The organism is Halorubrum depositum (genome assembly GCF_007671725.1).
Taxonomy (GTDB): Archaea; Halobacteriota; Halobacteria; order Halobacteriales; family Haloferacaceae; genus Halorubrum; species Halorubrum depositum.
Genome location: NZ_VCNM01000004.1, coordinates 1 through 56211, shown reverse-complemented (window position 1 = coordinate 56211; position 56211 = coordinate 1). Strand labels below are relative to the sequence as shown.

General features: G+C 57.5%; 61 protein-coding genes and 4 pseudogenes (1 of these 65 only partly in view). 42 read left to right on the top strand and 23 right to left on the bottom strand.

Annotation, left to right across the window (positions count from 1 at the left end; translation table 11 throughout):
• The 3 genes from FGM06_RS15510 to FGM06_RS15500 form a co-directional block, all read left to right on the top strand.
• Positions 1–699, top strand: partial view of an aconitate hydratase gene (locus FGM06_RS15510; protein ID WP_092635704.1) — the final stretch only. It extends 2118 nt beyond the left edge of the window; 699 of the gene's 2817 nt are visible here — the last part of the coding sequence; its start codon lies beyond the left edge, outside the window; the stop codon is at positions 697–699.
• A gap of 360 nt (positions 700–1059) precedes the next feature.
• Positions 1060–1551 carry a hypothetical protein gene (locus FGM06_RS15505; protein WP_092635773.1) on the top strand — a complete coding sequence of 164 codons (492 nt, stop codon included), beginning with the start codon at positions 1060–1062 and terminating at the stop codon, positions 1549–1551.
• Between the two features lie 3 nt (positions 1552–1554).
• Complete coding sequence (locus FGM06_RS15500; protein WP_092635706.1) at positions 1555–1920, top strand: DUF7568 family protein; 366 nt, start codon at positions 1555–1557, stop codon at positions 1918–1920.
• Between the two features lie 24 nt (positions 1921–1944).
• On the opposite strand, the gene FGM06_RS15495 is transcribed toward FGM06_RS15500, so the two are convergent.
• Together FGM06_RS15495 and FGM06_RS16400 are read right to left on the bottom strand one after the other, a co-directional pair.
• The gene (locus tag FGM06_RS15495; protein ID WP_144800164.1) at positions 1945–2370 is read right to left on the bottom strand and encodes a hypothetical protein; all 426 of its coding nucleotides are present in this window, start codon (positions 2368–2370) and stop codon (positions 1945–1947) included.
• 41 nt (positions 2371–2411) lie between these two features.
• Positions 2412–2534 (bottom strand): hypothetical protein, encoded by a 123-nt coding sequence (locus FGM06_RS16400; protein ID WP_255409719.1) that lies wholly within the window; start codon positions 2532–2534, stop codon positions 2412–2414.
• A 131-nt stretch (positions 2535–2665) separates the two neighbouring features.
• Here FGM06_RS16400 and FGM06_RS15490 point away from each other — a divergent pair, with 131 nt between their 5' ends.
• From FGM06_RS15490 to FGM06_RS15445, 11 genes are all read left to right on the top strand, one after another.
• A complete protein-coding gene (locus FGM06_RS15490; RefSeq protein WP_092635708.1) occupies positions 2666–3061 on the top strand; it encodes a DUF7567 family protein in 396 nt (131 codons plus the stop codon).
• A 79-nt stretch (positions 3062–3140) separates the two neighbouring features.
• Positions 3141–3542 carry a DUF6166 domain-containing protein gene (locus FGM06_RS15485; protein WP_092635710.1) on the top strand — a complete coding sequence of 134 codons (402 nt, stop codon included), beginning with the start codon at positions 3141–3143 and terminating at the stop codon, positions 3540–3542.
• Between the two features lie 23 nt (positions 3543–3565).
• The gene (locus FGM06_RS15480; RefSeq protein ID WP_092635712.1) at positions 3566–3844 is read left to right on the top strand and encodes a DUF7389 domain-containing protein; all 279 of its coding nucleotides are present in this window, start codon (positions 3566–3568) and stop codon (positions 3842–3844) included.
• A gap of 49 nt (positions 3845–3893) precedes the next feature.
• Complete coding sequence (locus FGM06_RS15475) at positions 3894–4115, top strand: hypothetical protein (protein WP_092635714.1); 222 nt, start codon at positions 3894–3896, stop codon at positions 4113–4115.
• 53 nt (positions 4116–4168) lie between these two features.
• A complete protein-coding gene (locus tag FGM06_RS15470; RefSeq protein WP_144800163.1) occupies positions 4169–4468 on the top strand; it encodes a hypothetical protein in 300 nt (99 codons plus the stop codon).
• Positions 4469–4625: 157 nt separating this feature from the next.
• Positions 4626–5312, top strand: coding sequence for a DUF6166 domain-containing protein (locus tag FGM06_RS15465; RefSeq protein WP_144800189.1), 687 nt, complete (start codon positions 4626–4628; stop codon positions 5310–5312).
• On the top strand, positions 5312–5467 hold the full coding sequence (locus FGM06_RS16165) for a hypothetical protein (protein WP_186311048.1): 156 nt from the start codon (positions 5312–5314) through the stop codon (positions 5465–5467). The genes FGM06_RS15465 and FGM06_RS16165 overlap by 1 nt, the downstream gene beginning before the upstream one ends.
• On the top strand, positions 5464–5994 hold the full coding sequence (locus FGM06_RS15460) for a hypothetical protein (protein ID WP_144800162.1): 531 nt from the start codon (positions 5464–5466) through the stop codon (positions 5992–5994). The genes FGM06_RS16165 and FGM06_RS15460 overlap by 4 nt, the downstream gene beginning before the upstream one ends.
• A gap of 81 nt (positions 5995–6075) precedes the next feature.
• Positions 6076–6465 (top strand): hypothetical protein, encoded by a 390-nt coding sequence (locus FGM06_RS15455; RefSeq protein ID WP_144800161.1) that lies wholly within the window; start codon positions 6076–6078, stop codon positions 6463–6465.
• Positions 6466–6662: 197 nt separating this feature from the next.
• On the top strand, positions 6663–7823 hold the full coding sequence (locus tag FGM06_RS15450; protein WP_144800160.1) for a hypothetical protein: 1161 nt from the start codon (positions 6663–6665) through the stop codon (positions 7821–7823).
• 97 nt (positions 7824–7920) lie between these two features.
• A complete protein-coding gene (locus tag FGM06_RS15445; RefSeq protein WP_144800159.1) occupies positions 7921–8232 on the top strand; it encodes a hypothetical protein in 312 nt (103 codons plus the stop codon).
• A 54-nt stretch (positions 8233–8286) separates the two neighbouring features.
• Here the strand turns inward: FGM06_RS15445 and FGM06_RS15440 are convergent, their stop codons facing one another.
• Positions 8287–8640, bottom strand: a complete 354-nt coding sequence (locus FGM06_RS15440; protein WP_144800158.1) for a winged helix-turn-helix transcriptional regulator — start codon at positions 8638–8640, stop codon at positions 8287–8289.
• 78 nt (positions 8641–8718) lie between these two features.
• Between FGM06_RS15440 and merA the strand changes: the two genes are divergently transcribed.
• A complete protein-coding gene (gene merA, locus FGM06_RS15435; protein WP_144800157.1) occupies positions 8719–10173 on the top strand; it encodes a mercury(II) reductase in 1455 nt (484 codons plus the stop codon).
• A gap of 117 nt (positions 10174–10290) precedes the next feature.
• On the top strand, positions 10291–11667 hold the full coding sequence (gene lpdA, locus FGM06_RS15430) for a dihydrolipoyl dehydrogenase (RefSeq protein WP_144800156.1): 1377 nt from the start codon (positions 10291–10293) through the stop codon (positions 11665–11667).
• Between the two features lie 58 nt (positions 11668–11725).
• Here the strand turns inward: lpdA and FGM06_RS15425 are convergent, their stop codons facing one another.
• On the bottom strand, positions 11726–12280 hold the full coding sequence (locus tag FGM06_RS15425; protein ID WP_144800155.1) for an ArsR/SmtB family transcription factor: 555 nt from the start codon (positions 12278–12280) through the stop codon (positions 11726–11728).
• A gap of 131 nt (positions 12281–12411) precedes the next feature.
• Between FGM06_RS15425 and FGM06_RS15420 the strand changes: the two genes are divergently transcribed.
• Positions 12412–14688, top strand: a complete 2277-nt coding sequence (locus tag FGM06_RS15420) for a heavy metal translocating P-type ATPase (protein WP_144800154.1) — start codon at positions 12412–12414, stop codon at positions 14686–14688.
• Here FGM06_RS15420 and FGM06_RS15415 read toward each other — a convergent pair.
• On the bottom strand, positions 14685–14891 hold the full coding sequence (locus tag FGM06_RS15415; RefSeq protein WP_144800153.1) for a heavy-metal-associated domain-containing protein: 207 nt from the start codon (positions 14889–14891) through the stop codon (positions 14685–14687). The genes FGM06_RS15420 and FGM06_RS15415 overlap by 4 nt on opposite strands.
• Before the next feature lie 132 nt (positions 14892–15023).
• Here FGM06_RS15415 and FGM06_RS15410 point away from each other — a divergent pair, with 132 nt between their 5' ends.
• The 5 genes from FGM06_RS15410 (at position 15024) to FGM06_RS15390 (ending at position 19111) form a co-directional block, all read left to right on the top strand.
• Complete coding sequence (locus FGM06_RS15410) at positions 15024–15239, top strand: hypothetical protein (protein WP_144800152.1); 216 nt, start codon at positions 15024–15026, stop codon at positions 15237–15239.
• Positions 15240–15465: 226 nt separating this feature from the next.
• Positions 15466–16683: a homing endonuclease associated repeat-containing protein gene (locus tag FGM06_RS15405; RefSeq protein WP_144800151.1), complete on the top strand. Its 1218-nt coding sequence runs from the start codon at positions 15466–15468 to the stop codon at positions 16681–16683.
• 139 nt (positions 16684–16822) lie between these two features.
• On the top strand, positions 16823–17170 hold the full coding sequence (locus tag FGM06_RS15400) for a hypothetical protein (RefSeq protein ID WP_115821801.1): 348 nt from the start codon (positions 16823–16825) through the stop codon (positions 17168–17170).
• 87 nt (positions 17171–17257) lie between these two features.
• Positions 17258–18205 (top strand): ArdC-like ssDNA-binding domain-containing protein, encoded by a 948-nt coding sequence (locus tag FGM06_RS15395; protein WP_144800150.1) that lies wholly within the window; start codon positions 17258–17260, stop codon positions 18203–18205.
• A gap of 90 nt (positions 18206–18295) precedes the next feature.
• Positions 18296–19111 (top strand): hypothetical protein, encoded by an 816-nt coding sequence (locus FGM06_RS15390; RefSeq protein ID WP_144800149.1) that lies wholly within the window; start codon positions 18296–18298, stop codon positions 19109–19111.
• A gap of 11 nt (positions 19112–19122) precedes the next feature.
• Here the strand turns inward: FGM06_RS15390 and FGM06_RS15385 are convergent, their stop codons facing one another.
• Complete coding sequence (locus FGM06_RS15385; protein ID WP_144800148.1) at positions 19123–19926, bottom strand: DUF6036 family nucleotidyltransferase; 804 nt, start codon at positions 19924–19926, stop codon at positions 19123–19125.
• A complete protein-coding gene (locus FGM06_RS15380; protein ID WP_144800147.1) occupies positions 19923–20849 on the bottom strand; it encodes a helix-turn-helix transcriptional regulator in 927 nt (308 codons plus the stop codon). Before FGM06_RS15380 ends, FGM06_RS15385 begins: the two co-directional genes overlap by 4 nt.
• 138 nt (positions 20850–20987) lie before the next feature.
• Between FGM06_RS15380 and FGM06_RS15375 the strand changes: the two genes are divergently transcribed.
• Together FGM06_RS15375 and orc4 are read left to right on the top strand one after the other, a co-directional pair.
• Entirely contained in the window at positions 20988–21311 is a 324-nt protein-coding gene (locus tag FGM06_RS15375; RefSeq protein ID WP_092893735.1) for a hypothetical protein, read from the top strand.
• 630 nt (positions 21312–21941) lie between these two features.
• Positions 21942–23174, top strand: coding sequence for a DNA replication protein Orc4 (gene orc4 / locus FGM06_RS15370; RefSeq protein ID WP_049908454.1), 1233 nt, complete (start codon positions 21942–21944; stop codon positions 23172–23174).
• Positions 23175–23312: 138 nt separating this feature from the next.
• Here the strand turns inward: orc4 and FGM06_RS15365 are convergent, their stop codons facing one another.
• The 4 genes from FGM06_RS15365 to FGM06_RS15350 form a co-directional block, all read right to left on the bottom strand.
• Positions 23313–25481 (bottom strand): type B DNA-directed DNA polymerase, encoded by a 2169-nt coding sequence (locus FGM06_RS15365; RefSeq protein WP_144800146.1) that lies wholly within the window; start codon positions 25479–25481, stop codon positions 23313–23315.
• Positions 25482–25750: 269 nt separating this feature from the next.
• The gene (locus FGM06_RS15360; RefSeq protein ID WP_144800145.1) at positions 25751–26128 is read right to left on the bottom strand and encodes a hypothetical protein; all 378 of its coding nucleotides are present in this window, start codon (positions 26126–26128) and stop codon (positions 25751–25753) included.
• Between the two features lie 32 nt (positions 26129–26160).
• On the bottom strand, positions 26161–26481 hold the full coding sequence (locus FGM06_RS15355) for a hypothetical protein (protein ID WP_144800144.1): 321 nt from the start codon (positions 26479–26481) through the stop codon (positions 26161–26163).
• Between the two features lie 2 nt (positions 26482–26483).
• Positions 26484–27428 carry a hypothetical protein gene (locus FGM06_RS15350; protein ID WP_144800143.1) on the bottom strand — a complete coding sequence of 315 codons (945 nt, stop codon included), beginning with the start codon at positions 27426–27428 and terminating at the stop codon, positions 26484–26486.
• Between the two features lie 278 nt (positions 27429–27706).
• Between FGM06_RS15350 and FGM06_RS15345 the strand changes: the two genes are divergently transcribed.
• Positions 27707–28255, top strand: coding sequence for a hypothetical protein (locus tag FGM06_RS15345; protein ID WP_144800142.1), 549 nt, complete (start codon positions 27707–27709; stop codon positions 28253–28255).
• A gap of 69 nt (positions 28256–28324) precedes the next feature.
• On the top strand, positions 28325–29551 hold the full coding sequence (locus FGM06_RS15340; RefSeq protein ID WP_144800141.1) for a hypothetical protein: 1227 nt from the start codon (positions 28325–28327) through the stop codon (positions 29549–29551).
• A gap of 249 nt (positions 29552–29800) precedes the next feature.
• Here the strand turns inward: FGM06_RS15340 and FGM06_RS15335 are convergent, their stop codons facing one another.
• The 3 genes and pseudogenes from FGM06_RS15335 to FGM06_RS15330 form a co-directional block, all read right to left on the bottom strand.
• Positions 29801–31201 carry a hypothetical protein gene (locus FGM06_RS15335; RefSeq protein ID WP_144800140.1) on the bottom strand — a complete coding sequence of 467 codons (1401 nt, stop codon included), beginning with the start codon at positions 31199–31201 and terminating at the stop codon, positions 29801–29803.
• A gap of 21 nt (positions 31202–31222) precedes the next feature.
• Positions 31223–31345, bottom strand: a complete 123-nt coding sequence (locus FGM06_RS16395) for a hypothetical protein (RefSeq protein ID WP_008528531.1) — start codon at positions 31343–31345, stop codon at positions 31223–31225.
• Positions 31346–31432: 87 nt separating this feature from the next.
• Positions 31433–32461 (bottom strand): annotated as a pseudogene (locus tag FGM06_RS15330) (Cdc6/Cdc18 family protein).
• Positions 32462–32704: 243 nt separating this feature from the next.
• Between FGM06_RS15330 and FGM06_RS15325 the strand changes: the two are divergent.
• From FGM06_RS15325 to FGM06_RS15285, 9 genes are all read left to right on the top strand, one after another.
• The gene (locus FGM06_RS15325) at positions 32705–35335 is read left to right on the top strand and encodes an ATP-binding protein (protein WP_144800139.1); all 2631 of its coding nucleotides are present in this window, start codon (positions 32705–32707) and stop codon (positions 35333–35335) included.
• Between the two features lie 525 nt (positions 35336–35860).
• Positions 35861–37882, top strand: coding sequence for a DEAD/DEAH box helicase family protein (locus tag FGM06_RS15320; RefSeq protein WP_144800138.1), 2022 nt, complete (start codon positions 35861–35863; stop codon positions 37880–37882).
• 44 nt (positions 37883–37926) lie between these two features.
• Complete coding sequence (locus FGM06_RS15315; RefSeq protein ID WP_144800137.1) at positions 37927–38130, top strand: hypothetical protein; 204 nt, start codon at positions 37927–37929, stop codon at positions 38128–38130.
• Positions 38123–40123, top strand: a complete 2001-nt coding sequence (locus tag FGM06_RS15310; protein WP_144800136.1) for an AAA family ATPase — start codon at positions 38123–38125, stop codon at positions 40121–40123. The genes FGM06_RS15315 and FGM06_RS15310 overlap by 8 nt, the downstream gene beginning before the upstream one ends.
• A complete protein-coding gene (locus FGM06_RS15305) occupies positions 40120–40578 on the top strand; it encodes a hypothetical protein (protein WP_121513343.1) in 459 nt (152 codons plus the stop codon). The genes FGM06_RS15310 and FGM06_RS15305 overlap by 4 nt, the downstream gene beginning before the upstream one ends.
• 96 nt (positions 40579–40674) lie before the next feature.
• On the top strand, positions 40675–42039 hold the full coding sequence (locus FGM06_RS15300) for a DNA-methyltransferase (RefSeq protein ID WP_144800135.1): 1365 nt from the start codon (positions 40675–40677) through the stop codon (positions 42037–42039).
• A complete protein-coding gene (locus FGM06_RS15295) occupies positions 42036–42644 on the top strand; it encodes a hypothetical protein (protein ID WP_144800134.1) in 609 nt (202 codons plus the stop codon). The genes FGM06_RS15300 and FGM06_RS15295 overlap by 4 nt, the downstream gene beginning before the upstream one ends.
• Positions 42637–43098: a hypothetical protein gene (locus tag FGM06_RS15290; RefSeq protein WP_144800133.1), complete on the top strand. Its 462-nt coding sequence runs from the start codon at positions 42637–42639 to the stop codon at positions 43096–43098. The genes FGM06_RS15295 and FGM06_RS15290 overlap by 8 nt, the downstream gene beginning before the upstream one ends.
• 74 nt (positions 43099–43172) lie before the next feature.
• Positions 43173–43607, top strand: coding sequence for a TRAM domain-containing protein (locus FGM06_RS15285; RefSeq protein WP_144800132.1), 435 nt, complete (start codon positions 43173–43175; stop codon positions 43605–43607).
• A 649-nt stretch (positions 43608–44256) separates the two neighbouring features.
• Here the strand turns inward: FGM06_RS15285 and FGM06_RS15275 are convergent.
• Positions 44257–45627, bottom strand: a complete 1371-nt coding sequence (locus FGM06_RS15275) for a hypothetical protein (RefSeq protein ID WP_144800131.1) — start codon at positions 45625–45627, stop codon at positions 44257–44259.
• Complete coding sequence (locus FGM06_RS15270; protein ID WP_144800130.1) at positions 45614–46159, bottom strand: hypothetical protein; 546 nt, start codon at positions 46157–46159, stop codon at positions 45614–45616. Before FGM06_RS15270 ends, FGM06_RS15275 begins: the two co-directional genes overlap by 14 nt.
• A gap of 126 nt (positions 46160–46285) precedes the next feature.
• On the opposite strand from FGM06_RS15270, the gene FGM06_RS15265 reads away from it, so the two are divergent.
• A complete protein-coding gene (locus FGM06_RS15265) occupies positions 46286–47470 on the top strand; it encodes a restriction endonuclease (protein ID WP_144800129.1) in 1185 nt (394 codons plus the stop codon).
• A gap of 65 nt (positions 47471–47535) precedes the next feature.
• Here the strand turns inward: FGM06_RS15265 and FGM06_RS15260 are convergent, their stop codons facing one another.
• Positions 47536–48210, bottom strand: coding sequence for a helix-turn-helix domain-containing protein (locus tag FGM06_RS15260; RefSeq protein ID WP_144800128.1), 675 nt, complete (start codon positions 48208–48210; stop codon positions 47536–47538).
• A gap of 493 nt (positions 48211–48703) precedes the next feature.
• Between FGM06_RS15260 and FGM06_RS15255 the strand changes: the two genes are divergently transcribed.
• The 5 genes from FGM06_RS15255 to FGM06_RS15230 all read left to right on the top strand — a co-directional run bounded on the left by FGM06_RS15255 (position 48704) and on the right by FGM06_RS15230 (position 52760).
• Complete coding sequence (locus tag FGM06_RS15255) at positions 48704–49576, top strand: ParA family protein (RefSeq protein WP_004594451.1); 873 nt, start codon at positions 48704–48706, stop codon at positions 49574–49576.
• Positions 49569–50054, top strand: coding sequence for a hypothetical protein (locus tag FGM06_RS15250; RefSeq protein ID WP_004594450.1), 486 nt, complete (start codon positions 49569–49571; stop codon positions 50052–50054). Before FGM06_RS15255 ends, FGM06_RS15250 begins: the two co-directional genes overlap by 8 nt.
• 427 nt (positions 50055–50481) lie before the next feature.
• Positions 50482–51063 (top strand): DUF7342 family protein, encoded by a 582-nt coding sequence (locus tag FGM06_RS15240; protein WP_058365912.1) that lies wholly within the window; start codon positions 50482–50484, stop codon positions 51061–51063.
• 3 nt (positions 51064–51066) lie between these two features.
• Positions 51067–51525 carry a hypothetical protein gene (locus FGM06_RS15235; protein WP_058365911.1) on the top strand — a complete coding sequence of 153 codons (459 nt, stop codon included), beginning with the start codon at positions 51067–51069 and terminating at the stop codon, positions 51523–51525.
• Complete coding sequence (locus tag FGM06_RS15230) at positions 51522–52760, top strand: phage integrase SAM-like domain-containing protein (RefSeq protein WP_144800126.1); 1239 nt, start codon at positions 51522–51524, stop codon at positions 52758–52760. Before FGM06_RS15235 ends, FGM06_RS15230 begins: the two co-directional genes overlap by 4 nt.
• A gap of 9 nt (positions 52761–52769) precedes the next feature.
• On the opposite strand, the gene FGM06_RS16450 is transcribed toward FGM06_RS15230, so the two are convergent.
• From FGM06_RS16450 to FGM06_RS15225, 4 genes and pseudogenes are all read right to left on the bottom strand, one after another.
• Complete coding sequence (locus tag FGM06_RS16450; RefSeq protein WP_379765143.1) at positions 52770–52886, bottom strand: DUF6293 family protein; 117 nt, start codon at positions 52884–52886, stop codon at positions 52770–52772.
• 6 nt (positions 52887–52892) lie between these two features.
• Positions 52893–53173: pseudogene (locus tag FGM06_RS16445) on the bottom strand (IS6 family transposase); the annotation flags it as partial.
• Entirely contained in the window at positions 53121–53351 is a 231-nt protein-coding gene (locus FGM06_RS16160; RefSeq protein WP_144927648.1) for a hypothetical protein, read from the bottom strand. The pseudogene FGM06_RS16445 and the gene FGM06_RS16160, both read right to left, overlap by 53 nt.
• A gap of 112 nt (positions 53352–53463) precedes the next feature.
• Complete coding sequence (locus FGM06_RS15225; RefSeq protein ID WP_058365910.1) at positions 53464–54243, bottom strand: hypothetical protein; 780 nt, start codon at positions 54241–54243, stop codon at positions 53464–53466.
• Positions 54244–54345: 102 nt separating this feature from the next.
• On the opposite strand from FGM06_RS15225, the gene FGM06_RS15220 reads away from it, so the two are divergent.
• The gene (locus FGM06_RS15220; protein ID WP_058365909.1) at positions 54346–54756 is read left to right on the top strand and encodes a CopG family ribbon-helix-helix protein; all 411 of its coding nucleotides are present in this window, start codon (positions 54346–54348) and stop codon (positions 54754–54756) included.
• Here FGM06_RS15220 and FGM06_RS15215 read toward each other — a convergent pair.
• Positions 54757–55137: pseudogene (locus FGM06_RS15215) on the bottom strand (cation transporter dimerization domain-containing protein); the annotation flags it as partial.
• 66 nt (positions 55138–55203) lie between these two features.
• Positions 55204–56034: pseudogene (locus tag FGM06_RS15210) on the bottom strand (IS5 family transposase).
• Positions 56035–56211: the final 177 nt, after the last annotated feature.

Sequence of the window (56211 nt, the reverse complement as noted above, 5' to 3'; positions counted from 1 at the left end):
CGGTGTCTGTTGACACTGGGTGATACGGTGACGACCGACCACATCAGCCCCGCAGGACCGTTCGGCTCGGACCTCCCCGCCGGGCAGTGGCTGATGGACCACGGTGTCGAGCCTCACGAGTTCAACACGTACGGTGCCCGCCGGGGCAACCACGAGGTGATGATGCGGGGGACGTTCGCCAACGTCCGCATCGAGAACCAGATGCTCGACGACGTCGAAGGCGGCTACACGATTCACCAGCCGACGGACGAGCAGACGACCGTGTTCGAGGCCAGCCAGCGCTACCACGAGGAGGGGACGCCCCTCGTCGTGATGGCGGGCGAGGAGTTCGGAACCGGCTCGAGTCGTGACTGGGCGGCGAAGGGAACCGACCTCCTCGGCGTTCGCGCAACCATCGCCGAGAGCTACGAGCGCATCTACCGGGACAATCTCGTCGGGATGGGCGTGCTGCCGTTGCAGTTCCAGGACGGCGACTCGTGTGAAGCGCTCGGACTAGACGGGTCAGAAGTCTTCGCTATCTACGGGTTGGACGACGGGCTGGAGCCGATGGCCGAGTTGACGGTGACTGCGGAGCGGTCGGACGGGTCGTCGGTCGAGTTCCCGGTGACGGCCCAGGTCGGGACGCCCGCCGGTGTGCGATATGTTGAACACGGCGGTATCCTGCACTACGTGCTTCGGCAACTTCTGACCGACTCGTGACGCGTTCCGGGTGAAATCGCGTAGGATCGACTGCTTTCAGGTATCTGGTTTTGTATTTGGAACTACTTAGAATCGAAAACAGCAGTACTGTGTTGAGGAGAAGTCCGATTTGGTTGCGATCCTCATTTCATTCCAAACACATTCAGCCGTAAAAGTTCCCTTCTGTTCTAATCAATCACACACCCAATATAGCTCAAGCCACTCATACTACGTTCAGCCATTCACACAGCCTCAGATGCCAATCATCAGTTATGAGTTCTCATGAGAGCCGTGTTTGTTATTGCACCGGCGATGGGTGCCGGCGCAGCAGGAGCGAGCGAGCAATCACTCCCGATGCGTCGGCGTTTCGAGGTGTTCGAGATGCATATGGTGATTTACGCACTGGTAGAGGCATCGACGCACGACGACGCGCTGGTCACCGGAAAGACGGTGTTCGATCGCCTGGTCGGCGCGGACCCACATGCCGGCGCCGTCTTCGACTACTATGTGACCTTCGACGAGGAGGACACGTCCGTTGCGGGGAAGGCACGATGGGGGGAGTTGCCGACGGCAGCCCCCGTCGACTCCGATGACGGCGAAGACCTGCTCGAGCGTGGCTGGGAGGCGACGAAGGAGGAATTCGAGCGTAATCTCGACCGGGTGAAAGAGGCCATCGAGGAGCTCTCCAACGAGGAGATCATGCGCGACGAAGATCTCGCTCGGCACGCGTTCCACCAGGTCGGTGCCTACGACGGGCCAACGATATTCCTGTACAACGAATATGGGAACGGTATCCGTCACCGTGACCACCTGGATCGAGTGCTGGAGGAGAGCGAGGAGCTCTGGATCGTGCCCGCCGACGTCCACTTCTAACAGATGTCCCGGATCACAAATTGGAAGCGCGAGAGCCGCACACCCACACTCGCATACCGGAATACCGAGACCGGCGCTCGGGCTGTCCTACACCGAGCCCCGGACTCGTACCGCTACAAGTGGCGTGGCGCAATCCTCGTCGACGGCTACCCAGTGTGGTCGCGGGGGTACGAGACGAAAGACGCGAACGCGTTCAGGAACGTTCTCCGCGACCAACCTGCTCCCGAGATGAGTTGTCGGGAGTGTCTGGACGGTGACGTGGTCGTCGGTGATAAATCGGCTGACGGTGCGAAGGTCCAGCGCTGGTTCGAGTGTCGGAACTGTGGGTACGAAGCGCCCTCAAGGATCGTGTACGGCGCCGAGCGCTGAGGGGACATCCCCGCCTTTACCGTGCTAAATATCGGTTTCGTCGAGAACTTTTCTATCGGAATTGTTCCGCTGGTCTTCCAGCCAAGTGCCGATATCTGAAGGAGACTTACTATCAAGTGTTCTATTTAATGACTTTGCACGAGAATTGAATGCCTTCTGTTGGAGATTGAACTTGTCCTCGTTATTCTTTTTGAACGTTACCAGCACAAGCGCGATGTTGTGTTCGTCACCGGCAAAGTACCCAGAAAACGCTCTCGCACCGCTACCATTTCTAGGAGACCATTTGAACTGCCATAAATCACTCTGCAGCGGTTTTGCAAAAGCGGCCTCAGGGCGCCAAGCATCAAGAAAATCCGTGATTTGGTTTTCCAGCCGTGTCGCCATATGATTCCCCATCGCATCAAGATTCGTCAGAGCTGGCTCAAAGAACACGACGTATCGTCGGCCCATCTATACGAACAGCAAGCAAACAGGAGTAATAAAGGCGAGTGTTAGAATTCGGCCTCAAACTCGTCTTCGTCAGGCAGCATCTCAAGTGCCTCCTCAGGAGAAACAGCTTCAGGAGACTCATTATCGGCTTCGTCTCCGGCTTCTCCGGCCGTGGGAGCGGACATACAAAACCATACACAGTGTGGTCTGATAAACCTTTGCCAGCAGTACAGCACCAATCGACATCCCTCACGGCGAATGACGTTTATTTGTGGGCCGGGATGGGTGGCCCGTCTCAAGCGGGCCAGATCCACAGATGAGTCTGGAAGTCATCGACCGCCACAGCGAAGCACTGTTCGAGTTCCTCTGGTGTCCGGTCTGCGGGCACGAGATATTCAGTCACATTCCCTTCGAGGGAGTGTTCTGCAAGAACTGCAACACGCAGGTCATCCTCCGGGAATCCAGAGAAGACCGTGGCTACGAGGAGGCTGTGCTCGCGTGCTTCGACACCGACTCGACGTGGAACCTTCACGTCGACGAGAAGTTCCGTCGTGACCTACCCGATGGATCGGCACGGGTGAAAATCCTCGGCGCACCGGGGGCCTACAAAGTCGACTGGTGGAGTCCAGCACCTGGGGAGGATTGGGAGCCGGTCGAGCGTGGTGAATTCGACGACGTGGAGGAACCAGCCGATATCTCCCATCTCGCGTAGGGGCAAGCAGTCCCTGTGACTGTTTTTCACCCCCTGAGCGGTGCGGGGGTGCTCGAACGAGTAGCTCCCGAACAGACCGATGAGTAGACCTAGCGACACACACTCGATTGAACAGACACGCCCAGCGAGCGGCTGCGACATCGTCTACGTCGGGTATCGGCAGAGCGGGCAGGCTATCGTTGAGAAACGTCCCGGCCAAGAACGGCTCACACCAGAACGGAGTCTCGCGCTGGTGAATCACAGTCCCTCGGGATTCGAATGGGGATATGGTGGTAGTGGTCCGGCACAACTCGCGCTCGCACTCCTCCTCGACTACACGGGAGACGAGGCGTTCGCCCTCGACCACTACCAGGCATTCAAAACCGAGGTCGTGAGCCAACTGGACTGTGCTGGGTCTGCTGGACGCTGGCGACTCACCGGGCCCGAGATCGACGCAGTCCTTCACGAAACACCCGGCGAGCCGGCCGCACCGTCCATCTAAATACCAATCACCGAAAGAAATCCATGTCAGAACATACCCAACCATCTCGTACGGATGGCGAATCGGCTGAATCGAGCGAACAGACGACACGAACGGAGTACGTCGAACGAAGTGACGTCGGCGTCTCCCTCACCGTAAAGCTCAAGCGTGGAACCGGTACCAGAGATCAGGACGAGGTAATCGCGAAAGCGAAAGGCAAGACCCTCGAAGACGCTCGCGAGGACATGGAAACCCTCAGAGAATACATCCACGATCTCGCGGAGGACGCTCGCCAGATCCAACCCGAGGAAGAAGACGGGTAACGGCGAGGGGAGTTTTTTGTCGCCTCAGCAGTGGCGGAGGCGATTATCAGTGAGCAATCCAGACGGTCAAACAACAGACGAAGGCGAGCTTTCGCCAGAACAACGGCTCGAGCCATCGAATACGCGACTCATCAACGCTGGTATCGTGACGATCAACGATATGGAGACGCTGCGAGCCTGCGTCGCCTACGAGAACGCGAATCAGCAACGGGTCCAAATCCTCCGCCGGCTTGAACAGCGGGCCAGCGAAATCCGCGCACAAGACGATTGACCCAACGCCCGGAGGTGTCTGTCGGAGCCTCGGTGGGTGGAGGCTCAATCCAGATGAGCGATCGACCAGAGATCGAGATTCAACGACAGACCGCATTCCGTGACGATGGCCAACTCGAAGTAACCGAAACAAGCGTTGAGACCTCGCTTGAGGACTTCGGCGCTGACGTGGATCATCGTGACCGGGATTCGCGTCTTGATCACCCCGAGGCGAGTGAGTTCGGCGTCGACGATCGACCCGAAGTTGAGCAAACATCCGAGGGAGATCAGTCAACACTCTTCGCTGATACGGACGAGGATCAGCAGACCCTCACTGGCGACGATGCAGCCGCTCGCTGTCTCTTCGAAGAATAGACTTGCCTCTATCGATTGATTGTCTGATGAATTGTTGTAGTCTGGACTATAATAGTCTGAATTCTAATTTTGAAGCGACGCTGAGGGACTAATAGCCGGTGGTGGTTTTTCGACCCCCAGCAGGGGCGCGGGGAATCCGAACGCCCGCATGCAACCGATGGAGATGAATTCGACTACCGACCCACGAGCAGTCGTACAGGATACGGATGAGCGATGTCAGGCGAGTACAGACCGCGTCGAGTACGTCGGGATGCGTGTCGACGGAACGCCAGTTGTCCTGAACCTCACCGCACACGAACGCCTCTCCCCCAATCGAAGTCTCGGTCTCGTGCGGCATAGCCCGGCGGGATTCGACTGGGGCTACGTTGGGAGCGGACCGGCACAGCTCGCCTGTGCGCTCCTCCTCGATTACACCGACAACGAAACCGTCGCCCAGCAACACTACATCCAGTTCCGCAACGACGTAGTCAGTCAGTTGGTGTGTGATGGCCCGGCCGACTGCTGGCACCTCACCGGGAAGGATATCGAGGCGGCACTCGCCGAATTCGAAGAGTACCGAGTACTCACGCCAGATGGTGGGACGCCGTCATCGTCACTGCCGGCAAACTGGAGTGCGGTGAGCCGGACAGATCGGACAGTCTTCCAACGTCGGGAGATCGACCACTACGTCGTCCTCGCCGAAGGGAGCGAAGAGTGGTTGATCATACTTTGTGCGCAGGGGGATCGGGCGTATCCCACCCCGCTTGACCATCGAACGCTTCCGGTCGAGAACGATCCTGCTTCAGCCGTTCAGGCACTCGTCGCTGAGAGTAACGACCTCGTCGAGCCAGAGGAGGAGACCTAATGGAAAACATCCGACTCTCGCGGGCCACATACCAACTCATCGAACGCGCCGTCACGGCGCTGGAGTGCATCGGCCGAGAACTCGAGCGATACAACGACCGGCACGAGCGAACAGATGGGAAAGACACAGACGAGACGAATCCCAGCGAATCATGACTGACGAAGCGACGCTTGACGATTTCGAGATCGAGGATTCGGCCGGAGAGTCCCGCTCGCTCACGCTGGAAGAGCGACTCCTCTCACCCATCTCCCGGTCCATCGGTCTGCGGGTGATTGCCGGACGCGGCGATCCGCTCTATCTCCAAAATCAGGGAGCAGAACGGTATCTCTTCCGCGACGATCATGACCGGTGGTTCATCCTTCAACCCTCGGCGAAGGACTCAGAGAAGGCGTTCGTCCGGTGGGTGTATCTCCCAGCAGACCGGCCCGAACGGCTGGCGCAGTCGGCGCTTCGTCGACGGACAGTGATCGGCTATGATTACGTTCAGCGGTCGGCTGCACCAGATCCAGTCAGGTCGACGGTGACAGCGATGTTCGTCACGGAACGCTGGCCCGAGACCGCCTACGAGTGTGGGTCGTGTGAGGCGCTGTTCGACACGCCACGAGAGCACGCCCTTCACTGCTGGGACGCCCATCCGTGGGTACCGAATCCTGAGCAGGTGCGCCGTAGGCGGAGAGATTGAAGGACAGAAGGGACAATAATCGATACGGCGATGTTATTTCTTTGCCCTACACCTATGATGAAAGAGACACGAGTTGCTAATATGGCGACAAGGATGGCCACTCGGCTCGAGAACTTCTTCGAACAACGAACTGACGGGAATCTCCGGAGTATCGTGAAATACGAGGAAGGCACGTACGAAATCGTCCATCTCAGGGATGACGTCGCTGAGCAATATACGACAGATGAGCTCGAATCTGCAATCGACGAATCCCGAATGGAGTCGTTAACGGCACCAATCTACGAAAACACCTTCTCAGAAGACCACGGACAGCTCACGTGCCTGGTTCAGTGCTTCGAGAACGTTATCGAGATGAATTTCGTTCTCGAAGACGGGATTGGAGCCGCAGTCGCACTTGATGCGGAAGCGATGGTTGATGCCCACGGGCTTGTAGCTGAAGCAAGGCGGATCGTCCTCGAAGAACGGGAATAGTCGCGGTCAGAAGGCCATCCTACCGCCTTTTGAAAGGTACTTCTCGTCCATCAGCAAAACCTGATTAACCAACTAGTTCCGGCGATCGAGGTCAGTGTTGGTTAACGTGGTGTTGTTGTTGCGCCCGGGAGAGGGGCGCAGGGCGCGAGACGATGCAGGCGTCCGTCGACGAGGATTCCTGAAGTGAGGTGACTGAGATGAAAGATCCAGAGTCCAGAACCATCTTCGCTGGCGTCGATGGACGTACCGACACCGAACTGCCCGAGTGGTACCGAGAGCGTCACGGGGATGCAGACCCCGTGACATTCGCCGAGGCGGTCCGCGATCTTCCGCAGGCCGTCGAGACGACCGTGGCGTACCAAAATCCGTACACCGACGAGTGGGTCGAGACGGAGCGGTTCAATGCGCTCGTCGAGCCGAGTCAAGCTCGGGAGCAGGCCCGAGATGAGGACGCGGAGACGGACCCGTTGTTCCACGTTCCCACAGACAGTTACGCGATCATCAACCCGGTCGACATCTACGGGCCGCTGGAGGAGGTCCTCCGGGAGGAGACCATCGACGGGACGCCGCTGGGCGAGGTGATGTTCGGCGAGATTCGACGCTACCGGGGCGGCGGCGAGGTCCACATGGACGTGATGTTCGACGGCCTTGAGGTGCGCCTGCCCGGTCGGTCGGACCCGATTACGATGGGCGTCACGTCGGGCTACGACTTCTTCGGCGAGCACGCCGTCTACGTGGAGGGGTTCGCCCAGGATGGCTACTGCTCGAACACGATGCGCTCGCTCACCGACAAGGAGGTTATCAAGCACGTCGGCGACGGGAGGAACTTCCGCACCTGGTGGGAGGAACTCCTCGCACAGGTCGAACTCGTCGCCGCCGACCTCTTCGAGTTCATCCGAGACGCCCAGGATATCGACCTCGACTTCTCGGAGCTCCCGTTCACCGTCACGGAGTTCTACACCCTGCTGGGCTTCCCGGACTACCTGGCCAAGCGTGCCGCCGGCGATGCAGAAGCCAATGCGGCGTCCCCCTTCGAGATCGATATGTGGACGCTGCATTCCGGCGCGACGTACGCGCTCACCCACTTCTTCCAGGGGAAAGAGGGGGCGTCCCTCGATCAGTACGTTCGGATTGCCAACGACATCCTGTTCAACCCGGAAAGCACGATCGAGCGCGTCGAGCAGGCCTACGAGCAGCAGCTAGAGGCAGACGGTGACGACGGGTCACAGGCCTCATTGGCCGGCGAACGAGCGCTGGCGAGCATCGAACGGGTCAGCGACGACCTGCAGGAGAAAGTCGAGCAGTTCGAAGAACGCGAGGACGCGCTGCGTGAGCGGTTCCAAGAGGCAATGGGCTAAGAGCAATCGGAGAGAAGATTCGCCAGGCGTGCTTCCGTTCTAGCGGCTGGAATCCACTGCTGACAGTATTAAGTGAGTAGGGGCGCACCCAGAGACCATGTCTATTGAGCATAATCCGACTCTCGACGCGCGAGAGCCACAGCAGGGGGATATAGAGACCTTTGAAGAGTTGGAGCCTGGTGACTCGGTCAAATTCTTTGAATGGCCCGTCGAGCCGTTGACCGTCATCGGCTGGGAAGAAGACGATAATGTCGGGAAGCGGGTGAGAGTAGAAGCAGAAGGCAGCGAGTCGTTTCTCTACCAGGTAAACGGCCACCTCTGGCATTACGTCCCTGAGGACGAGTTCGCCGGAGAAAGCAATCCCTTCCCAGTCCAGAATCTCACAGTACTCGAATCCCCAGAGGCCTAACCAGACTTGAGGGGAGTCCGTGGAGAATTGGTTTCTCTTTTGGAATGGCTCGGTTTACGCATTTCCGCTATTTTCTGTCGCCCACTCGAGTAACGGTTCCAGTCGTGTTCGAACCTCGTCGCCATCCTCTGTCAACGCATATTCGACACGCGGTGGGATTTCGTTGTACTGCGTCCGTGAGACGAGCCCTGCCTCCTCGAATTCGTTCAGGCGTTTCGAGATTGTCGACGTGCTCGCTGTCGGGAGGTGGTCTTCGATCTCCGCGAACCGCAGTGAGTCATGTGCGCCGATGATGCTAACGAGTTGCATCGCGTATTTTCGGCTCAACGTGTCGATAACTCCTGTGAGCGGACAGTAGCACGTCCCCTCAACATCGCACGTTGGCGCCGGTGAAGTAGTATCTGCCATAGCTTCGTAGCCTCCAACCTACTCTATAGCTTCGGACTCTGGAGCATAAGAACTTCCCGTCGTAAAGTATAGGCACTGATGACCCACACCTCCGACTATGATCTCGTGATTCTCGGCGGTGGCGCCGCAGCGTTCGCCGCGATCACTGAAGCGAGCCGGCGGGACCTCTCGACTGCGATGGTGAACACAGGCTTGCCGATTGGCGGGACCTGCGTGAACGTCGGCTGTGTCCCGAGTAAGCATCTTCTCGCCGTCGCCGAGAGCGGCGCTGCAGCGTCGGAGAATCCCTTCGACGCCGTTCGATACTCCGAGGAGCCGACCGTCGACTGGGCCGACGCACTCGACGGCACCGACGAACTCGTCGAACGGTTCCGGCAGGAGAACTACGTCGATATCGCCGAGCACTTCGAGACCGACATCTACGAGGGCTACGGCCAGCTGGTCGGCGACACGACTATCGAGGTCGTCGACGGCGCTGACGAGGGCGCGCGCATCACTGGGCAGAAGGCGCTCGTCGCGACCGGAAGTTCGCCCTGGGCGCCGCCCATCGACGGCCTCGGCGGCGTTGACTACTACACGAGCGAGACCATCCTCGAGGAGCGCGACCTCCCCGAGAGCATCGTGATGCTTGGTGGCGGATACATCGCGCTGGAGTGGGGCCAGATCCTCCACCGCGTCGGCGTCGACGTGACCATCCTCCAGCGCTCCGACCACGTCCTCTCGGACATGGAAAGCCAACTGGGTCGCGAGATGCAGCGCACGTTCGAGGAGGACGGCATCGAGGTAATGACCGGCAACGACTTCCAGCGCGTCCGCAGGCGAGCAGCCGACGGTGGAACCGAAGCGGTTCAGTCAATCGTCGCCGTCGAAACAGTCGTCGACGGCACCGAGCGGACAGTTACAAGGGACGCGCTGTTCGTCGCGACCGGCATCCAGCCGAACAGCGAGGGCATCGGCCTGGAAACGGTAGGGGTCGAAACAAACGACGACGGGACGATTCGTGTCGACGAACATTTCCAGACGACCAATCCCGACATCTACGCGGCGGGCGACGTGATCGGCGAACCCGAACTGGAGACGGTCGCCGCCAAGGAAGGCAATCAAGCCGTCAAGAACGCCTTCGGCGACGAGGGCGTCAGCATCGACTACGACGCAGTCCCGGCAGTCGTCTTCACCAGTCCCGAAGTCGCCGCAGTCGGCACGACCGAACTGGAGTACATGGACGAGCACGGCACCTGCTCGTGCCGAACCGTCCAGATGGAGGATGTCCCGCGGGCGAAGGCAGTCAAGAACACAGATGGCCTCGTCCAGGTCGTCAAACACCACGAGACTGACGAGATCGTCGGCGTCCACATGGTCGGCCCCCGTGCCGCTGACATGATCATGGAAGCGACGCTGGCGGTGAAGTTCAGCCTCACCGTCGATGACATCATCGACACCGTCCACCCGTTCCCGACGTTCTCCGAGGCGTTCAAACAGGCCTGTCAGGCGTTTCGGCGGGACACGTCGACGATGAGCTGCTGCGTTGAGTAATCCCCACCAGCATTATCCGAATTATGACCGTATCCAAGAATACAGTGATTCTCGTTCAATGTACCACCCGAGAAGCAACGGCAGACCACAATACAATCCAGATCGGGAGCCAGAGCGATGAGTAACGGATACGACTACGATCTGCTCGTGCTCGGGGGTGGGATGGCCGGCCTCCCCGTCGCGATGAAGTGTGCCTATTCGGGCATGGAGACGGCCCTTGTCGAGGAGGATCTCCTCGGTGGAACGTGTCTCAATCGCGGGTGTATCCCAACAAAGACTATGCTCCGGAGCGCGGAGGTCGCGAATCTCGCCCGCCGCAGCGAGGAGTTCGGCATCGACATCGACAGCGCAATCGAGGCCGACATGGAAGCGATTCTCGATCGCAAAGACGACATCGTCGAGAGCATCCGTGAGGGCGCCTATGAAAATGTCGAGGAAAACGAGAACATCGATTTCATCGAAGGCCACGGCGTCTTCACGTCACAAGACGAAGTCCAGGTCGACGACCAGACACTCTCGGCCGACCGGGTCATTATCAATACGGGGGCACGCCCGGCGAAGCCGCCGATCGACGGTCTCGACGCCGTCGAGGTCCACGACAGTACAGATTTGCTCGAGCTTGACGCAGTTCCCGATTCGCTTGCCGTCATCGGCGGGGGGTACGTCGGCTGCGAGTATGCCCAGATGTACAGCCGATTCGGCGCTGATGTCACCGTCTTCCAGCGCGGTGACCACCTCCTCCCGAACGAGGACCCCGAGGTGAGCGAGGTTATCGAGAGCGCCTTCGAAGACGAAGGAATCACCGTCCAGGCAGACGCGCCCGTGACGGCACTGTCGGAGACTGATTCCGGCATCCGAGTCGATGCCGATGGTGCCGGCGCCGTCACCGTCTCAGACGTCGCGCTCGCCGCCGGGCGGACGCCGAATACGGACGGTCTCCGCCTCGAAGATGTCGACGTGTCGCTCGATGAGCGAGGATTCGTCGAGACCGACGACAGCTTCGAAACGACTGCCGACGGTATCTACGCCATCGGCGACGTGAGCGGGCCACCGATGTTCACTCACTCCGCGCGCGACGACGCCGACCTCCTGTATCGACACCTCGCGAAAGACGAAACGATCAGCACCGAGGACCGAACCGTCCCGTGGGCTGTGTTCACCGACCCGCAGGTCGGCCACGTCGGACTGACCGAACAGGAAGCACGAGACGAAGGGTACGAGGTGGGCATCGGCCGCCAGGACTTCGCCGACCAGGGCAAGCCGAAGGCACTCGGTGAGACCGAGGGATTCGTCAAACTGGTCACCGACGCCGACACCGACGAACTCCTTGGTGCCCACGTCGTCGGCGAACAAGGGGCTGAAATCGTCCACGAACTCATCCTCGCCATCGAACTCGGCGCGACCGCCGACCAGATCGCCGACACGATGCACATCCACCCCACGCTCCCCGAGAGCATCAACTCAGCCGCCGGAGGTGTTCACAAACCCTCGTAACGCGTCTTGAAGCGAGTTATTACGTCACAGAGCAGGCGATATTTCACCGCGGAATCGGTCACTCAGCTGTCGATAAGAGTTCGTCGAGCTCCCCAGTTTCGCCGAGGTCGATGAGCGCGCGATTGAGCAGTTCTCGAACGACGAACTCCTTGTAGTGCTGGGATTCGCAGTATTCACACGGTTTCATCTCCTTGGCTACGGCCTCGATCTCGTCGCCGTGTTGCTCGGCGAGGGTCTCGATCAGCGCAGCTAGCTCTTCACGAGTCGTGTCCTGCGCCGGAGCAAGTTGCTCTCCGCTGCTTTCTGGAAGGTCGTACGAGAAGACCCGTGTGTTCGACTTGTAGTACTTCCGTGTCCCACCACCAGCTTCCTCGAGCCGCGCGATTTCGACCATCCCGGCGTCCTTTAGGACGTTCACATGGTGGCGGACCGTTGTTTCCGCCTTCTCCTCGCCGCGACGATGCAGTTCGTCGTGAATCTCCTCGATCGTCATCTCCTCGGTCGCGAGCATATCGAGGATCTTCGCCCGGACATCGTTCTCCAGCGCCTTCGCTTTCTCCGGGTCGGTGGTTACGACTTCCCGGATCGGTACGTCAGATTCAAGGAGCGCCATTCTTGTGAGGAGGTAGACGGACAACGACAGTAAGAGTAACGCCACTCACCCCACAGTGGTAGTATAACATCGAGACCGCTATAACTATCGTCGTAATGGTTATCCGCGTCGCACGGTAACCACCATCCACGATGGGAACGACACACGAACAATTCAACGTCGGGGGAATGTCCTGCTCGTTCTGTGCCGAGAGCATCAAGAAGGCCTACAGCCGAACCGATGGTGTCGAGGACGTCGACGTGAGTCTCGCCCACGAGGAAGTTCTCGTCGAATACGACAACGACCTGCTGAGTGAGGTCGAGGTGAAGGACACGCTCCGGGATCTCGGGTACACCATCCGCGACCCGGACAAAGCGAAGCGGTACGAGCAACAGCAGGCCGAACTCGCCGACGGCAAGCGCCGCCTCCTCCTCGCAGGTGGCGCATCTATCGTGGTCGCTGCCCTGATGGGGTGGATGATTCTCGTGATGGGACGCTTCGAGTCATCATCTCTTGTGATGGATCTGGTGACACTGGGGCTGGCGCTCGGGACGATGTTCGGTTCTGGACGGTACATCAAAGAGAAAGCCTACCAGAGCCTGCGCCGGGGGATCTTCAATCAGCACGTTCTCTTGGAAGCAGGTGCATTCGCAGGGTTACTTGGTGGGCTGCTCGGCCTGTTCGTGTTCCCTGGCTTCCCGACCGTCCACTTCTTCGCCGTTTCCGTGTTCATCACCACCTATCACATCCTTTCGGAGTACACCAGCCTCATCGTCCGCACGCGAGCTTCCCAAGCCGTCCAAGGCCTTCTCGACCTCCAGCCCGACACGGCACGCCGCGTCAGTGATGACGGTGATGTCGAGGAGGTTCCTGTCGACGACCTCGACATCGGTGATCGCGTCCGGGTCAAGCCCGGCGAGAACATCCCCGTCGACGGCGAAGTCGTCGAGGGTGAGTCTACAGTCGACGAATCGGTCGCCACCGGGGAGTCCATTCCCGAGGAGAAAACGGGCGGCGACACGGTGATCGGTGGCAGCGTCAACGAGACCGGGGCGCTGCTCATCGAGGTAACTGCAACCGGGGAGGACGCGTTCCTAAACCAGATCGCCCGCGAGATCGAGGAGGCGCGGGCGATGAAGCCCGGCATCATCCAGCTCGCCGACCGCGTGCTCAAGTATTTCGTCCCCGGCGTCTTGACGATCGCTGGGTTGTCGTTCCTCTTCTGGGTGGTCGCCCCCCTCGCGTGGGGAGCAGCCCCAAACGTCCAGCGCGGGGCGTTCGCGGCGCTGGCGGTCCTCGTGCTCGGCTATCCGTGTGCGCTCGGGATGGCGACACCGCTGGCCCTGATCCGGGGCGGCGGGAAGGCCGCGAACCGTGGCATCCTGATGCGCTCCGGTGACGCCTTCCAGATATTTCCCGACGTCGACCACATCGTGTTGGACAAGACCGGCACCATCACCGTCGGCGAACCCGCCGTTAGTGAGGTCGTCGCGTTCGGTGCCGACGAGGTGGATGTACTCACGACTGCGGCCAGTGCGGAGGCCTTCTCCGAACACCCGCTCGCTGATGCGATCCTCGAGGCCGCCGACGAGCAGGGCGGCGAGTACGCGGATCCTGACGCCTTTGACTCGGTGACCGGCAAGGGCGTCCGAGCGACCGTGGCCAGCGACGACGTGCTGGTCGGGAAAACGGGATGGCTCAGCGACGAGGGGATCGACCTGTCGAAGGAGAGCGACGACATTGAACGACTTCAGGGCCGCGGCCTCACCGTCGCCGGCGTTGTCCGTGACGGTGACCTGATCGGCTTGATCTGCATCGGCGACGAAATCAAAGCCGACGCCGCGGAGACCATCCGGCGGATGCGCGACGCCGGTATCACACCCATGATGCTCACCGGCGACAACGAACGCACCGCGCAGGCTGTCGCCGAGGAGGTCGGCATCGATCGCGTTATGGCCGACGTCCTGCCCGACGAGAAACGTGAAGAGATCGGTCACCTGCAGGAAGCCGGCCACCGCGTAGCGATGGTCGGCGACGGCATCAACGACGCCCCCGCACTCACGCAGGCGGACATCGGGATCGCGATCGGCGCAGGGACCGACATCGCCATCGAATCGGCGGACATCGTCCTGATGGGTGACCGGCTCGGCGGCGTGATGGACGCCTACGACATCGGGACCGAAAGCTACCGGAAGACCCGCCAGAATCTCGCGACGGCGTTCGCCTTCAACGGCATCGGCGTCGCCGCTGCGACCACCGGGCTCGTTCACCCGGTGTTCGCGATGCTCGCGATGGTGCTGTCGGTCTCGGCCGTCCTCGCCAACAGCTTCGCTGGTCAACTCCTCTCGGGCGAGGGTGTCAACACCGAGTTCGCCCTCGACGAACGCACGGACGATAACGTGAGCGACGGCCGAGCGGCGGCCGATTAGGCCACGACGTCGTAGCCAGCCTGTTCGATTGCCGCGTTCACATCGTCATCTGAGACCTCATCCTCGAGGACCACGTCGACCGTGTCAGCTTTGTGGTCGGCCTCGACCCGAGTCACACTATCGAGGTTTCGCAGGGCGGTCTCCACGTTCTGTTCGCACCCGTTGCACGACATCCCGGTGACTGAGATCGTCTTTCGCTCCATACGGGACTGTAAACACTCGCGGGGGATGGCCATTACGGTAACTGTTGTATCGGTTTTACCCTATGAGAGGTGGGGCGTTATCGTCCGGAGAGTTGTTTGTGTCGGCCCCAACGGGGGTGGAGGCTCTTTGAGATGGGGTCCACTGACGAGCAAGAGAGTAACGAATTCTCGCCAGAGAAGCGGCTTGAAGCATCGAACACGCGCCTGATCAAGGCAGGAATCGCGACGATTCCGGATATGGAAACCCTCCAAGAGTGTGTTGCCTACGAGAACGCCAACCAGAATCGAACGCAGATCCTGCGCCGGCTCAAGTGGAAGGCTGAAGAGCTACGTGAGGGCGAAGAGTAAGCTCTATCCTTAACCAACACACTCCACGTGGGTTTCCCCATTGTTGGTTAACAGGGTGTGCCTCAGTTTTTCGGCCCCCTCGATGGGTGCGAGGCAGCCAGCAGCGGCCTCGCGGGATCGAATAGAAGCTCAGTCAGCATCAACAGGTAACGACTCACAAACACGAGAACTGACATTCAAATACCAAGCCGGGACCAAACTGAGTGATTCAATCACATCACAAATCATGGGCAAGAAGCTGTACTCAGACGAAGAACTCCTCAATCGTCTCCGGGAATTCGCGTCGGAACTCGGGCGGCCCCCGTCGCAGAATGAGATGAACGAGTCCGGCACTCATGCCGCAAAGACCTACGCGGACCGTTTCGGGTCGTGGAATGAAGCGCTCAAGACTGCCGACCTTGAGACGGGAACAAACGAACCAAACGGAAGACCAGCGACACCGAAAGCCGATCTTCTTGTGGACCTCAAATCAGTCGCTGAAATCGTAGGAGAGGCACCTTCAGAGCGAACCTACAGAAGTTACGGGAAGTACTCGGTGAAAACGTACTGCAAGCGATTCGGCGGGTGGAACTCAGCTCTACGGGCAGCTGGGTTGGAGCCCAACGTTGAACTGAATCTCTCCGAAGAAGCACTTATTGCTGCTCTACAGGAGTTCGCTGAGGAACTTGGCCGCCCACCCACGACAGACGAGATGGATCAAGATGGTCCGTACACCTCGGATCCGTACAAACGGGCCTTCGGAAATTGGAATCAGGCTCTTCAGAGGGCTGGCTTAGAAATAAACTATACACGAAACGTGAGTGAAGACACTCTGCTGTCTGAACTCAAGAGACTCAGCGAAGAGTTGGGACACATTCCGCGCAAAGAGGAGATGCAGGACCAGGGAAAATGGAGCGGATCGGTCTACCAGAAGCGGTTCGGTTCTTGGAACGAGGCGCTTACAGCCGCTGGCTTCGAGCCAAATACCCGGTGGCGAATTCCACGTGAGGGTTTATTGACCGAATTGCGAGAGCTCGCCGAAGAGTTGGGTCATCCGCCGACAACGGGTGAGATGATTAAACACGGGGAATTCACGACCCAGCCGTATCGGCGCGTATTCGGATCATGGCGAACAGCCCTACAGGCGGCCGATCCAGACTATTTAGACGACTACCGCCAGTCAAATACCGAGACAGTACCGTTCGGCTCGAACTGGCCACAGATTCGTGAGGAAATCATTACCCGTGACAATGAATCCTGTCTGCGCTGCGGTATGGGCCGCGAAGCTCACCGCGATAAATTCGGACGTGATCTCCCGGTTCATCATAGGATCCCTCGACGCCGGTTCTACAACGACCCAGACCGGTCGGTCGACGATGCAGATGTACCGAGTAACCTGTTGACTCTCTGTATCCCGTGCCACCGCCGCCTCGAACGGCTTCCAGTCCAACCAGTGGTTGACTAACAAGCGAAGTTCCACGTTCAGCACGATAGTCTGCCGGCGAGCAGAGCGTCTACCTCCCGCCGGCGTGACTTCGCGACCTGTTTTTCGTGCCCCCAGAGAGGGCGAGGGCTCCTTCGAGAGCCCTCAGAGGTGACTTCCAGTGAGTCAACAACAGCGTCCTGACAACGTCTCGATCGACGAGATCCCGGTCGACATCGACAACACGCAATCAGCGGAGGTCGATTCCGCCGATGTCCCCGACGAAATCGAGTCCATCACCCGTGGGCTCGCCGGTGAGCAGCCGCCGACGAATCCCATAGTGGTTCTCAAGGCGGCCCGGTGGTGGTACATTCACGGCAAGGGCGGCACGGATCCCGCCTTCCAGTGGGCCATCGAGTGGGCGCGTCATCTTGCGACCGACACGCCCAGTGACGTCGAGCGGTTCGACGAGTTCCTCGAGTACCTCGTCACGGTCGGCTTTGCGGACGAACGCCACGAGCTCCGCTGACCGACAGAGCGGTTTTTTGAACGCCCCTGAGGGGTGCGGCGCGGTCTGAACAGACGCAGTCGCCGTGAACTTGATTCGGTGAACACGATGTCCACGATCAGAGACTCGTCGGTCTCCTTCGACCAGACCGACACACGATCCGACGAGATGAACAGTACCATCGAACAGTGGATCGACGACCTCGTCGCCGGCGTCGACAACGCGCAGGCCAGCGTGGAGTTCCAAGAGTGGCTCGACGTCCAGAGTCGCTTCCACGACTACTCCTACCGGAACACGCTCCTCATCAAGCGGCAGTGTCCCGAGGCGAGCCGGGTGGCGGGCTACCGGACGTGGCAGGAGGAGTTCGACCGCCACGTCAAGGAGGGTGAGTCGGCCATCTGGATCTGGGCGCCGATCATCACCAAGCAGTGCCCGGAGTGCGAGAATTCGCCGAGCTACCACGAGGACAGTGATTGTGAGTACGACGAGACGCCGCCCGAGGAGTGGTCCGAGGGCCTGGTCGGGTTCAAACCCGCACCGGTGTTCGACATCTCCCAGACCGAGGGCGAGCCGCTTCCCGACCTGGACACGGAAGCGACCGGCGACGCCGGCGACCTCGTCGAACAGTTGACTGGCGCCGCTGACGACCTCGGCGTGACGGTGCAGATCGTTCCAGCCGAGGAGTGGACCCACGGCGAGGCAAAGGGCATCTGCGAGCAGCTGAGCCTCGTCGACGTTCAGCCGCTCGTCGAGGTGCGTGATCGGGAGAACGAGGCCGACCTCGCGCGGACGCTAATTCACGAGTACGCCCACGCTCTGCTCCACTTCGACGTCGACGACGACACCGAGCGGGCGAAACGCGAGGTCGAGGCCGAAGCCGTCGCATATGTCGTCGGGCGGTACTGTGGGTTGGACACTAGCGGGTCGGCGTTCTACCTCGCTGCGTGGGAGTCGGACGATCCCGAGGTCGTTCGCGAGCGGCTCGGACGGATCAGTTCTACAGCAGAAGAGCTCATCGACGTGCTCGAAGGAGACTCCTCGTCCCAACATAGTTAACCAACAGAGTGATGGATTCCTTCCGTTCTGTTGGTTAAGTTTTTCAGCGCCCGCCGAGGGGCGGAGGCGCATTCAGACCTCCGTCGAATGATGACTGAACCCAATCTCACGACGGTCCTCGAGGAAGCCGAGCACGTTGCCGAGCAGCACGACCAGGTCGCTCGTACGACAGACAACCAAGCCCACGAGTACCTCCGATACGCCGTTCTTCGGGTGCTTGAAGGCGAGGCGGACCACCTCCCAGCAGACTGGACGCCGACCGACGGCGTGACCGTCGGCTACGGGAGCGATGAGGCGATGTTCGATAGCTGGGGCTCCAGCGAAGACTGGTGGGAGACCGTCCCGCCGCGAGAAGCGTGTACCCGCTTCCGGGTGTTCTTCCCGGACGACCACCAGGCAGTTCCTCGCGCCATTGTCGACGTGATGGCCGCGCTCGGTGCCTGGCGCGTCTGGACTGGGAGCGCAGCCGCGTGCGGCTCCTACGACCATCGCGAGCGTCGCGAGGTCCACTACCTCTGGCCGGAAGGCCATCCGGTGGAGGAAGTGCTTCACGAGCGGCTCAGTGGCCCTGCGGAAGCCGTCGCTCCCGACGGTGGCCGAACAGGCGACGTTCGCGACCGACTGGTCGTCGACGAGAACGCACAGTCGGAGGACGATCTTGAGCCCCGCACGAAGCGTGCCGTCGCCGAAGCGATGGACGTCTCACTCCTCTCGAAGGGTGGCCGCTACGAGGTACAGTCTGCGTCAGGGAACCGGTACGAAGTCGACGTCATCGACGAATCGTGTACCTGTCCCGACTGGCAGCAACGTTCACCCGAGGGCGGCTGCAAGCACCTGCGCCGCGTCGATCACGAGATTAAACGGGGCCGCGTTCCCCGACCAGACGGCCGCCTTCCCTCCCCGTAGTCGTGGCCAGACTACTCCACGGGACGGACTGTGTCGCCATCCCGACGGACCCGGTCGAACGTTGAGAGATACGCGATCCGGTCGTGAACCTCCTCGTCATCCAGCTCCAGTTCCGCGGCCAGTTCGTCGACGGTCATCGGTTCATCGAGTGCCTGGAGGACTTCGAGCCCCCGGTAGTACCTATTCGTCAGTTCCTGAACGCGCCCCTCGATCGGCGTGGTTACTCCGTACCGCTCCTCGAGTTCGACCAGGGCCTCGTTCGCGAACGTGGCGAACTGATCGTCCCCCAGGCGTTCGATCTGGGCTTCGAGTTCAGTCCGGACGACGTCGTAATCGAGACCGGCCTGTACGAGCATATTCATGTCCTCGATGTCGTCGTCGCGGCCTGCGATCGCCTTGAACAGGAAGATATCTTCGTTGCTGACCAGCCGGACCGTCAGTTGATCTGTGTCGAGGAACGGCTCGCTGCGCTCTTGCATCCCGTCGGTGAGCACGAGCTTGTTCGCGACCTGCTGGTTGAAGATGTCAAGGCGACACCCGTCGTCGTTCTCAACGCAGCTCGTTGCCCCCAGCGCCCGATAATCTGGATCCAGCGATTGAACCTCCGCATACCCGAGGTCCATCAAGACGGCCCACAGCTGACCGTACGCGTCGCCATCCGGGACGACCAGGTCGATATCTTTCGTCGCCCCCTTGAGGTCGCGCAGCGACATCGCGCCACCACCGATCAGGTAGACCGCGAGCGGGGCTGAGAGGCCATCCACGATCCGCTGGAATTCGTTCTCGATGTACTCGCGTCCGAATGTTGGTCTCATTTTGGTAATGGCACCTCGTAGTCAGCCGCCAGCTCCTGGAACTCGTCCCACTCCGGGAGTCGGTCGTCGTCTACCTCGCCGTGCGTCTCGAGGTAGCGGAGCAAGGCGTCGATATCGTCTTCGAGGCCATACTTCGCCGCCTGCTCTCGGAGGGCCGCCTCGTCGACGTCGACGTGGCTGAGCAGGAGGAGACAGTACGAGCGGTGGCGGCTGCCGTCGTCGATCAGCAGCGTGTGACAGCAAAGTTCCGCCGGCGAGACTGCGTCGAGATCCTCGGAGTAGACGTAGTAGCGGTGGCCGGTGAGCAGGAACTGGAGGTCGAAGGCTGCGAACCGAGCGAGGCCGGTTTCGTGGAACGCCGCCGCGTCGATCTCCGTCTCTGCCTGCGCGAGGAATTCGTCGTAGTCCTCCCAGAGAATCGTCCCCTTCGGGGCAACGGCTTCGAGACGCTGGCGATGTAGATGATGTACGAGTTCCCGGGCGAACTCGTGGAGGCGGTCGAAGTCAGCGTTGAACTCGTAGTGGCCGTCGGCCGTCCCGACGAGACCACGGTCACGAAACCGCTTGAGGACGCGGTTAACCGTGTTGCGGTAGTTGTCGCTCCGGTCGGCGATTTCGGAGACGGTTCGCGGCTGGTCGAGGTAGTACAGCACTTCGAGTGCCTTGCCCGTCAGCAGTTCGGGGAAGTCGATATGGGAGTGCTGGCGGACGAGGTCCCGGTAGAGTTCGACGGCGCGAGCATCCGACGGAACGACTCGTTTTCGCCGCCCGTCGCGTTCCGTGAAGACGAGTCCCTTTTCGACGAGGTCGGCGACGGCACGAGAGAGGTAGCTCTCGCTGTGGTTGAGCTTCGTCGCGAGTTCGGAGATCGTGTCGCCGCGGTCGACCGTGGCGAGGACCTCGAGTTCGATACGCCGGAGCACGGTGTAACATAGTACGAAACTGCCATATAAAGAAGTTTCGAGTAGTGTTACATCCAGCAAGCACGGGAGCCGTCTCCATCGTCTTAACCAACAAAACTATGGATTCGTGGGCCGTGTTGGTTAACACGAGAGTCGCCGATGTCCTACGAACCCCCGACCCCACCGGCGAACCTCCCGACGGAGATCGTCAACACGCTCAACGAGTCGGACCCGGAGCAGCTCCGAGACGTTGCGACGTACGCTGAGGCGCTCGCCGAGCACAAGGAACGAGAGGCCCGTCTCGAGGAGTCGGCAGATCAAGAAGAGGTCGAAGAACGGCCAGACGATCTTCCGGACGACGTCCCGGCCAAAGCAACGATCACGATCAAGGAAATCAACGACAATCGCTACTACTACTGGCAGTGGCGGGAGGGAGAGAAGATTCGTTCTCAGTACAAGGGTCCGGTCAACCCGGACGAGTAAAACTCGATGATGGAGGACACCCACCCCACGTTTCCGTCGTAACTGGATGTTGGTGGAGGGGGTGGCGCTGATTTCGAAGGGACCACACCCCCCGCGTTTCCGTCGTTTCTCCACGACGGCATAGGGAGAGGCTACGATAGCGCTATGCAGCCACTAATTCTGTTGACCTAGAACCAATCTAGAGAAGAACTAACTTCTCCAACACATAGATTAAAGTAGTATAGCTGAGAAACGCTCATTAAGTGTACTTCAACCAAGGAGGGGGCGAAGTACTTCGCCCCCTCAGATGAAACGATCCTTTCCAGCTGCTTCTGTAGGCGGCCAGTATTGGACGGCTAGGCCGCTCTCGTCTTTGGTATCCCGTCGTGGATGTCTTCTTCGAGTCCCCTCCCCACCTGTTCGGTGATTACGACGGAAACGTGGGGTGTGTGGGTTCGGGATTCGACAACAACGCGCCGCTTCCGTCTACGGGTTTCCTCTCTCACGTCGGAAACGCGGCTATATTGTCAGCAATCCAATTCCACCGAATAACGGCATTTTCCCGCTGATATCGGACAAGGAACGTCGGAAACGTGGGGTGGCGTTCTCCACTAGATTTATACTCCCCCCGCCCACACCGTGTGATATTCAATGACGCCCGACTCTTCACCCAGTTCTGTCGACGATCCACTCTTTGAATCCGGGCATCGCATCTTCGCGAACAAGGATCTCCTGAAAATCGGCCACGTTCCGGAGGCTGACCGGATCGTCGGTCGCGACGAGGAAATCTCGAAGCTCGCGAAACGTCTCAACGGTGCTGTCCACGGGTACTCCCCAGAAAACGTGATGATCTACGGGAAAACGGGGACTGGTAAATCTCTCGTTTCGAAACACGTCTGCCAACGAGCTCAGAATGCCGCTCAGGATGGCGTCGAGATTGGAACCGCGTATATCGACTGTGCTGAAGACAACACGGAGACTCAAGCAATCTCCTCACTGGCCGCGAAGCTGAACGATGAATCTTCGACTGGAATCTCCGTCCCCCATACCGGCCTCAGTACGTCGAAATACTACAAACTCCTCTGGAAGACGCTCGACGCTCAATTCGATTCTGTGATCATCATCCTCGACGAGATCGATCTGATGAACGACGACAGCGTGCTGATGAAGCTCTCGCGCGCTGAGGAGGCGGGAAAAATCGACTGTAGCGTCGGTGTCATCGCGATCAGCAACAAGATCCAGTACGTCGACAACGTGAACGAGCGCGTGAAAAGCAGCTTCCAGCACAAGGAGCTGTTCTTCAAGCCATACGACGCCAACCAGTTACGGGAGATTATGTTCAACCGTGAGGACGCCTTCCAGGACGGCGTCCTTTCCGAGGACGTGATTCCGCTCTCGGCGGCCTTCGCCGCGCAGGAGCACGGTGACGCTCGGAAGGCGATCGACATTCTTCGCCACGCCGGGGAGGTCGCCTACGAGGCCGGAGCAGAGCAGGTGACGGAGGAACACGTCCGCCAGGCACAGCAGCACGCCGAAAAGGACCGGTTCAGAGAACTCGTGAACGGCGCACCCACGCAGGCGAAGGCGGCGTTGCTGGCGCTCACGGAGCTGAGTGTCAACAGCAACGACGATGCGTTCCTCACGAGTCGGGTGTACGACCAGTACGAACGCATCTGCAACCATCTCGATATGGATATCCTCTCCGTCCGCCGGTTTCGCGACATCCTGAAAGAGCAAGCCTTCCTCGGGGTTGTCGAAATCGAGAAGATCAACAAGGGGAGTGCGGGCGGCATCCACCTCCAGAACCGACTCATCGAAGATCCCCAGGTCGTCCGCGAAACGATCCTCGAGGACAGCCGGATGCAGGACTGGACTCGCGAGTAGTGACCCCCTACTACTGAGTGAGTGCGGACGACGGAAATCCGGGGTGGGGCGTGAGGAAACGACGGAAACGAGGGGGTCGAAAATTACGTCGGAAACGTGGGGTTGGATCGAAACGACGGAAACCAGGGGTGGGGTCCACTACGACAGTTCGTTGGAGGCTCCGAACGAGCTCAAAACGGCGTCCCTCTCACCGGAGAGCTCTCGGCGAATATTGGTTCGGTCCCACCTGAGCGGTGAAAGCACGCTTTCGACCGCTCTGATCAGCTGCGTCTCGTAGTACGAGGCGTCGTAGGTCTCGATCTCCTCGTGGGCGAGGGCGACCCGGTCTCGCGAGGATTTCTCCTCGTCGACGACCACGTACTCGATATCTTGGCCCGGGTGGACTGCCAGGTCCTGCTCGCGGGCCCGTTTCAAGGCGGCCACGTTCTGGGTATTCTGTGAGTAGCTTTCCAGGGGCTTGGAGACACGGTTCCGCTCGACGAGCCGCTCTACTGCTACGTTGCCCGCCTGCAGTTCGTCGATTGCTCGTTCGAGCCGGCCGAGCACCGCGTCCGGTGACCGCGTAGCATCGAGCCGGTCAAGACAGTCCCGCTGGACGTCCACGATGAACGGCGGAGTCGAACGCTGTCGGGCTTCGATACCTCTGATTTTGAAGTCGTCGCCGCCGGCGACCTTCCCGAAGTATTTCGTCAACGCACCAGCGTCGCTCTCGCGCTGCGGGACGAACGCCACCCAGTCGTAGTGGGCTTCGTGTTCGAACCGAATCTCGACCTCTTCCGTGATTGCCGTCGCGAGCGTCCCGAGGTCCTCTCGGTCATCGTCGTCGACGTCGGGGTCGGGCGTCACCCAGATGGAGTCGACGATTCCGTGGACGACGCGCCAGCCGCCAGCTTCCAGCCGCTGTTTCGCCGTCAGCAGAATCTCACGAGCGAATGCATTAATCGCCTCGTGACACTCGATGCGGCCGAATTTCGCGTTGCTGAACCCTTGATAGCCGAAGCAGGCGACGAGGATCCACTTCAGCGCCCCCGACCGCCCTTCGAGTTCGTCGAGGCGCTCCTCATCAGGCTCGTCACGCTCTTGTTCGCGACGGATGGCGGCTTTGATCTCGTCGCGCGCATCGATGATCGGCTGGAGGACGTCGACGAGGTAGCCCCGGTCGTCACAGATCGAGTACCCGAGTCCGGGGACGTCCTCGCGGTCGCGATGGCACTCGCAGCGAATCACGTCCGGCGAGACGTTGTGCGTGCAGATGATGTTCGGATACAACGAGGAGAAATCGAGTTCGTGGACATCCTCGTGGAGTCCGACCTCAGGTGCGAAGATGAACCCACCACGATCGGCATCGTGGAGCACCCCTGTTGATTTGAATTTCTCGTGGCGCCAGGAGTGCCACGGGACGAGGACGCCGCGTTCGTGGGCTTCACAGATCTGGATGGCTGTGAGGATGTTGCCGATCGACGCCCAGGCTGCCTCCTGTATCGGCTTGCGCGACCGCGAGACCAGGTCGAGGACGCCGTCGATGTTGGTCTCGCCAAAGAAGAACGTGTTCGATCGGTCGATGATTGCTCTTCCGGGCACGTTGTAGCGCGCCGGCGAGTGCCCGACGCGGCCGTAGCTCGCGTAGGTCGAGCGGCTCGCGAGCTGCTGGAAATCGCCCTCTGGGGTCCGGCTCAACGAGAAATTGTCGGCGCCATTGCTGGCAGCCATCTCGTACAGGGTCGGGACGATCTCGCTCGTCGAGCAGACGAGGACGTCCGGATCGTGGTCGTCAAGCGCAGCTTGGACTGTCGTCAGGATATCTGCTGGCGGGCCCGTGACCGTCTCGCCGCCGACGGCAAGTTCGGTATACGCATCGCCTGTTGTCTCTGTGAGTGGGACGTCGAGTCGCAGCGTCGAGAGATCGCTCGTTGGCGTCGGATCTACATCGTTCTCGAGACAGTACCGAAACTCCCGCGAGAGATCGACATTGAAGCAGGCGAGATCCCCCACAGGGTACTCGGACAGCTGGCGTGCCTGTCGAGCCAGCGAGGTGATCCGATCGATGTGGACAACGTCGACGGCGAGGACGTCCTCGTCGTCGCGACGGAAGCCTGGCCGCCGGGCGACGATATCGGTCGCGACGACGTCCGGGTGCCGTTCGTACACGCTGCGGAGTCTCGTGAGGTCGATCTCGTCATCTGGTGCGCGGGATGCGACGTAGAAGCGCGGCGAGTAGTCTTCGCGTTCGGTCGCGACGGCGCCGTCAGCCGTCGTCTCCCATTCGAGGACACGGCCATCATCAAGGAAATCGAATGTGAATGGCATTTTCTATCTATCGTCCTCCAGCATAGGCACGCCAACGTACGCTCACCCGATAATCGGCAGTGTGTTGCTTCCGGAGTTCAGGGAATCTGTGTGACACGGCTGCGAAGGGCGTGGAACGCGAATTTGGGGCTTTCCATCCATTTTCCACAAACACTTCCGGGGCGCTGATCCCCTTCTCCGTCCATCTTAACCAACAAAACCCACGCTTGCTACGGGATGTTGGTTAAGTCTACTAATTACGGTACTGAGGCGCTGTATTCGATACAAATTCATTCGAGAACCTCGAGATCCTCGAGTCCCAGGGCATGGAGAGTATAGTGACCGGGACTATCTTCGATCAGCTGTTTGAATGTCAGCCGAAGTGTGTTCTCCTGCTCCATCCGATGTGCAGTTTTCAACACGATGCGATCAGGCGGCACGATCTCGTCAGGTGCATCGAGACGCATTGTCCGATGAAATTCGATATGTCGGACCTCATCTCCCTTCCGGGGGTCCTTTCTCTCTTCGTGTACGCTTCCGACGGAGGTCTCCCACGGATTCTGAAACGTCACACCGCCAGCCTCAACCGGACCGTCTCCGGTAAGGTGGATTCGAATTCGATCACCTGATTCCAAGTCGTTGATTCTCTGAAAACGATCCGTTGCCATACGAACGGTCTAGTACCCCGTACTAAAAACCATCAGTACAATCCGTCCTCCGTTGTACCTGCCTCGGAGTGTTGTTGCCGATCGTCCGCCTCGTTGAGTGCGTTTTCGAGTTCAGCGAGGCGGTCTTCGTGTTCATCGAGTCGGGCTTCCTGTTCGAGATCGATGCTGATCAGCGCCGGCAACAGCGGGTTTTGGTGGTTCAACAGGCCACTCGCGTCGGCGTGCTCGCGAGCGTACTCGAACAGCTGGTCGAAGCGCGGTTGGTCGCGACGACGGAGCGCCCGACGGAAATCCGTCCATCGCTCCTCGATAGTTCGCAGCGCATCCCGATACGTCGGATTGGTGCGCCCCATTACTATCGCCCTCCAGCACTCGTCCAGGCATCGAGTAGTGGGTTCGCAGTGAGTGATGCGGTCGTTCCGTTGGCCGTCATCCCCGTTCCGACGCCGTCGGAGGTCGTGGTCGGGGTGGAGGGCAAGGCCGGTTCCAGCCCGACCTGTTCGGCACGTGCGCCGAGTACCTGACGCCAGTAGGTAAACGTCGTCTGGTAGTATGCCCCATCGTCGACGGGATAGACGAGCGTCTCGAACTCCTCACCCGTGAACCGTGGCCCCATCCGGGTCTGCTCGCACTCGAGACGGCGATCAGCGGCTGTCGCGACCGGCGCCGCGAACTCGTCCGCTTTGCTGCGAGTAACGAGCACCGGCACCTCGTACCCATCCGCGTAGGTCGCCAGTCGAGCGAGCGTTCGCGCTTGGAGTGTCCCGGCGTGGGCGTCTCCGAGCGTGTCGTCAGTGCGGTACTGCGCATCGACTGCCGGGGCGACGATGAGCGACGGGGTGTGCGAGGACGCGTCCTCGTTGCGAGCCGTCGACTGTCGACTGCTCGTCCCGGTGTCTGCGGTAGATCTCCGGATAGATTGGTTCACCGCCGTCGGGAGATCGCAGACGGTGCCGTAGTGCTGGTAGGCGGTGAACCCGCGCGCGACGTGGATCCGGTTGAGCAACCGCTGGCTGGGGGCGATTTGGGCGAGCGTGGTCGTCGTCGCGTGGCCGTTCGCGTCGACCCAGAAGGCGGGCCCGTCGTGCAAAAGGAGATGGTCGAGCACGAGCGATTGCAAGATTGGGACGCCGCGGCCTCCCTCGACGTCGAGCAGCGTGATGCCGTCCTCAAGTGACGGCAACAGCATCTTCTCCGTGGTTGGGTCGGCTTGATCGGCAAGGGTTCGATTGCGGTTAGCGTCCCGGGTCGGTTGATCCACCGCTAATTGGTTTGATATCGATGTAGAGTGCTTGGGCATACTCGACTAGATGGCCATATTCCCGATAAGCTGCGGCGTGTCGCTTCCGCGTTTCCGGGAAGGTTTGGGACAAATTTAGAACCGGCTCCGTCACCGGATTTCTACTATGTTTCGTCTGTTTCTGGGAATGTTTCCAGAACGGTCTTTCAACCCTCAAGTAGTGATCGACCTTTGGCTGTACTGAATACACAGCGCGCATCTCGAATATTGATGGATGAGATCAACATGTTCCGGTAATTCGACACATCTAACCATACTGGTATGTAATCAGTTATCAAATGGAAATTTCGGTCGACGAAATCGTAACCGCGGCGGCCGCAATCCTCATCGCCTCCCTACTCCAGCCACTTCTCCCAAAGACCATTACTGATATCGACCCTCTCACTTTCCTGAACAACCCGTATCTCCGGGTCGTGCTGATCGCCATAATTGCGTTCGCTCTGCTCTGGTGGCTCCTGTCCTGGGCCCGGAACACGTTCGGTAACAGTGGTAGTAGTGGCCGGTCCGCCGCATTCGTCGCCACGGCTCGAGGGAAGCCTCGGCGCGATGTCTCCGAGTGGGAGGTCGATAAGTTCGGCGTGAAATGGCGAGTGCTGCACGGCCGCCAGCGCAGTCTTGGTGACGCCTACGCGTATGCTGACTCACCGGTCTGTCCGGAGTGCGGTACCGATCTGATGACAGACACGAAATCGCGGCGATTCCGGGATGACAAGCCGATCTGGAAGTGTCCCGGCTGCGGGTTCACGCAGGGGCGGCCATCACGGTTCTTGTATGAGGAGTCGGATGCGGTAGAGCGCGAGGTCGAACGGGAAGCCCGTAGTTCGTGATCCTGTGATACAACCGGTCTACTAGTTGATCCGGTATTTTATGACAGATCACGGCCCAACTACGTGGTAATGAGACGGCGACAATCAGTTGACCATCTCTTCTCCGACCAATCAATCCACGAGTACAGGCGGGAGCAAGAGACAGCGCTGAAGGACGAAATCAAGGGACTGTCCAACGACGAGCTGCAGGACAGCACCGACCTCCTGACCCTGATATTCACGTCAAGATACATACCGTCCCCGATCCAGCTCAACGACTACGATTTGGAACAGGTCGGCGAGGTCGAGAAAGAGGTCCCGCGTGGCCAAGGCCTGCCCGGCCTCAATCAGCGCGGTCGGCCTACTAAAACGTACCAGCGGATCCGTGTGAAGCTGCCGTTCGACGGCGACAGCGACCTCCTGCAGATCAATCCTAGCTCCTCAAAGCTGAACAAACCGCGCTACAATGAATTGAACCGGAACGAGGTCGTCTACCACGTTGACTACACAATCGGGAATAAGGATGCGGAACAGGTCCAAGCCGAAATTCAGTCAGAGGTTGACGAATGGGTGGATAAGGTGGCGTGGTTCGTGGAACAGCTTGAGGATGATATCGCGGAGATGGAGGAGCAGCTGCGGCGAACCGCCCGCCGCTCGATTGAGGAACGGCGGGAGATCGTTGATACAAACCATGCGGTGATGGCCGAACTGGGTGTCGACACCGGTGACACCGCGGAACCTGGATATGTAGTGCCGGAGAAAAAGCGAGAGATTGAGCTACCGTCACCGGCTGCGGACAGTGATGACGAGGTGCTCCAGGACCGGACCTTTATCGAGGTCTTGGATCTGCTTGACGACTTAGGACGTGATCTGGAACGATCCGCCACGCCGGTCCGGGGTCTGGATGAGGAGTCGCTACGGGATATTTTCCTGATGGGGATTAATTCGCATTACTCCGGGTTCGCGACCGGAGAAACGTTCAACCGCGGTGGGAAGACGGATATCCTGCTCCGGTATGATAACGAGAACCTGTTCATCGCGGAGTGCAAATTCTGGGATGGACCATCTGTGTATACGGACGCGGTTGACCAGCTCCTAAACAACCTGACTGTCCGGGATTCACACGCTGCACTCTTGATCTTCTCACGGCGCCAGGACTTCGGGACGGTTGAAGACCGGATACGGGAGGCGACGATGGCGCACGACCGGTACGTTTCTGAGGTGCCGGAGATTGCAGATCACGGCGTATATCGACTGGAGTCGGAGAGTGGGTATCCGGTCCGTGTCGCGGTGAAAGCATTCGATGTCCGGGAATAGGCATAGTACGGCTGAGCCACTGGAGCACGAGCAATCGGGCCTCGGCGAGTTCAGTGCCTGATTGGTGGCGGCGTCACGGTCGCTGCATCGGCGACGTAGCTACCGAATCGACGAGCGAGTACTCTCGATCCCGGATGGTACCTTCTGCCGTGAGGCGGTCTTCGAGATGCTTACGCTCGGTCTTATCCGAGTGTGCCTTCCGCTGAGAGAGCATACGTACTATGCGAGGATGACCCGTCTGTTATCGGGCTAGCACCCATCCTGTTCATCTGATTCCGTGTCCGATGGCCATGTTGGGCCCTCTGGGCGGGGGATCTCATCTACCAAATCCTTCTCGAACTGCGAAGCTCTCCAGGCTATCACGTTCTCCTTCCGCTGGACGTACTTTTCGTCGGTATCCAGCCACCGGGCAATCTCCTCGTACCTGTGACCAGCACAGAGCAGCACCATCAACGCGAAATCGAAGCGATCGAGATTGCTCTCGTTTGCATCAGCATCAATCCGGTCGAGGAACGCCTTTGAGGCATCACCGACGAACTCCATCAGTATCTCATACCGCTCTTCGTCATCAAATCCATCAAATGTGAATCCCTCCGTGATGTTGTTCCTAGGGTCACTCTCTTCGGTATCCCAGCGAATTTCTTCGAGGGTTGCTCTTTCACAGTCGTGAAGTCTCGATAGGCGCTCTGGATTCTCCTGTTCCCAGGTTGTGATTGTGTCGGCTACTGCTTCAGATTGAGCGTGTTCGATATAGGGCTCACACCCTCGCTTCGCGATGACTGACTCGATGTTCTTTCCCGAGATCGTCAGTAGGACGGACGCACATCGATCAGTCTGTTCGAGGATCTGTGCGACTTCACGACGCGATTCGAGTTCGTCAAGGCCTGCACGTTTCTGCGCGTCGTGGACGAGGTTGTTTCTGCGTTCTTTGACCTCGACAAGCGATCCGTGGTCACCTCCGGTCAGTATTTGGATATCACAGAGTTTCTCTAATCGCTTCGCGTGCCCCATACTCCGAACGTGCTCGGTGATGCTGTCGAGACGAGCTTCCTCGCGAAAGAGTTCGTTGAGGACCGTTTCTGTCGTCAGCTCTTCGATGAGTGCCGAGGCGAGGAGGAGATACGAAAAGAATGACCGCTCAACGTCGCTGTCGATCTCGTCGGTGGACCGGAGTTTTTCAGCGATTTCAGCACGCTGTTCGAGATAATACTCGAGGACGTTGTCTGCGTGCCCGACGAGAGAGTTTTGGCGTTCTACGTAGGCAACTTGGAGGAGTAATTCCTTCTCGAAAGGGGTGCTCTCACTCAGCTTCTGGCACTTCTGGAGCGAACTTGTGGGGAGATGGCGAGTCAAATAATCGATGTCGTCGTAGACGAGCGGCGTATTCGTCGGGCAATTGTCTACGATTGACTGAAAGTCGTCGTTGTCAGCGAGCTCGCTGAGTGCAGCACGTATCTCGTCGACACTAAGTTCCCGAACATCTTCTGACGCCTCTGAGTCTTCACCGACCGGAACAACGCGGTACGACGCATCTCCAACGATGACGACCGGCCCTTCCAGATCGAGAACCTGATATTCACCGATAGGGCTCAGAGAGACTGTCTCTGCGTCTATTTCGAACGATACGTCGAGATCAGTGTCGTCGCCCACGCGTCAAAACTGCAAAGGGCTCTATTCGACCTGGGCTTCGTACTCGTCCCAAAGCGTGTCGATGTCCGTGCCGGTCTCCTCAGAGATATGGCGCAGCAACTGCGCCCTGTTCTCGAACCGACGGAGCTGGCCCTTTGCGCTCATAGTAGGACATAATCGCTCCTGCAGTAATAAATCACGGGGGTGCATTCTCTCGGTCAACAAAACAAGACCGATCAGTTCCTTAGCCACCTACTCAGCGAGCGTAGGAGATGGTTGGTCGATGGCTGTGTATTCACGATCTCGGCTGGATCCGTCTGCTTTGAGGAGATTGTATTGAGTCATCTTTGACAGATACGCCCGAACGGTTCGCTTGGTCCGTGGATCATCGACGTCCTGCGAATAGCGTTCGTGAATCTCGCTGGGTCCGAGCGGTCCGTGTTCGCGAACGATGTCGTAGACGACCCGCTGGTGAGGGGTGAGTGAATCGATGCTCTTCTGTTTAATCTGGGCCCGGGCATCCTCGGCGGCGTCCAGGAGGATATCGTCGGTGATGCGCTCGTGGTTCTCACGATCGGCTTTGCCGGCGGCTGTTCGGAGGATGCCGATTGCGAGGCGGGCGTCGCCAGCGGCGGCGTCGGCGATCCGGTAGAGCTGGTTGTCGGTGATGCCGTCCTCGTCGAGCCCCCACTTCGCGCGAGCACTCAGGATGTCGTACAGCTGCTCGTCGTGGTACTTGTCCATCCGGACGTGTTCGCTCGAACGGAGCCGACTCACGAGGCGGTCGTCGACGCGGCTGAACAGTTCCTCTTCCGTGTTCGCGATGCAGATGATCGCATACTGCGCGAGGCTGTGGAGGTCGTAGATGACGCTGGGGTCTTCGAGCTGGTCGACCTCGTCGAGGATGACGACCGTTCGGGGGCCGTCATGCTGCTGGAGGCGGTCGACGAGTTCGTCGTGCGGCGTCGACTGCCGGTGGATGTCGATGGTGGCGCCGAGGTCGTCGAGGATCTAGTAGAGCGTCCGGAATCGGGTGTAGTTGCGCCAGCAGTTGACGTAGGTGGTCTCGACGTCGAGGACCTCTTCGCGGAGCCGTTCGGTGACGAACTTCGAGATGCAGGTCTTGCCGGCGCCGCTGGGTCCAGTGACGATGGCCGTGTCGGCGGGTTCACCGTTCGTGAGGGGCTCAAGAACGCTGGAGAGGTGGTTGACTTCGGCGTCGCGATGCTCAACTTCCCGAGGGACGAACCCGGCGCGGAGAACGCGAGCATCGCGAATCATTTGTTTCTGACAGTCTGATTTTCGGGCAAGTCATAAAAGCGTATCCGGGTCGCTTCCGGGAAGACGTTATTATGGTACCGAGAGCTGTTTTCGACCGAGCGCTGTCAGTTGATTCCTGTTCTCGGAAACCGCCTACTTCCGGAATCATGATATAATTAAAATATCTATCAGAGACTCTTTCGGTTCGGATGAGGAACAGACGGGCGAGTTTTAAGGCAACCCGCCAACATCGTCGAGTCAACTATGGCCCAAACAGATCCCTCCTCATCCGACGCGGACGGGGATCACCGCGGTCTCGACGATTTCTTTTCTGACGCCACCCAGGAACACGAGTTCTCCATTCAGATCAGCTACGACATCCTCCGCCAGGTCTCGTCCCAGCTCTACACGAATCCGCGACGCGCCATCGAGGAACTCGTATGCAACAGCTACGACGCCGCGGCAACGGAGTGCTACGTCTCCACACCGAAGAAGTCCGACGACGTGCTCCAAGTCCTCGATAACGGCGTCTCGATGGACAAGGACGAGCTCGAGATCCTGTGGGAAGTCGCGGGAGGTTCAAAAAAGAAACTTGCCGAACAGGGCGAGGATCGGAAGATCGACGCCGACGACGTCAAGGGCCGGCGACAGATCGGCCGTTTCGGCGTCGGCAAGCTCGCGGCATTCGCGCTTGGGAACCAGCTCACCCACGTCGCAACGAAGGACGGCGTCACGCGCATCGTCTCCGTGTCGCAGCAGGAGATCGAGGGCCACGACATGTCCGACCCGCCCAATGCAGAGGTTTATCGGATGGATGAAGACGAGGCCCGCGAATACCTCGGATCCTACCTGAAGGACGTTCCGGACCCGTGGGACAAAGACTGGGACAGCTGGACCTTGGCCGTTGTTGACGACATCGACGAGGAAAGCACAGGCCGCGACTTGAAACCGGAGTACCTGGACCGGATGATCAGAACCGCCATTCCCCGATCCGCGAACTTCATCATCCACAAGAACGGGCGAGAGATCGATCAACGCGATTACCCGGACGAGACCTACGCCTCGATTGACAACCTTGCGGACGACGAGGACGCCCGCGAAAAGGTTCAGCAGGCGTTGAAGGAATTCTGGGTCGGCTGGAGCGACGATTACGACGACGGTGACGACGTCCCGGAAGAGAAGTACAAGCTCGAAACGGTCTATCTCAACCCGTACGAGGAAACCAGCGACGAACCAGAAGAGGACGAGGAAGTAGAATCAGCATCGGAAGAGGGAGACGAGGAAGCGGACATCGACGAGGAGGAAGAATCGGAAGACGAATCGTCGAACGAGATAGCAGCAGTCGAAGTCGACGAACTCGGCCCGGTCATCGCCCAGGGTTCGATCTACAAGGAACTGCTGACCAGCGACAAACTCCAGGACAGGAACCTCCACGACTACGGGTTCAAGGTCACCGTCCGCGGCAAGTTGTTAAACCGTGGTGACCCGCACTTCGGAACCGCGGACAAGGTGTACAAGTGGTTCTACCGGTTCGCCGGCGAGTTCGAAATCCCGGAACTCGACGAGGACATCCTCGTCCAGCGCGACTCCGTCCGCGAAGGACTGCGCCCCGAACTCAGCCGTGCGTTGATGGAGAGCTTCTTCAGCGTCCTCCGTGGCCGTGCCGTCGACGCCGAGGAGAAAGACGAGTACGACCCCGAAGAGTTCGGCCACCGTCTCCACTCGATCTCGCCGCACATGGCGCCGCAAGCACTGGAAGGTCTTGCGAACCGGGATGACACCGACTACCCGGCTAGCGGGTGGAAGGACGTTGATGTCCATCTCGCGGAGCACGGGCGGAAAGGGAACGCGGTGGACTACCACGACGGAACCATCTACGTGAACGAGGACCACCCGTTGTTCCAGTCTCTGAAGGCGAAGGACCTGCCGAACGATCTGGTGAAGGTGATAGGCGAGGCGTTAGCCGGGAACCTAATCTCCTCGGGATTTCTCTCATACAAGAACGTCCGCGACGACCTGGTGGACAGCAGTATCGACATTTCGGAGGACGCGCTGCGGACGGCCTCACGGTTCCTCGAAGACCCGATGGAGTACCACAAGGAACAGATCGAGAAGATGTCCTACGAGGGCGACGACGACTTCGAGCAGGCCATCGTCGACGCCTGCAACCACATCGGACTGGAGGCCGAGCACTTCGGGGCGTCCGGAGACTCCGACGCTATCATCACGTTCGGCGTGCAGGCGGACGACCCGTTCAAGGTCTCGATGGAAGCGAAGGGGAAAGGAGAGGACAAGGGCCCGGTCGACCACTCCGACGCAGAGTTCGCGACCGCACTTGAGCACATGGAGACCGACGAATGCGACCATACACTGTTCGTCGCACGCGAGTTCCAGCTGAACGGGCCGCCGGGAGAGGACGAGAGCAAATTGTTGAAGCAGTTCAAGATGCACGACGAGCTCACCTTGCTGACCGTCGACGCCGTGAAGGAGATCCTCGACAGGCACGCGGCCCAAGGATTCAGCCACCAGCACATCAAGGAAATCATGACGACGGACGCCGAGCCGCGGAACGAGCGATTGCTGGAGGTGATCGATGAGGAATGGAGCAAGATGCCCGAAGAAACGGGGATCGTCCGCACGGTATTGGAAGAGGCGCGGAACCAGTACATGAGCGAGACGGACGATAAACCGGACGTCGGGATGGTCCGTGCAACCCTCCGCGCAGAGGGGAAGAACTCGATCACGAAGGATAAGATCCGTAGCGTCCTGGTCGTTGCCGAGGCCAGCACGGGTATGGTCAGTTTCGACCCAGATGACGGTACGTTCTCGGTCCACCAGTTGCCTGATCAGATTCTCGAGTCGATGAAGGGGCCGGCGGACGACGGCGGCGATTAATCCGGGAGGGCGTCGTCTTCATACCGATTCAGAGATTGTTGGCCGTCATCGAGTATGGCGTACGGCATCTTCGGCCGGTCACTCTTCACGGCCTTGTTCAGCCACCCTTGCTGTTCACCTACCCCGCTGTCTGGTGGAACGGGTATCGGACCGTGATATCCTCCTGCTTATTGAGCGTACGGCGTAGGCTGTACCCGTCCGCGTTCTCGGCATTCAGGTGGGACTTGCCGACCAGGATCCAGACTTCTCCCTCTCGGCCGTCGAGTGCCGAACCGATATTGTCCGATACCTCAGCCAACTATTCGTTAATGTCCATATCCTCTATCGACGTACGCTCTTGTGTAGCATATTGTTGATGGAGAGCCGTCCAGTGATCCCGTGGTGAATCGAGCAGAGTGAGAACACACGACTCAGCAGTTTTGACTGTCAGCTACTGAATGATATACGTAACGAGAGGCTGTATCAACAATCTCCTACGGAAGAGCGTATACGCTTTTGACCCTCTGCCTCATTATTTGTTTTAAGATGGATCCCGAGAGCGATTTCACAGATTTGGAACTCCCCCGGGTCATCGATACTTCTTCTGATGACCTAATGGAGGATTTCTATGTCCCCCTTCTCTCACGAGCTAAGATCTATCGACGTGGTGTCGGATATTTCACTACGAATTGGGTTCGATCTGCAGCTCGCGGAATAGCAGAGCTTGCCGAAAATGGTGGCACTGCGCAGTGGATAATGAGCCCTATTTTAGAAGAAGATGACTGGGAGGCTCTAAAGAAGGGGAATCGTGCTAAAACAGATGAGGTACTCCGGGAATCGTTAGATAGCACGATTTCTGATCTCCGGTATGACCTCGAGTATGAAACTCGTAATGCGATCGCGTGGATGATCGCCGATGGTCTACTCGAAATTAAGCTGGCTGTCCCCTCAAAGAACCTCTCTGGGGATTTCCACGATAAATTTGGCGTATTTTATGACTGGAATGGGAATAGAGTCGCCTTCCATGGCTCCCAGAACGATAGCGAACAGGCTCTCCGGAATTACGAAGCATATACCATCGACTGCGATTGGATAAGCGACCGCGATAATGAGGGGGTGAATATGCAAGAAAAGCGGTTTGAGAATCTTTGGAAAGACCGAGATGAGAATGTCGGGGTCCATACAATCCCTGAGGGGGTTAAGGAGGGAATCGCTGAACTCCGAGATAATAACAATCGACCTTATGAACCGCCAGAACCAGTCCCTACAACCGAATCTGAAATTGTTCTCCGAGATTATCAACGGAACGCTGTCGATGCTTGGTTCGAGAATGACAACAGAGGCCTATTCCAGATGGCAACTGGAACAGGCAAGACGTTCACAGCTCTAGCGGCGCTTGATGAATACACAGATACCGTAGATGATCCACTTCTTTGTGTAATTGCTGTCCCTCAGAAACACCTTGCGCGGCAGTGGGCCCAGGAGATGGATACGTTCGGGCTTGACCAACCAAAATTTGTCTATCACTCAGCTAATCCCGACTGGAAAAACGATCTCTCCCGAGCGGTTTCTAATTTAGAACTCGGAATCAAGAATTACGAATGCCTGATTACAACTCATCAAACATTCTCTGGAGAGCACTTTCGAGAGAAAGTGAGTCAGCTTTCTCGGGATACAATCCTCATCGGGGACGAAGTACACGGCCTTGGTTCTGAGGGTAGGCGAAAAGGGCTTCTTGATTCCTATGATGCGAGGATTGGGCTATCAGCAACACCGGAGCGCTATTATGATGAAGAAGGTTCTAACCATCTGCTTGACTATTTTGACGGGGTCATATACGAATACCCGTTAGAAGACGCCATTCCGCAGTATCTGACCCCATATCGGTATCATCCCATTGTTGTTGAAATGGATGAAGACGAGCTGGAGGACTATCGTCAAATGACTCAGTCTGTAGTCGCATCAAGATATTCTGAAGATGCGGATGAGGAGACAACAAATATTCTCCAATCACAACGCGCAGAAATCGTTAAAGAAGCGATCAATAAGTACGATGTCCTCCGAGACATCCTTCGAGGTTTAGATGATATCAAGCACCTTCTAGTCTATACGAATCCAGAACAGATAGACACAGTCGGGTCGATTCTGAACGAATTTGGGGTTATGCATCACCGGTTTACTCATGAGGAGGGTGATGACTTGCGTGAGGAGTTGCTCACCCGGTTTGGGGAGGGTGAATACGAAGCGCTTGTGGCAATGCGGTGTCTAGACGAAGGTGTTGACGTTCCAGCTACTAGGACAGCAATCTTGATGGCTAATACTGGGAACCCGATGCAATTTATCCAGCGTCGAGGTAGGGTTCTTCGGCAAGCCCCCGGTAAGGATCGTGCGGATATCTATGACTTACTTGTTGTTCCCACTCTTGAGCCAGATGAAGATATTGCGACGTCTGAACAATACATTCTAGAGAAGGAACTCCGTCGGTTCGAGGAATTTGCTGAAACAGCTGAAAATGAATATGAAGCCCGCAACAAGATCGAAGACGTTCGTATCGCATATGGTATCTGAGAAGATACATTGATATGCGTTTGTAGATATGGTTGCAGTATCGCATGAACGACTCCGAGGTACATTCGTTAATCCTTGACCGTGTTGACGGGGTTGAGGATGACGATCTTCGGGCCTTCTTACGCGGGGTTTTGGAGCATGAACGGGACATTCTGAAAGAGCCGCGAGCCGAGTACGCTGAGCAGTATAAAGAACTCGTGGACAACTTTGTCGGGAACGAATCACTGCAAGAATTCGACAATGAATAACGTTCAGATATTCGAACTCGAAATAGAGGATTACCGGCAATATGAAGGAAATCAAACTATCCCCTTAGAGACCACAGCAGAGAAGCACATCAACGTGATTGAGGGGCAGAATGGATCTGGCAAGTCAAACATTCTGAACGCGATTACACTGTGTTTCTATGGGGAAGAAACCCATACTGATTCGAACGATGACGAGGGCCTCGAGTCGGACCCGCTTGTCAACAAGAAACGGCTGAAGGAATTGGAACCTGGTGAATCGATTCAGGGGCACATCGAGATCAAGCTGGGTAAAGGCGAACCCGAGTACGCCTTCCGACGAACTTTCTCGACAGCTCGTCAAGAAGATGATACAGAAGGAGACCGCGAGGAACGACAATTTAACAGCTCTATAGGTGACCTTCGGCTACGCCAGCGGTTTGGGGGGAATGACTGGCGACCGAACCCGAACCCTGAAAATATTCTTCGCGAGATTCTCCCAACCCACGTCCACGAATATTTCTTGTTCGATGGTGAGCAGCTAGATGAGTTCTTCCAAACTGGATATACCGACCACGTACGGGCAGCGGTGCTCGATGTATCTCATATTGAACTTCTGAATAGTGCTGTTAGTCATTTAGGGAAGGTACAGCGGGACTTTGAGAGTGAATCCTCCGAGCTCGGCGGTGATATACAAGAACTCCAAGAACGGAAGGAGGAAGCCTCACAAGAGCTAGAACGGCTCAAACAAAAGCGGGATAACTTAGAGGACGAGATCGACACTGCTGAGGGCAAAATAGATGACATCTACGATGAGCTTGCGGGCAGTGCAGACGACGACGTTCGGGAGATGCAGCAGCGCCGTGTCTATCTGGAAGAACGCTTGGATGAACAGGAAGAGGAGCTTGTAGATGCGAAAGAGGCTGTAGGGGCATCACTCGCCCGATCGGGCGGGATTGCATACAACGCTGATGCCCTCCGATATGCTGTTTCTGAACTGGAAGAGTACGAATCGTCACAAAACGGTGTCCCTGGGCTAACAGAGGAATTACTACGAGGGATTCTTTCTCGGGATACGTGTGTTTGTGGGACTGACTTGGCCGAATGTGACTCTTCACGAGAACACATTGAGGACCTGTTGGAAGAGCAAACTAGTGAAAGCCAAGACGCAATTGAGGGTCGACTCCGGATGGAGCGAGCACTCCGCGATGGCGAATCGCTTATTGAGGATCTCCTGGCTGACCTCAGCGAGCTAGAGGATACACGGACAGCTATCGACGAGAACGAGACAGAACTGGCCAACATCTCTGCCCAGCTTGAAGACGAAGATATCATCGATAATGAACGCGCCCAGGAACTAGAGCAACGCCGTCGGGATATCCAAGGCCGGATCAGTAAGATGGAACGTGAAGTTGGGGAGCTGAACGGGAAAATTGAACAACAGGAAGATGTCGTTGATGAGCGCCGAGAGGAGTGGAAACAGGCAATGCGAGAGCAGGACGAACATGACCTGCTTGTGAGACAGAGTGAATTCATCGACAGTGCTACTGACAAGCTCTCTGAGATCAAAGGAGAGATTCTGGAGCAGGTTCGAACGGAAACTGAACAACGGCTCGAACGATACTATAACGATCTTATTTGGAAAGATGAAGACTATGAGGTAGTCCTCACTGAAGAGTATGAGGTGCGCCTCTACGGTCCGGACGGTCGGAAGAATCTGGGTTCACTTTCTGCTGGCGAACGACAAGTGCTTGCTCTCTCGTTCATGGCTGCACTTTCCAAAATCAGCGGATTCTCCGCCCCTGTTGTCATCGATACACCCTTGGGACGGATATCTAGCGAGCCGAAACAGCTTATCGCGCAGAATGTACCTGACTACCTGAATGATACCCAGGTCACGTTCCTCATGACTGACGTCGAGTATAGTGAAGACGTCAGGGCGTACATTTCCAACGAGGTTGCGAATGAGTACCATCTTGAATTCCAAAACGGTGTAACACAGGTGACCGACCGATGAGTCAAGATACCGAAGACAGCTACGAGGAGCGTGAACCCCGGCGTGACGTTCATATAGATAGCGAACGGCGAGAAATGTTTGAGGCGTTGCAGGAATCTGAGGATTCTCCCTTCTATCAGGCTGAGAATCACGATCTGTTCATGTTTGCACTTGGATATGGGAGAGAGAACACAATGCCTGAAACGATAAAGAACGAAAAGGGTGCGTTTTTCGGGCGTGCGAGTCTCTCGGAACGCCAGCAGGCTGTTATCGAGGCTGTGGCAGTGAGTGAAGAGAGAGATGTTCGAGTTCTTCGTGACCAGCGGATGGTCTATGAGATCGCCGAAGAGTACGCTAATGCGGGGATCGAATTGCTACACGGTCGAGTATTTGGTCCGGCAGATGACGAACCACGGCGGGAACTGGCTCTCGAGGTCAAGGAGCAGTATCAGCCGGAGGAGGACGACGAACCGTGAGTCGTCGTCGAATATTATTGCGAAGTCCACTAGTAGCACCCCGAGAAACAAGCGTAACAACGATGCAACCCCCACTCTGTCGGAGGGATCTGATTCATGGATGAGAATCTATCTGAGGTTGACGAGGAAGTTCGAGGTGTAATAGAAATTATAGCTCAGCACATCAGTCATCAAAACAATTCTACCTCTCTTACGGACTTCGTGGACGAAGTCGGGGAGGCTCGTAATATTGATGACCTATATGATTACCTCCTTGACAACCCGAAAGCTGCGGTCAATCTAGTCGGTGATCTAGAGGAGTACTTCGATCACCCTGCTCCTGACTTGGAGAAACTGAAAGAAGGACAAGGGGAATTCCCCGCTGATACTGAGCCTTGGTGGAATGTCGTTGAGGCCGACGCAGCGAAAATCCATCCCAAAGACGGTGGCAGTGAAAACCAAGAGAATGCGATCGATCTCTGTAAGAATTCAGTAGATCTCATCGTCACCTCTCCCCCTTATTGGCAAAAGAGGGACTATGGGACCGAAGACCAGCTGGGACAGGAGCCTGATCCGGATACCTATATCGAGAACCTGATCGATGCACTAGAGCACTGGAAAGTGTTTCTTCGGCCTACTGGGTCTGTGTTCCTTAACATCGGCGACACATACCATAATAAAAGCCTTCAGGGAATCCCTGGTCGGTTTGCAAGAGCTGCTCAAGAGGCGGGATGGACTATCCGGAACGAAATTCAGTGGGCTAAGGATAATGGAATCCCGTCTTCAGCCCAAGACCGGCTTGTTCCACGGCATGAGCCAATATTCCATCTAGTCCAAGACAAAGATAATTATTTCTACGACTTGCACGGCTACTCAGAGTTATACGGAAATGGATCGAACCCGGGAGACGTATGGCGCATCTCTCATGATCGGAATACTGGAGATCACCTTGCTCCGTTCCCACGAGACCTAGTGCGGAGGGCAATCACGCTTGCATGTCCCCCTTCAATCTGTTCCGAGTGTAATGAGCCTAGACGTCGGGATACGAAGCGAGGATTAACAGAGCTCAATACGGATCGTCCGCAGGCAGAGCGGGCATTGGAAATTTACCATAATCACGACGAGTTGACAGAGGACCATATCCGAGCCATTCAGGCCGTCGGGATTTCTGACGTGGGGAAAGCAGAGGAATTCCAAGTTGGTGCTGGAGCAAACGATGAAGATGTTCAGCGTCGTGCTAAGAAGGCAAAAGAAATTCTAGGTGGTTACTTCCGTGAATTCACTTTCCCTGAGTGGACTACTGTCGGGTGGACCAGCTGTGAGTGTGAGGATCCTGATTGGACTAGGGGAACTGTCTTTGACCCATTTGCTGGCTCTGGAACCACCATCCAAGTGGCGAACAGTCTCGGATATAATGGGTTTGGGACAGACTTAGATACTTCCAACTTCCAACAGGACCAAGCACTGTCCACATACAAATGACGAGATACGTCCTGAAACCTGAAGTCGTACGAGATTGTCTCCACCGGTTAATCGATGCCCCTATCCACCGGATGTTTCCTGGATATCTTTGTCTCCAGCAACAATCCGGACTCGATAATCGGAACACTGGACTCTCCTTTCCCTATAACGAATTTTTCGACGATTACCTCCGTGTCGGGGAGGATGATTCGGCCAAGCCCTATTTTGTCCCCTTCAATCAATCAACAAATCCGTCGCTGAGTTCTCTCTGGTATAATAAGAACGTCGCCGGTACATATGCTCCTTCCTCCCTTCGATCAACTGCCCCACTTATGCAAATAGCCGAAGTTGAGGAAGGAGGACATAATTCGAAATGGGGAATTGAAGATCGTCATTGGCAGCTTGCCCGACACCATCTTTGTGATGACAATCAAATTCCCGCAGAATCTTTGTCTGCGTATCTGTTCCGCGACTATGGATTTGAGGTGGACGATCCTTCTGCTTATACTCTTGTTGAGACATTCATTGAGGAATTTGGCTACGAGTTTGGTGGAGAAGCTTTCTCCCACTTGTACAGAACTAGTGATTCAGAAATAACGGAGGAGTCATTCGTCACCTATGACTGAGCACACCCAAACACAGCTGGGAATTAGAAACACCCACCGTACACCGACTAAAATACGACGACTAACCCCTGATCAGCTCGGTATCCCTTCAAGTGGGGATGAACAAGATGAAGAAACACGCTGGGAGTCTCTGCGGGAAAAAGCGTTTGAGGCCAAAGATGAGTCAGATGTTGGGGTAGCAGTCCGAACTGAGGATGGTTCCGTCTGGGCTGGAACTCGACTAACGAAAGGGATGTCTCATGATGTACATCCTCTCGAACTTGCAGTTTGGAAAGGGTTTGACAGCACTAAGCAACAAATTGTAGATGTCGCAGTCGCGAGTGACGAGTTGTCGCCCCCCTGTGGACGCTGTCTTCAGGTTCTCAGAGATTATTCATCTGAAGATGAAGTGATCATACACATTACTGACGGTGAGCAGGTCGAAGAGACCGCTCTCGCTGATTTACTTCCCTAATGTCTCCCGATCTGGACCAGAAGTCGGTGGTCATCACAGAAGCTAATTATCACCGTGTGTTCATATAGTTAGAAATGATTGAAATCCCCAACTCCCTTCGCTCTCTGTTCAGTGCTCCAATCGAAGAACAAGATGGGACATACATAGTAGAGGTTCCTTCCAGAGAAGTCGGTTCTGAAGCGTTGTCGGCTGACGAGACGTATCGCGTAGCGATTCTGGAATCTCCTGACTCGACGGAGTCGTCAGTACAACGGGAGTCACGGAGAACCCCCTCTCGGGAGACTGCGGGCCATTCTCCCTCTGGACCCCCCGTTGAGGAAGGCGAAGTACGTGATGTGACCATTGAGACAGTCGGCGATCAGGGCGACGGTATTGCGAAAGTCGAACGTGGGTACGTCGTGATCGTTCCTGGCGCTCAACCCGGCGACGAGCCAACAGTCGAAATCGAACAAGTTCAGGAGAACGTCGCGTTTGCGAGGATCATCGATAGCGACCCGCGAGCGCTCTAACCCGCTGTACTTCTGTGGCTCGGTCTTCTCCTCGGTAAATCATCGGTGTGAGAAAGCTCCATTCGAGCTGGTTTGATGGAGGTGGTTCTGAAAGGCAATTCACGCTTTCTCCGCCCGTTCGCGATGGCACAACCTTCCAAGGCCGAACTTCAATCTATGACAAAGGAACCGATCGAGGTGCTTGACGACCTAGCCGACCAAGTCGCCGATGAGTTTTAGGCGTACAGACAGCCGGACTAGTTCAAAGATGTCTCCCTCGTCATTGAAAATAGCGACGCGGAGCATCCGACGTTGGTCGTTCACGTCGATGGAGAGAATGCGGATTCCCTTACTGATCGTATTGATAAGTTCTTCCACGAGCACGGTGCCCGTACTGAACGGGAACGACATTCAGCAACGGACATCCGCGTATTAGCGACGGTCGAGTTGGTCGTGTTCATGGCGTTGCGGACGGTGTGGATCAGGTCGTAGCCGCGACCGTGCACGCCGAAGAAGGAGAGATATCGGTGTGCGGCGCATGCCGCAGTTACTGGCCGAGTACGGATCTGACGGCCTCGTGGTGCGCGGAGCCGTCGACGATGAGCAAGCGTTCAAGGCGTCAATCACTGCCCTCCTGCCGAACGAACTGTAGACCAGCGATTATTCGTCGTCAGTCGGCTTTCAGATACTCGACTTCCATGTACTCTGTGACATCGAACGTGTCCAGCTCCGCTTTCACCGACTCTCTGGTTTCTCCGTCGATCAATGCGTCACCCAGCGGAAGTCCTTGGTCAAGCAGTGACGTGTAGGTGTCGAGCCAGTAGAAGACGTATATCGCGGCGCGGAGAATCGCCCACAACCACGCCTCCAGTTCGCTTGGTTCACGGTCGGGCTTCCCGCCGTGAGCCCACTGGTTCCGGAGTTCGTAACCGCTGCTGATGTAGTCGGCGACGGTGATCGGGTCGAACATGTCTACGGCGTTCCCGATGAGAAAACCGGCGTATCGTGGTACGTCTCTGCTCGGGGTTTCGCCAGCGGTGTGCTGAATGAACAGTGATTCTAGGCCGAGAATCGTGAACGTGACCGTGTTATCCGGGATGCTCCACGTGTTGATCGCCCTGCCGTAGTGGCTGATAGCGAGGTTTCCTGGACCACTGAAATTGTAGAAGGCTGCGTACGGCGTCTCGTACGGTTCCGAGGACAACTCGAAGTACGGTTCCAGCAGGTCCAAGGTGGCCTGTATCTGCGGACCGTTCTTCTCGGTGATTTCAACTCCGAACCCGGTGGGCTGGCCGGATGACATCTTCCGCCCCCACTTGTGCATGCTGTACGTTACAGGACTGATGTAGGTACGAAGGTCGCGCACCAACCCGCCGAGCGATAGGCTGATCGCTAACGTGTATAGGTTGATCGCCTGCATCGGCACCTTTGCCAGTAAGTCATTCTCTGTGAACTCAATGCGGAGGTAGGAGTCGTTGTACACACGGTGCCGGCCGCCGAACGTATCGGACACAAGTGGGAGGGAGTCCTCGCCCAGGACCACGCCGTCCTCGTAGTCGCGGACCTCGACCCCGTCCCGAATGCGCACCCGGTCGGTTTCGATGTCCAATCCTTCCAAGGGGGCGATCAGCTCAGCCTTCCCCTGGCCGTGGACGTCTGCGATGATGTTCTTGGTTATCCGGTCTTCTTGCTCCTGGTACGAATCGAGGTGCTGTCCGGCTCGGCCGAACGAGTCTTTGAACAGGTTAGTCAGGTAATGCTGGTCGATGGAATAGTCGTACTCCTCGCTAAGATGGTCCGCAAAGTCGATGGCTTCATCAACGTCGTCTAACCACTCAACGTCTCGAACAACCGGGCCGAGGCTGGGGCGTTCGATCCGGACGTGCTTGGCTTCGCCGCCCGTTCCCTGTAGTTCGGAAACCTGCGTCCGCGGCAGGTCGACGTCGACGAGGATGTCCGCAGTCGCGTCGAGCAGGTCGTGCACCAGTTCCTCAAGCTGGTCGTCAGAATCCGCCACATCGGCGAAGTCAGAGATATCCATTCAGTCCCTCATCGCCGTTCCCGATCACACTGAACATGGCCTTCAAAGCTGTCTGGGCCTCTTCCTTCATCAAATCGAATGGCGCGGTATCTTGGTTGATTGCGCGAGCCTCCAGTGAATCATCGTCCACGCCCAGACGGAAATGGGCAGTCGGGTTCCGGACCTTCCGCACCCGATGTAGGACCTGTTTCTGTTCCGGTGTTATGAGGTGGCGCGATGCGGCTTCGTCGATCGCTGCGGCAGCACCCTTCTCCTTGATCTCGTCATCTCCCGCCCCATATAGGATGCCGATCAGTTCCTGTTCGACCACTGAGAGAGCGCTGATCATACTGGTTTGGAACAGGCCGAAGAGGTAGGCCTGCTGTGCTTCTTCGTAGAGATTGGAGGATGAGAAGCCGCCGTGAAAGGCCCGGTACCCATCCGTGTTTGGGTGGTGTTTATCGATCCACTCCATCCGCTCAATCTGATGTTCTCGGTCCTTCTCGTGGAACTCGTCAATCCACTCCGTGAACTTGTCGTCTTCCCCGGTCATCCGTTGAATGACCGAACCTCGGACCTCCTGCTAGTTAAGTGATAGCGAAGAATACAATCATCTTCCTCTAAAACAGCGGTGCTGGTTGAGCAAACGGTTATTTATCAACCGCAGTGAAAACAGGGCATGGATAAACTCGAGTGGGCCGTCGACACCGTCGACGGAACAACCTTCGAGAAGATCGCCGGCGAGGTACTGCGGAACGAAGGTTACGACGTTCACGAAAGCGGTGTGATCGGAACCGACGGCGGCTGGGATGCTCGCATCGAGATCAACGGCCGAAAGGGAATCGGCCATGCCAGCGTCGACAACAACTGGAGAGGGAAGCTCCGCGACGACGCCGAAAGCGTGGAGGAACTCGAGGAGGCGCAGAGCGAGTCCTTCGACCTCCTGGTGTTCGTGACGAACCAGCGCGTCACCGGACAGCAGGAACTGGATATGGAGGCAGAGATCGAAGAAGCGTATGGATGGGATCTGAAAATCCTGCACCGGCGGCATATCATCGGGATTACCGGTCATGAACGACCGGACCTCGCGGAGCGGCACTTCGGATTCAACCCGAAGCGGAACGACGACCATCTGGACCAGATCATCGATCTACGGGACGAACGCCTTGACCTGATTTCCAACCGGGAAGGCGTGGCCAGCGACTTGGAGGAAGGCCCGACAGCGGTCGTCCACCTGATTCCGAACGGCGTTTTCAGCGGGAACTACGTCCAACAATCCGACGGTCTCCCCGGACTTCCCCGGATGGGCAAGCTGAACGTCCATCCCGGCACCGAGACCGTGGGGAAGGGGAAGCTGAACGCGGGCGGACGGATGGGACAGCCGTACAAGTCCTACACGTACCTGCAGAAAGACGGGTTGTACGAGGCGGTGGATACGTGGGTGTTCCGTGAGGACGAGCAGGACGGTCTCCTGTTGAATAACGCCCGGGACACCGACAAGTCGCTGGACTGCAAGGCGGGCATCGCGGTGCAGGACGGGATCCGCGCATTGAAGGAGATGGGTGTGACCGGAACCGTGTTCTGCTTTATCAGCCTGCTGGACGCCAAGGGCGCGACCATCGCATACGAAACCCGGATATCGGGACCGGCGGTGCAGCAGCCATTGCGGACGGACCGGTACACGACCGACCTGGCTGAAATCCCGCTGGCCGAGGCCGACGTCACCGACTCGCTACGCAACCCGCTCACGGAGATCTGGCAGGAACTCGGCTGGAACGTCAACCTCCATTACGACGAAGACGGGAACTGGATGGGACCGACAGTCCGGTTCGAGGATATTGGTCAGTTCCCTTCTGGGGGCTGAACGGCCGACTTAGAAATCACTGTGAACCGTAGGAGTTCGATGGGTGCCACTCCGATTGCCGAAACTTATGACTGCACTCGCTCAGTCTTCCTGTCGGTGATACCGAGTTCGAGGTCTTCGTACATCCGGTTGAGCATTGCCAGTGCCGACTGGAATTGGGCGTAGTTCTCGCACATATACTCGATCGTCTCGTCTCTCGGGATCACCGGGTACCCCTCGATGTGTTCAATGTCGAGTGAGGGGCGTGGCTCGAGGACGATTTGCAGCGGTCCGTCCAGTTCGCCTCCCGGCTGTCGCTCAAATGCAGTGGGGAGGCCGAACGACTCGAAAAACGCCTCCCAGGCGTCGACGTCCTGCTCACGAACAGCGAGGAACAGTGGATAGTCGTCGGGCTTGCGACCGACCTGGTAGCCGCCCTGAGTCCACACGTAGACGGCGTCGATCCGCGTGAACGCGAACGGCCAGTCACTGAACTGTGGGATGACGTACGTTTCCTCGATGGAGGGTGGACTGACGCCGGCGCTGGCAGCGACGAGATCGAGCGCTGCGTCGCATACGCGCTCGTCGACTACAGTGAGGCCGTCGTCATAGGAAACGTAGCCTGCCTCTTCCAGCCGATTGACGGCCTGTCTCACTGTCTCGTAGGGCGTGTGGAGGTGTTGGGCGACACGGCGGATGGAGTCACCACTCTCGATGGTGAGGATGACCTGCGCCGCGGTGTCGTCGAGAACCTCATACATCTGGTGATTACCAATAATCCGGTAACAGTTAAAAGCCTTACTAGAGTACGGGGTAGAACTGCTCTGTCTGAGTTCTATCACTCAGGACTTTCAATTGAATAACCGAAGAATGTAGATCTCATAGCCAATCTGCATAATGTGGATAATGTAGATAATGCAAATTGGACTTCTTCAATTGGTTCGTGTGGGTGGCAAAGATTGCGATAAATACGTATGAAATGCTTATAATCTAAATTATGTAGATTGCGTAGGGTCGACGGTGATTATGCCAATTAAGATTGTGCCAACAATCTACGTAATGTACAAAATGTAGATTGTGTAGATGGCGTGCGCAATCTGTCTGACACAGAATTAAGATGGACGAGCTTCACTAACCGCGTATGACCAGTGCGAAACTTACATTATCGACAAAACTCGCGCAACCTTCAACATCTACCCAATGTACATTACCTACAAAATGTACAAAATCCTCTTCTTATGGGGGTGCTGAGCTATGAGTGCTGACGAGTTTGAAGGGCTCCCCGGAGCAGCTGTCTCGTTGCTCAAGGGAGGGGTAGGGAAATCCACGATCGCGCTCAACATCGCTGATCGACTCGCTGCTCGTGGCCATGAGACGGTACTATTGGATCTGGATAAGGACGGGCACATGACGACCCAGTTGGGATACGACGATGCGTACGACCGAGATGCGAACCTCGGTGACGCCCTTATCGATGGTGAGGACCCCGAAGACCTGCTTATCGAGACGGACTTCGGCGTTCACCTACTCCCGTCGAGTAACGAACTCGAGAACGTCGAGACGAGGCTGAAGGACGAACGGTTCGCAGACGTGAAGCTTCGACGGAACGTTGTCGATCCGCTCATACAAAACGGATACGACTACGTGATAATTGATGCCGCAGGCGGCCGTGGGAAACTCTCCGATAACGCCCTCATCGCCGTCCAGCGCGTCATAATCCCGCTAATCCCGCGTGCTGGCTCGATCAACGGCCTCAATAAGATGATTGAACGCCAGATCTCCCCAATCCGGCAGAATATCGGGTTGGATATCCTCGCAGTCACTCCGAATATGATTCGCGAAACAATGGGACAACGCAACGAGCATCGGACTCTCGTTGAAAATCTCAACCGGGAGTTCGGTTCATTCGTCCCCGAGTACGCTCGTGTGGACCCGGAGATCTTCGATGCCCTCGATGATTCGGGACGCACCATCGATAGTATTCCGAAGCCAGGGATTCGCGAACGGACCGCAATTTCCCGCGCGTTCAAGCAAGGAATGCCGGTCTCGGAGTTCGACGAAGATTGTGACCAGATCCCGAATTTCGACCACTTAGCGGACCTCGTGGAGGAACACAGCCATGCCTAATGAGGACGACCGTTTCGGGGACGTCGCTGAACAGCTCAAACAAACGGAGGAAGGAGCCGAATCGGATGACGACGAACGTACTGACACCCAGGATGAACCGCAACCGGATGAAGAGATAATTCCTGAGGACACAGAGTCGGAGACTGAGTCCATTCCTGAGCAGGATGAGGAGGATGTGGACGAATCCACCGGTGGACCGGCCTTCTCCTTTGATGAGACCGATATGCACGGCTTCTATGTCCGGGAAGACACGTGGAATGGCGTCACCCGGATGCGATCATCGGTAACTGCTGCGTGCTCTATGTTTGATGTTCCCGAATTTGAGGGAAGAGAATTTCAAGATGCGTGTCTCCGGGTAATTGCAGACCACGGTGATGAGGTCGCCCTCCAGATCCTCCGGGAGCGTGGTATCGAAGCCGATGAGGAACGTGTTCAGGAAGTTGTGGAGATGCTGAGCGAGCAAGCTACGAACGACTAACATTAGATTTGGGCGATTTCCCTCATCATTCAGATTTCGTGCGCATTGTACATTATGCAGATTGTGTAGCAAGCCATCTGCTTGCAGTCTCGCGATTATTCTCGGAACCGGGTCCGAACGGCGGTCGCGGTTTTGGTATAGCGGTATATGATTTATACCGTTGGCCAACTCCGAATTTCGGGCGATAGAACTCCTCTATCATCGGAAAAATGGTTATGAGACTTCTGTCACTGGTGGTCCTGATTATGTGGGTAATCACGACCACTTTGAAGTACCACGCCGCCGTCGGTGAAGCACGAATGCTGCAACCGCCTCACGACGGCGCTTCCCCCGGGGTAGAACTGCCAAGAACGGGGTTTGAGATTTCTCTGACTCTCCTCAGCCGAGGTCGAGGCGATGGCGAAGAAACTCATTCGATATAGAACTAATGACCTCAACCTATATTAAGATAAAGCGCGAACGGTGTTGTATGTCCGAAGACGAATCGAACTCCGAGGGCCTGATGGAACGCCAGACCACGGGTGAAGACCGCGTGAGGATGACCGCCCGGCAGCTTTCGGAGCCTCAGACGGCGAACTGGATCGCCTCGGAAGCGGGCTGGTCACACGAGCCGACCAAACGCGTCCTCGATCGGCTCGTCGACGATGGCATCCTCCACCGTGACGAAAGCGGGACTCACACCACGTATTACCCTGATTACCGCCGCCAAGCAATGCAGGAGGCGATGCGGCTTCGAGACAGCGGGCACACTGTCGAGGAACTCACGGACCGTCTCGCCGATATGAAGACGCAGATTCGCGACTGGGAGAATGAATTCGAGGTCGAGTCACCGAACCAGCTTCGCGGGACGCTCGCTGACGAGTCTCTTGACGCTGAGGAGGAAGATCGTCGCCGTGAGATTGCCCGCGAGTGGGAGCACCTTCAGCGGCGTATCCAGATCGTTGGCTTCGCCATCCGCGAATGGGACTTCCTCGCTCCGACGACAGAGCCCGCTGAGGCCAGCAGCTAACGAATGTCGGTCCCGCATCCAGGTGGTGATCCGAACGCGAACCTCTACACCCAATTGAAGCGGGACGTCCTCGACCGTGTTCCCCAGATCACGGCCGTCGAGTACGTTCCTGACGATATCGAGGCCAAGCAGCTGCGGGCGATTTTCGATCCGGCCCGTCTGGATCCCCCGACAGGCCCTGATTCGCCGGAGCTGACCGTCAAGTGGTATCGGCAGGACCCTCACGATTGGTTCCGTATCAACTACACCGACCCGAACACGGGCTTTCACGCCGGCTGGCACCAGGACGAGGACCATCCCGATCTCGGACGGGCGCATTTCCAGTACTCAGTCGCCGATACGGAGGATCGCTGGGAGATTACATTCGAACACGAGACCCCTTCCCTGGTTCTCTGGGAAATCGTCGAAGAGCTCCTCGAGGACGTCCGTCCGACCTACCAGTACGCGAACGAGGAACCATGACACCCCGAGAACGCGCCGATCAGTCACTCAAGAATTTCTTCGAGCGCTACCTCCAGGATAAGGGGAAAGGCCGCGGTGGCGACGGCGGGAACTACCGACGTAACGCTGCACGCGAGCTCGAGCGGTTCGCCGAGTGGGCCGCCGGCGACCGCGGCGCCGACGACTGGACCGGGATCGTATCCGACGACGTCGACCAGGAGCCCACCTTCGAAGACCTCGATGAACGCGTCTTCCGGGAGTACGCCCGGCATCTCGCCGGCGATCGCGGGCTCAAACAGAATACCGTACAAACCTATTATCGCTATATCTCCGCGTGGTGCGGGTGGTGCGTCAACGAGGGATATCTCGAAGCCCATTACGCGCAGCGGGCGAGTGCGATGGCGCCGCTGCCGGAGGACGACGGTCGCAAGCCCGGTGATCAGCAGGCCTGGACGTCCGAGCAGCGCCACGCCCTGACCCGGTACGTCGACGAGCGAGCCCGTGACGCCATCGAGACGTTCACCACACTCCCGGGGGATACTGACCCTCTTGACAGACAGCGAGCGCGCTACGCGGCGCTGAAGGCGGCTCGTGACCGGGCGCTGGTGTTCGTTCTCGCGTACACCGCTGTCCGCGTCGGGGAACTGCTCCGGGATCCGAACGACCCACGCCGGCGCGGCGTCCGGTGGGAGGAAATTTCGCTCGACGACGGTAGTATGGATGTCTACCGGAAGAAGCAGCAATGGGACGCCGCCAGTCTCCCCGACCCAGTAATCTCTCCACTGCGGAGCTATCGAAGGCTGATGGACCCACCGACGGAACGCTGGCCGGTGTTCCCGACGTTCGACCAACGGACGCTCGCAGGACTCATCCAGGATGAGCTAGCCGAACGAGGGGAACTCCCGGAAGCAATTACTGAGCGCCGTGAAGAATACGCTCGCGATCTACTGCTGGCGCTCGATGAGGACATTCGGCCGCCGTCGATTACGACGGACGGCGCACGGACGATTCTCCAACGGCTCTCGGAGGCCGCAGAGGTCGATATCGACCACCCGAAACACGATTATCTCGCGCCCCACGGTGGTCGACGTGGAATGGGCGAGGTACTTGTCCGCGCGTTTGGGTACACGGTGGCGGCCCGGTATCTCGATAACTCCGAAGAGATGGTTCGAGAACGGTATTCACATATCGAGGCAGGGGAGTTAGGTGATGTTGCTACAGAAGCTCTGGAAGAGGTCGATTCGACTGAGCGCTAACTATACTAATCACTTTTCGATGAGATGCCTAAACGCGGAGAGTGTATTTTTCCCCTCCTCGGTAAGATCTACGTCCGTCCTTCGCCCCACGTCTTTGGTTTCAACGAAGCCCTTCTCGGTTATCATTCAGTGGATCACAGTCTCGTCGACCGCAACGTGATCCGGATTTACCCCATCGAGCGACTGGAGATCTGTCTTCAGTACCCAGTTGTGGATGGTTGACGGACAACGGTTGACCTCACCGTATGTTGTATAAAAACAATTTCCTATATTCACTTAAGCTAAATAGGGCACATACCGAGCTTCATCGCAGGTTTGGGTATTGCCTCGCGCTCCAGAAAATCTAACTCGAAGCAGTCGCTATCTCCTCGAGGCGTGCGATTTCGAGGAACCCGTAATCTCGGCAGGTTCATCATGGAAGACAGGGCTAACCAGCTGGATGAGAAACGTCGGTGCGAGGAACGTCGAAAGGAGTACTGTCACGTCTACAGCTCTGTTCGCGACGATCACCACGCGCAGTATTAGGAGGATCCACTCAGGGGCAACCCCGGAGCTCTCCTGTGCTTTCTCAAGTGTCTTTCGGACATCCACTCTTCGTATCACTTTCCGGAATTTCACTGCCAATTCTTTGGTGGACAGTGTCCGACCGACCGTCTACATAACCCTGCGATAGGCGCATCGTGGAAGTATAGATTCAGTCCTTTCAAAAGACCCCGAGGATGAACCCGATCCCCATCACGATGAGGATCGCTGCCGTAAATGTAGGGAGGTACTCGACATATCCTTCGAGCCGCTCTTCGTACCGCTCATAGCCGGCCACAAGCAGGAGAGTCACTCCGACGAGGGAGACGATGACGGCGAGCGAGTAGAGAAGCATCAACTCGAGACAGTATGCCGAGCCGGTACAGATGGCAATAATGTCAAACTCTTCGTTGTGTGTGAAGCCAAGCGCAAACGCGAGTGCAACCATCCCGTAGAGGCCACGCTCGGGCGTTTCGTCGACGCGACCGTGCGAGTGGTCGTGGCTGGACTCACCGACGAATGGGAGGGCGCGTCGAATGCGAGCCCCCCACGTGGACGTCTCTTCAGTGCGATGTGTGTGCTCGTGGTCGTCCGCGTGATCATGGGCGTGCTTATCTTCCTCTTCTTCTCCGTCGTGATTAAATCCAGTACCGTGGTCATGCCCGTTGAAATACTGCCAGATTCCGAGCCCGATAAGTAGCGCGCCCGCCACGTAATTCATCCAGCTGAGTTGTGTGAGCCCGAAGTACGAAAGCGCCCAGAAGTAGACCACCACCATCGCTATACTACTGATGAGGTGGCCGATCCCGAGGATGAGACTCGATGCAGCGCCGTAGAACCACTTGTTCGGTTTGTCGAGTGCATAGCTCGCCGCGATTGCCCACCCGTGGCCCGGGGCGAGCCCGTGAGAGAGCCCGAGCACACTCGCCCCGAGTGCAAGACCAAGTACTCCAGTCACCATATAGAAGAATACGAGACTGACGGACTGATAGGGGTTGTTATGGCCGATTCGGGGATCCCGTAATAATGAGTTTCATAGGCGTCCCCGGCTAACATTCCCTTAATGCGAACCAGCCTGAATATTCCCGGAGAAATTCTCGAGTCGTTCGACGAAACGTGGCAAGACGAAGGACTCGAATCGCGCTCGCGTGCTGTTCGGGAGGCGATCCAAGAGTATATAGAGCGTCATACCACCCTCGAAGGGCTTGACGGGACCGCAGTCGCTGCGCTCGCCTTCGACTACGAGCACACGCTCGTCATCGGGGATCTCCACACTGTCCAACACGAGTTTGATGATATCATCGGGACGACTCAGCATATGCATCATGGCGAGTGGTGTCTCGAAACAATCTTCTGTGAGGGGTCAGCTGGACGGATTCGCGAACTCGTCTACCAGCTTCGCGATTTCGACGCTGTGGGGAGAGTCAACGTAATGTTCCTTCAGCCGGACCACGATAATCAGACGGCCGACTGATTACACACCAGGAGTGTGGCGTATCTCTGTATTCGTGCGTTGGTCGTGGAGCTGGTCTCCGGATCCGTCAGACTCGACGGGTGAGCCGTCCTCGTCGGCGTCCTTCCACTCGTCCGTTCCTGCCGGATCAAGATGGACGTGTGCGTCGCCGACGGCGGGGAGATCTCGAAGCCTGTCGATAAGCACTGTTTCGATTTCGTGGGCAGTGCGAAGTGTGTAGTCTCCGGGAACCTCGACGTGGAGTTCAACTTCGAGATTAGCCCCCATATAGTAGACGGCAGTGTCGTGGACACCTTCGACGGCAGGGTGTTCACGAACGCAGTCTTCGACGCACTGTTGGACGCCGGCTGGCGGGGCTGCGCCAGACAGATACGTGACGTTCGCCCAGCAGATGACGGTCGTGTTAACTTAGACAGGCTGTGTTGAATCGCTGTAAGGCGTAGTGATTCACTGTTTAACGAAGCGCTTGATGTTATAGACGACACACATCAGAGCGATTTCTCGGAACTCACGAAACTACGTCTGCGCTCGCACGGCGAAGCCGAGCGAGCGCTTCACAGCCGAGTTCACGGTTTCGGTCATAGAGCGCTGATTGTAGCTGTTATCGTCAATTCTGGCGTTGTGTGCGTGGTCGTACGGAGCGAAGATACGGTGCTTGATCAGCGGTCTGATCCCGAGGTCGCGTAATCCTTCACGAAGCGATTGCTTGTCATAGCCTTTATCGGCCGCAAGAGACCGCAGATCGCCCGCGTTCCGGCGGGCGATCTGCTCAGCAAGGTCTGCGTCGCTTCCTTCCCGGTTCGTTGAGCAGTGAACGTCAAGGACGGCTTAAGACGCTGTATCGACTAATTTCGTGACTTTGAGCTTTTGAACGCGGTAGCTAATTCGCTGGCAGTAGTGGCGGCTCGCTGCTGAGCGTTCGTAGAACGTGGCGTCGATCGCGGCGTGTTCAGAGAGATCGTGCAGCTGCGCCGACTGGCGCAGCAGCACTCGACACACGCTCATACTGATCCGGTCGAACGCCTTACACAACGTGGACGGCGCTGGGAGATCGGCCGCGTTGAGGCCGATCTCTCCGGTTATTTGTGGCATTTCTTTGAGCAGGTCGATCGTAATGCGGTACGATGAATCGAGGTAAATCCGCAGACAGTGAAGGGAAACGAGTGCATAGTCGGCGAATCCGCCGCCGCCTTCCGGGGCGGCAGATTCGCCTCCATCGCCAGTAACTCTTTGAGCAACCGGCACAACTTCCCCGATGAAGCGGGAGATTTGTGTCACAGGCAACCGGATCTTCCCGCTTCAACTCCTTTGATTTAGTGGCCTACCCCGCTGCTGTATGGTGATTCAACACAGTCAAATACGGTGACTCCGCCGCTGTCCTCAGAAGAGGTAGAACAGCGGGAAGATGAACACCCAGACGATGTCGACGAAGTGCCAGTAGAGGCCGAAGTACTC

Excerpts from the sequence above, each read along its gene's own strand:
- FGM06_RS15505 (WP_092635773.1), top strand. The coding sequence starts at position 1,060 with ATGCATATGGTGATTTACGCACTGGTAGAGGCATCGACGCACGACGAC.
- FGM06_RS15500 (WP_092635706.1), top strand. The coding sequence starts at position 1,555 with ATGTCCCGGATCACAAATTGGAAGCGCGAGAGCCGCACACCCACACTC.
- FGM06_RS15495 (WP_144800164.1), bottom strand. The coding sequence starts at position 2,370 with ATGGGCCGACGATACGTCGTGTTCTTTGAGCCAGCTCTGACGAATCTT.
- FGM06_RS16400 (WP_255409719.1), bottom strand. The coding sequence starts at position 2,534 with ATGTCCGCTCCCACGGCCGGAGAAGCCGGAGACGAAGCCGATAATGAG.
- FGM06_RS15490 (WP_092635708.1), top strand. The coding sequence starts at position 2,666 with ATGAGTCTGGAAGTCATCGACCGCCACAGCGAAGCACTGTTCGAGTTC.
- FGM06_RS15485 (WP_092635710.1), top strand. The coding sequence starts at position 3,141 with ATGAGTAGACCTAGCGACACACACTCGATTGAACAGACACGCCCAGCG.
- FGM06_RS15480 (WP_092635712.1), top strand. The coding sequence starts at position 3,566 with ATGTCAGAACATACCCAACCATCTCGTACGGATGGCGAATCGGCTGAA.
- FGM06_RS15470 (WP_144800163.1), top strand. The coding sequence starts at position 4,169 with ATGAGCGATCGACCAGAGATCGAGATTCAACGACAGACCGCATTCCGT.
- FGM06_RS15465 (WP_144800189.1), top strand. The coding sequence starts at position 4,626 with ATGGAGATGAATTCGACTACCGACCCACGAGCAGTCGTACAGGATACG.
- FGM06_RS16165 (WP_186311048.1), top strand. The coding sequence starts at position 5,312 with ATGGAAAACATCCGACTCTCGCGGGCCACATACCAACTCATCGAACGC.
- FGM06_RS15460 (WP_144800162.1), top strand. The coding sequence starts at position 5,464 with ATGACTGACGAAGCGACGCTTGACGATTTCGAGATCGAGGATTCGGCC.
- FGM06_RS15455 (WP_144800161.1), top strand. The coding sequence starts at position 6,076 with ATGGCGACAAGGATGGCCACTCGGCTCGAGAACTTCTTCGAACAACGA.
- FGM06_RS15450 (WP_144800160.1), top strand. The coding sequence starts at position 6,663 with ATGAAAGATCCAGAGTCCAGAACCATCTTCGCTGGCGTCGATGGACGT.
- FGM06_RS15445 (WP_144800159.1), top strand. The coding sequence starts at position 7,921 with ATGTCTATTGAGCATAATCCGACTCTCGACGCGCGAGAGCCACAGCAG.
- FGM06_RS15440 (WP_144800158.1), bottom strand. The coding sequence starts at position 8,640 with ATGGCAGATACTACTTCACCGGCGCCAACGTGCGATGTTGAGGGGACG.
- merA (WP_144800157.1), top strand. The coding sequence starts at position 8,719 with ATGACCCACACCTCCGACTATGATCTCGTGATTCTCGGCGGTGGCGCC.
- lpdA (WP_144800156.1), top strand. The coding sequence starts at position 10,291 with ATGAGTAACGGATACGACTACGATCTGCTCGTGCTCGGGGGTGGGATG.
- FGM06_RS15425 (WP_144800155.1), bottom strand. The coding sequence starts at position 12,280 with ATGGCGCTCCTTGAATCTGACGTACCGATCCGGGAAGTCGTAACCACC.
- FGM06_RS15420 (WP_144800154.1), top strand. The coding sequence starts at position 12,412 with ATGGGAACGACACACGAACAATTCAACGTCGGGGGAATGTCCTGCTCG.
- FGM06_RS15415 (WP_144800153.1), bottom strand. The coding sequence starts at position 14,891 with ATGGAGCGAAAGACGATCTCAGTCACCGGGATGTCGTGCAACGGGTGC.
- FGM06_RS15410 (WP_144800152.1), top strand. The coding sequence starts at position 15,024 with ATGGGGTCCACTGACGAGCAAGAGAGTAACGAATTCTCGCCAGAGAAG.
- FGM06_RS15405 (WP_144800151.1), top strand. The coding sequence starts at position 15,466 with ATGGGCAAGAAGCTGTACTCAGACGAAGAACTCCTCAATCGTCTCCGG.
- FGM06_RS15395 (WP_144800150.1), top strand. The coding sequence starts at position 17,258 with ATGTCCACGATCAGAGACTCGTCGGTCTCCTTCGACCAGACCGACACA.
- FGM06_RS15390 (WP_144800149.1), top strand. The coding sequence starts at position 18,296 with ATGACTGAACCCAATCTCACGACGGTCCTCGAGGAAGCCGAGCACGTT.
- FGM06_RS15385 (WP_144800148.1), bottom strand. The coding sequence starts at position 19,926 with ATGAGACCAACATTCGGACGCGAGTACATCGAGAACGAATTCCAGCGG.
- FGM06_RS15375 (WP_092893735.1), top strand. The coding sequence starts at position 20,988 with ATGTCCTACGAACCCCCGACCCCACCGGCGAACCTCCCGACGGAGATC.
- orc4 (WP_049908454.1), top strand. The coding sequence starts at position 21,942 with ATGACGCCCGACTCTTCACCCAGTTCTGTCGACGATCCACTCTTTGAA.
- FGM06_RS15365 (WP_144800146.1), bottom strand. The coding sequence starts at position 25,481 with ATGCCATTCACATTCGATTTCCTTGATGATGGCCGTGTCCTCGAATGG.
- FGM06_RS15360 (WP_144800145.1), bottom strand. The coding sequence starts at position 26,128 with ATGGCAACGGATCGTTTTCAGAGAATCAACGACTTGGAATCAGGTGAT.
- FGM06_RS15355 (WP_144800144.1), bottom strand. The coding sequence starts at position 26,481 with ATGGGGCGCACCAATCCGACGTATCGGGATGCGCTGCGAACTATCGAG.
- FGM06_RS15350 (WP_144800143.1), bottom strand. The coding sequence starts at position 27,428 with ATGCCCAAGCACTCTACATCGATATCAAACCAATTAGCGGTGGATCAA.
- FGM06_RS15345 (WP_144800142.1), top strand. The coding sequence starts at position 27,707 with ATGGAAATTTCGGTCGACGAAATCGTAACCGCGGCGGCCGCAATCCTC.
- FGM06_RS15340 (WP_144800141.1), top strand. The coding sequence starts at position 28,325 with ATGAGACGGCGACAATCAGTTGACCATCTCTTCTCCGACCAATCAATC.
- FGM06_RS16395 (WP_008528531.1), bottom strand. The coding sequence starts at position 31,345 with ATGAGCGCAAAGGGCCAGCTCCGTCGGTTCGAGAACAGGGCGCAGTTG.
- FGM06_RS15325 (WP_144800139.1), top strand. The coding sequence starts at position 32,705 with ATGGCCCAAACAGATCCCTCCTCATCCGACGCGGACGGGGATCACCGC.
- FGM06_RS15320 (WP_144800138.1), top strand. The coding sequence starts at position 35,861 with ATGGATCCCGAGAGCGATTTCACAGATTTGGAACTCCCCCGGGTCATC.
- FGM06_RS15315 (WP_144800137.1), top strand. The coding sequence starts at position 37,927 with ATGAACGACTCCGAGGTACATTCGTTAATCCTTGACCGTGTTGACGGG.
- FGM06_RS15310 (WP_144800136.1), top strand. The coding sequence starts at position 38,123 with ATGAATAACGTTCAGATATTCGAACTCGAAATAGAGGATTACCGGCAA.
- FGM06_RS15305 (WP_121513343.1), top strand. The coding sequence starts at position 40,120 with ATGAGTCAAGATACCGAAGACAGCTACGAGGAGCGTGAACCCCGGCGT.
- FGM06_RS15300 (WP_144800135.1), top strand. The coding sequence starts at position 40,675 with ATGGATGAGAATCTATCTGAGGTTGACGAGGAAGTTCGAGGTGTAATA.
- FGM06_RS15295 (WP_144800134.1), top strand. The coding sequence starts at position 42,036 with ATGACGAGATACGTCCTGAAACCTGAAGTCGTACGAGATTGTCTCCAC.
- FGM06_RS15290 (WP_144800133.1), top strand. The coding sequence starts at position 42,637 with ATGACTGAGCACACCCAAACACAGCTGGGAATTAGAAACACCCACCGT.
- FGM06_RS15285 (WP_144800132.1), top strand. The coding sequence starts at position 43,173 with ATGATTGAAATCCCCAACTCCCTTCGCTCTCTGTTCAGTGCTCCAATC.
- FGM06_RS15275 (WP_144800131.1), bottom strand. The coding sequence starts at position 45,627 with ATGGATATCTCTGACTTCGCCGATGTGGCGGATTCTGACGACCAGCTT.
- FGM06_RS15270 (WP_144800130.1), bottom strand. The coding sequence starts at position 46,159 with ATGACCGGGGAAGACGACAAGTTCACGGAGTGGATTGACGAGTTCCAC.
- FGM06_RS15265 (WP_144800129.1), top strand. The coding sequence starts at position 46,286 with ATGGATAAACTCGAGTGGGCCGTCGACACCGTCGACGGAACAACCTTC.
- FGM06_RS15260 (WP_144800128.1), bottom strand. The coding sequence starts at position 48,210 with ATGTATGAGGTTCTCGACGACACCGCGGCGCAGGTCATCCTCACCATC.
- FGM06_RS15255 (WP_004594451.1), top strand. The coding sequence starts at position 48,704 with ATGAGTGCTGACGAGTTTGAAGGGCTCCCCGGAGCAGCTGTCTCGTTG.
- FGM06_RS15250 (WP_004594450.1), top strand. The coding sequence starts at position 49,569 with ATGCCTAATGAGGACGACCGTTTCGGGGACGTCGCTGAACAGCTCAAA.
- FGM06_RS15240 (WP_058365912.1), top strand. The coding sequence starts at position 50,482 with ATGACCTCAACCTATATTAAGATAAAGCGCGAACGGTGTTGTATGTCC.
- FGM06_RS15235 (WP_058365911.1), top strand. The coding sequence starts at position 51,067 with ATGTCGGTCCCGCATCCAGGTGGTGATCCGAACGCGAACCTCTACACC.
- FGM06_RS15230 (WP_144800126.1), top strand. The coding sequence starts at position 51,522 with ATGACACCCCGAGAACGCGCCGATCAGTCACTCAAGAATTTCTTCGAG.
- FGM06_RS16450 (WP_379765143.1), bottom strand. The coding sequence starts at position 52,886 with ATGATAACCGAGAAGGGCTTCGTTGAAACCAAAGACGTGGGGCGAAGG.
- FGM06_RS15225 (WP_058365910.1), bottom strand. The coding sequence starts at position 54,243 with ATGGTGACTGGAGTACTTGGTCTTGCACTCGGGGCGAGTGTGCTCGGG.
- FGM06_RS15220 (WP_058365909.1), top strand. The coding sequence starts at position 54,346 with ATGCGAACCAGCCTGAATATTCCCGGAGAAATTCTCGAGTCGTTCGAC.